This window comes from Caulobacter endophyticus, from assembly GCF_003116815.1.
GTDB lineage: Bacteria > Pseudomonadota > Alphaproteobacteria > Caulobacterales > Caulobacteraceae > Caulobacter > Caulobacter endophyticus.
Map to the genome: position 1 here is coordinate 53,853 of NZ_QDKQ01000031.1, position 53,804 is coordinate 107,656.

Consider the following 53,804-nt stretch of genomic DNA (forward strand, 5'->3'; position numbering starts at 1 on the left):
CGCGACGCCAGCCCTTGCCGGCCGCATCGACGCCGTGCTCACCGACGACGCCCTGACCGTCACCGAGGACGGCAAGACCGTGCTGGTCTATCGCACCAAGCCGCTGGACCCGGCCAAGGAGCCGGGCCGTTCCAACTACGTCCATCCGCTCTACGCGCCGGATGGAACGGTGCTGACCGAGGACCGCCCGGCCGATCACCTCCACCAGCGCGGCGCCTTCTGGAGCTGGCATCAGGTGCTGGTCGACGGCAAGAGCATCGGCGACGGCTGGTTCATGCAGGGCCTGACCTTCAACATCCACGACCGCAGCTTCGAAGGCGACGCGGCCGGGCGCGGCAAGCTGACGATCAAGGCCGACTGGCTGGTCAATTCCGGGCCCGAGGTGGTCTATGCGGCCACCGAGACGACCTCGATCATCGTCCACCCGCTGAAGGGGGGCGCGCGGCGGATCGAGTTCGACACGACCATCACCGCCCGCACGGACAGCCTGGCGCTGGGCGGCAGCAACGACGTCAAGGGCTATGGCGGCTTCTCGATCCGGCTGATCCGGCCCGACGCCCTGGTGTTCGGCTCAAACGGCAAGCAGGTCAAAGCCCAGAACGAACCCATCGAGGCCGGCAAGGCGATGGGCTTCGCCTGGCCCGCCGCTCCCGGCGTTCCGGCCTGGACGGTGGGGCTGAGTTGCAAGGCCAATGGCAAGCCAGTCACCCGCTGGATCCTGCGCAACGAACTGTCGATGCAGAACTGCGTCTTCCCCGGTCGCGCGCCCTATGTGATCAAGAAGGGTGAAAGCCTGCGCCTGCAGGAAACCCTCGTCATCCGCCCGGCCAGCAAGCGCACCCCCGCCCCGGCCGCCAAGCCCAAGTCCTAAAGACCCGACCATGGCCGAGATCCTCAACCTCAACCACGCCCGCAAGGCCAAGGCCAAGACCGACGCCAAGCAGGCGGCCGCCGAGAACCGCGCCCGCTTCGGCCGCACCAAGGCCGAAAAGACCCTCGACGCCGCCCGCGCCGACAAGCTGTCGCGCACCCTGGACGGCGCCAAGCGCGAGGACTGATTGGGCGAGCAAGCCGCCGCCCCCTGGCCGCTGCGCGACGCGGCGGTTCGCGCGGCCCCGATCCTGGCGGCCTTCGTGGGCTGGCATGCGTTCTGGAACTGGATCGTCCCGCTGGATCCTGCCTGGTCGCCGCCGCCGCGCGACGAGACAGTGCTGACGATCGGCGTGTTCTCGACACCCACCGACAAGCCCGCGCCGGGCGGCTACGCCTTCGAGACTGTCGACGGCCGTCAGCTTCGCCTGGCCTGCGCGCCGCCGCCGGCGAAATCGGAAACCGCCAGGGACGCCTGCCTGACCGGTGGCGGCAGGTTCGGCGACCACGCCCGGCGCTATGTCGCCGTGCGCTACTACGAATTGCCCGGAACGGCCGGCGCGCCGCCGGGCAGGATCCTGCTCGGCGCCAAGTCTGGCCCCGACTGGCTGCTGAAGCCCGAGGACCAGAAGGCCCGGCTGTCGGCGCAAGCCGAGGCCGACAGGCGCCGGAAGGTTCACTGGCGGACCGCCGCCTCGGCTATCCTGACGCTGCTTGCGGGCTTCATCGCCCTGCGCGTCGTGCGCCGCCTGAGGCGCTGAACCGCGCTCAGCGCGGAACTAGACAGCCCGCCCCTTGGGCAGGCTGTCGCAGCAGCCGACCGCCGGCGAGGCCGGGACCTCGCCCATCCGCTTCCAGGCCGCGATCAGGCGCCCGATCGCCCACACCCAGCCGAACGTGGTTTCCTTATGGGTCTTGTGGAACTCTTCCATGGGCGCATCTCCTGTTTCCCCGTAGCGCTGGGAAGATCGGCGGGATCGAGGCGCGCGACAAACGTGGTTCGTTGAGCTATGGATAAGCCAGACTTATGACTGACATCCTCGCTTCATACTCGCTCGGCGCCATTCGCGCGTTCGAGACCGCCGCCCGGCTGAAGAGCTTCACGCGCGCCGCCGACGAGCTGGGCGTCACCCAGGCGGCCGTCAGCTGGCAGGTGAAGAGCCTTGAGCAGCGGCTGGGCCAGCCCCTCTTCGTGCGCCGGGTGCGCGAGGTCGACCTGACCCCGGCGGGCGAGCGGCTGGCGCGGGCCGCCACGGAGTCCATGGCCCTGCTGCGCGCGGCTCTCTCCGATCTGGTCGAGAGCGACGAAGGCGTGCTGGCGGTAACCACCCTGCAGAGCCTGGCGACGCACTGGCTGGCGCCGCGCCTGGGCGGCTTCCAACTAGCCCATCCAGGATTGGCCGTGCGCCTGGAGACCTCCCACGCAATGCGCGACCTGTCACGCGGAGAGGCGGATCTGGGCCTGCGCAGCGGCGCCGGACCATGGCCGGGCCTGACTAGTCATTTTCTGATGCCGTTCGTACAGGCGCCGCTCTGCTCGCCCGACTTCCTGGCGAGTGCGGGCGGCTTCGAGCGCCCGGCAGACCTGCTGAAGGCGACGCGGATCGGCAATGCGCGGGAATGGGCGATCTGGTTCGAGGCCGCCGGGGTCAGCCCGCCCGACGCCGTCGCAGCACCGCGCCTGGAAGCCGACGCCCAGTCGCTCGAGGTGGCCTCGGCGATGGCCGGCCAGGGACTGGCTCTGGGTTCGCCGATCTTCTTCGCGCCCGACATCGCGGCCGGCCGACTGGTGCAGCCGTTCGACATCGCGCCCAGCTATGGCGGCGGCTACTGGCTGGTCTATCCGGAAGAGCGCAGACGCGTGCGAAAGATCACCGCTTTCCGCGACTGGATCCTCGACGCCGTGGCCACCGACCCGGCCATCGTCAGGTATCCGGCCAGGCTAGCGCCCTGAAAGGTCAGGCGGCGCGCTGGTAGTGCTCGCGCAGATCCTGCGGAATGGCCTGGTAGGTGGCGGGCGGGACGATCCCAAGCATGCGCCGGGCCTCGTCCAGCGGCATGGCGAACAGAGCCGGGTAGTCGACCTCGGGCAGCCAGGCGGCCTTGCGCCCGGCCCGCCAGGCCTCGCGCACCGCCTTGCCGTAGGGCTGGCCGTCCCTGAGGCGGCGGAACTCCTGGGCGCCGGCGAAGGCGATCAGGGCGAAACCCAGGCTGCGCGTCTGGGCATAGGAGAAGGCCACCACGCAGACCTCGCCCAGCGCATCGGTGCCGTAGCCGGTCAGCACGTGCCACACGTCGTGCACGTCGCGCAGGCGGCGGGCGTACCACAAGAGCGGATGGGCTGCGTCCATGTCGGCGTCGGCGACCTTGCGGCTTTCCTCGGCCAGGCCTTCTGCGGTCAGGCCGCGCGGGGCGATGAAGTCGCGATAGGCAGCGCCCACCGTGCCGGGCTGGAACTGGGCCAGCCACGCCTCGTCAGACAGCCAGTCGGCGAACTCCTCGCGGCGATAGGCGATCGCCCCGCCCTGCGGCGTCTTCAGGAGGCGGGCATAGCCGTTGGGGATCGCCCGGCCGGACAGGGCCCGCATCACCTCGAACACCTGGGCCGTGTCCTCCTTGTCGGCGATCAACCGACGGACGGCGCGAAACGCCCGCAAAGGCTGCAGGCGGAAGCTCGCATCGCGGGCGCCCAGCGGAGGACGCGCGGAAGTAGCGTCAAGGACTTGCGCGGCTGTGCTCATCAGGCATGCTCCCGGCGTGGCGTCACTAAAGATGACACGCCGTCATTTTTAATCAAGAGCCGAACCGACGTTCCGCCGGAGAGTTGCGCCGATGGGCAGTTTGAAGAAGCGATCGGTGAACCTGGCGGGCCACGCCACCTCGCTGGCCCTCGAGCCCGAGTTCTGGGCCGCGCTCGAGCGCGTCGCCAAGCAGGACGCCGTCAGCATCGCCGCCCTGATCCAACGCATCGACGCGGGCCGGGGCGAACGCCCCCTGGCCTCGGCCTGCCGGGTCTTCGCCCTGCAACGCGCGGGCGGCTGACCGCAAGGAACCTCCCCTCTGGGGGAAGCGATCGGTAGGGCGCGGAACAGCCGAACCTGCCAACGCAAAGAAAGCTGGCAGCTTCCCCACCGGCCTTTGGCCGCTTCCCCAAGGGGAGATTCTCTCTCCCTATCCCGGCCGCGGCACGGGCGCCGGCAGCGGTTCGGGGTTGGGCGCCGGCATGGTGGGCGGCGCGAGATTCGGCAGCTTCAGTTCGGCGATATCGGGGCGCACGGCCAGCAGGCCCGAGCGCCAGGTCGCGTAGATCAGCAGGGCCACGAGCAGCAGGACCGCCAGCATGGCGGCGCCGCTCCAGGCCCCTTCATGATGATGTTGGTGATGGCGAGCCATGCCCGCCTCCTCTCGTTTGGACCGGCTTCGGCTCAGCCGGGCGCCTTGGGCGCTTCTGGGACCTTCGGCGCTTCGGGCATCTTGGGGGCGTCCGGCAGCTTGGGCGCGCTCGCCGTGATGTCGACGTCCACCGACTTCTTCTGGGTGAGGCCGCCTGAGAAGACCATGAAGCCGATCACCGCCACGACGACCACCAGGGCGCCGACGATGAAGGCCAGGCCGCTGTTGCCCCCGCCCGATTTGCTCTCTTCCGCCATGTTCCTGCTCCTGTTTCGTCCCAGCCGAACAACGGGAGGGTCGCGGCCAGGGTTCCGCAAAGGCCCCTCCGGGGCTTAAGCCTGAAGAAGTTTGTGCTACATATGTTCCCATGTCTTCCGGCTTCGACTCGACCGACCCATTCGGCGACCTCCCCGCTCCGCGCATCTCCGACCTCGCCCGGCCGCAGGCTCCCGCCGGCGGCGGCCCCGCGCCCGACTATCTGAGCGGCCTCAACACCGAGCAGCACGAAGCCGTGGTCACCACCGAGGGCCCGGTCCTGGTGCTGGCCGGCGCGGGCACCGGCAAGACGCGGGTGCTGACCACGCGCCTGGCGCACATTCTCGCGACGGGCCGCGCGCGGCCGTGGGAGATCCTGGCCGTCACCTTCACCAACAAGGCCGCGCGCGAGATGCGCGAGCGGATCACCCACATCATCGGTCCGGAGGCCGAGGGCCTGCGATGGCTGGGCACCTTTCACTCGGTGGCCGCCCAGATCCTGCGCCGCCACGCCGAGCTGGTGGGGCTGAAGTCGAACTACACGATCATCGACACCGACGATAACGAGCGGCTGCTCAAGCAGCTGATCGAGGCCGAGAACATCGACGCCAAGCGCTGGACCCCGCGCATCCTGTCGGGACTGATCGACGCCTGGAAGAACCGCGGGTGGACGCCCGACCGCGTACCGCCCAGCGAGGCCGGCGAATTCGCCAACGGCAAGGGCATCAGCCTCTATCGCCAGTACCAGGAGCGGCTGCGCATCCTGAACGCCTGCGATTTCGGCGACCTGCTGCTGCACAACATCACGATCTTCACCGGCAATCCCGACGTGCTGGCCGACTTCCAGCGGCGCTTCCAGTACGTGATGGTCGACGAGTACCAGGACACCAACGTCGCCCAGTACCTGTGGCTGCGCCTCCTGGCCCAGGGCCGCCAGAACGTCTGCTGCGTGGGTGACGACGACCAGTCGATCTACGGCTGGCGCGGGGCCGAGGTCGACAACATCCTGCGCTTCGAACGCGACTTCCCCGGCGCCAAGGTGGTGCGGCTGGAGCGCAACTACCGCTCGACCGAGCACATCCTGGCCGCCGCCTCGACCCTGATCACTGCTAACAAGGGCCGCCTGGGCAAGACCCTGTGGACGGAGGAGACCGGCGGCGAGAAGGTCAAGGTCAGCGGCGTCTGGGACGGCGAGGCCGAAAGCCGGATGGTCGCCGACGAGATCGAAAAGGCCAAGCGCGCGGGCCGCCGCTACAACCAGATGGCCATCCTGGTGCGCGCCTCGTTCCAGATGCGCGCCTTCGAAGAGCGCTTCGTGATGCTGCAGATCCCCTACAAGGTGGTCGGCGGCCCGCGCTTCTTCGAGCGGGCGGAAATCCGCGACGCCCACGCCTATCTGCGCCTGATCCAGTCGCCCGACGACGACCTGGCCTTCGAGCGCATCGTCAACACGCCCAAGCGCGGCATCGGCGACACCTCTGTGCAGAAGCTGCTGCAGATCGCCCGCGTCGAGGGAATCTCCACGGTCGAGGCGGCCCGGGTGATCATCGGCAGCGACGACCTGCCGGCCCGCACGCGCACCGCGCTCAGCAACTTCATCCGCGACCTCGACCGCTGGCGCGCCCAGATCGGAAACATGCACCACCAGCGGGTGCTGGAGATGGTGCTGGAGGAGAGCGGCTATACCGACGCCCTGCGCCTGGACAAAGGCCCGCAGAGCCAGACGCGCCTCGAAAACCTCAAGGAACTGGTCCAGTCGATGGGCCAGTTCGACAGCCTGGAGGCCTATCTGGAGCACGTGTCGCTGGTCATGGACCTCGACCGCGAGGCCACCGGCGACGCCGTCTGGATCATGACCCTGCACTCGGCCAAGGGCCTGGAGTTCCCGCTGGTGTTCCTGCCCGGCTGGGAGGAAGGCGTGTTCCCCAGCCAGCGCAGCATGGACGACAAGGGCGAGAAGGGTCTCGAGGAAGAGCGGCGCCTGGCGTACGTGGGCATCACACGCGCCCGCGAGGAGGCCCGCATCAGCTTCGTGGCCAACCGCCAGGTCTATGGCCGCTGGACCTCGCAACTCCCCAGCCGCTTCGTCGACGAACTGCCGCTGGAGCACGTCGATGCGGGCTCAGAGACCGGCTATTACGGCGGCGGTCCGGGCATGCAGCAGACGGTCTCGTCGCGCTGGGACGATCCGGGCACCAGCGCCTTCCAGAGCGGCAGCTACGACAGCCCCGGCTGGAAACGGGCCCAGGACCGGGTGCAGCAGACGTCACGCGGCTTCGGCGAGCGCTCGGGCGGCAACACCGCCTGGCGCGGCGGCGGCTCGGCCGCGCGGGCCAAGCCGATCGAGGGCGAAGGCCGGCTGGTGGCCGTCTCGGCCCCGACCAACAGCGCCTACAGCCGCGGCGACCGCGTGTTCCACGTCAAGTTCGGCTACGGCAAGGTCGCCTCGATCGAGGGCAACAAGCTGACCGTCAACTTCGACAAGGCCGGCGAGAAGAAGGTCATCGACAGCTTCGTCGAGAAGGCCTGATGGCGGTGGGGGCGAAACGCGGGATCAATCCCGACAGCCCCCTCGCCCGGCTGATCGCCGGACCCATGCGGCCGGGCCGCCTGGCCTGGATCGGCCTGCGCCCTGCCCGCCGCGCGGCATTGGTCCACGTCGAGCGGGCGGAGGTTACGGTCGAGGCCGGCCTGATCGGCGACCACCATGCCGGCCGCGCCGACGGCCCCCGCCAGGTGACGCTGATCCAGGCCGAGGACCTTTCGGCCATCGCCGCCTTCCTGGGCCAAGCCGGCCCCGCCTCGCCCTTCGACCTGCGCCGCAACCTGGTGGTCGAGGGCATCAACCTGCTGGGCCTCTCCGACAAGCGCTTCAGGGTCGGCGGCGTGTTGCTGGAAGCCACCGGCGGCTGCCATCCGTGCAGCCGCATGAACGACATTCTCGGCGAGGGCGGCTACAACGCCGTGCGCGGCCGGGGCGGCCTCACCGCCCGGGTTATCGAGGGCGGCGAGATTACCGTGGGCGATGCGGTGACGGTCGAGGGCTGAGCCTGTTTTGCCCCTACCTCAGGCCGCGCATGGCCCGATCGAGGTTGTTGGGGTCGTTGGCCACGACGCCGGTGTTGTACTGCGTCGGCCGACCGGTGGAATCATAGACCGTCGACAACACCCCGGGGCCGAACTCGGTCGTCCTGCGATTGTCGACGTTCTCGCCGGCCGCCTGGATCTTGCCGTTGGCGTCGCGGTCCTGCCAGGTCCCCTGCAGCGTGGTGGCCGGCTCGTTGGGACCGACGTCGACATTGACCTCGAAGCCTGCGCCGGCCGGACCCTTGTCGACGCCGATGGCGATCCCCACGCGGTTGATATCGCCGTCCAGTCCCGGCGTGTGGCTGTAGGTCCCTGAAAACAGGCCGCCCAGCGGCGCGCTGACCGAGACCGTGCCGTCGCGCAGGCTGGTCGACACCGGCCCGGCCCCGACCGTGGCGTCCCAGGTCCCCGACAGGCCGGCCGGCCCGCCGAGCTCGACACCGACCATGCCGCCGGCCGCTCCTAGCTGGCCGGTGAAGCCGGCCTGGAAACCTTCCCAGGCGCGGGGCGACATGTCGGGAGCCTGGGTGAATTTCTCGGTGAAGGTGGCCGCCGCCAGGTCCTGCTCGAACTGAGCCTGCTGGAGCGGTCCCAGCTTGTCGGCCACCGCGTCGATGACGGCGGCACGGACGTCCACCGGCGTAGCGGCGACGGCCTGGGCCAGGGCCTGGGTGTTGACGCTGCAGACGGCGCCCAGCGTGCTGACCGCGTCGGCGACCATGGCTTCTGCGGCTTTCTCGGCCGTGGTGCGGCCCGCGTCCATGGCGTCGCGCGCGGCCTCCGCCCGGTCCGCGGTCGAGGCGCCGCCCGTCCCCGAAACGCCTCCGACGCCGGAGGAGCCGCCGCTGTCGTTGGAGTTGTCGGCCATGATCGGACGCCTTTCGTGAACAGGGGCCGTCATTTTGCGGCGACGCAGTCGCCGGCCGAAACTGGGGAAAACCCTAGTTTGGACGCTCGCCGCAGCGCCCTCCCCCCATAGCGAGGCTCAGGCCTCGACGGGTTCCGGCTTGGGCTGCGGCCTCGGTTCGGTCTTGGCCTTGGGCGGCGCGGCCGCCTTCTTCTTGCGGCGCTTGGGCAGGCCCGAGGGATTGCCCCAGAAGGTGACCACCGCCAGCGAGCCCAGCAGCGTCAGGGCCAGACCCGAGACCGTCATCACCAGGCGATAGGCCAGACCGCCAACCTTGGCTGCATGCAGCGGGAAGTCGGCGTTGGTGATGCGCGAGCCCAACGGCATGGCCTGGGCGTCGCGCGAGGCCACCATCGCGCCGGTGGCCGGGTCGAACCAGGCCATGGTGCGGCCGTTGGTCAGCCACTCGGGCTGCTGACGCAGGCGGATGGCGATCAGGCCGCCGGACTTGGCCGGCAGGCCGATGGTCCGCACCTCGGCGCCCGGGAACCTGGCCTGGGCCTGGCCGATCACCTTGTTCCAGTCGAGGTCGGCGGCCAGCTTGCCGCCCTTGATCTTCGGCGCCGCCGAAGCCTTGTCCATCGTCGCTGGCGAGGAGAACGGCGCGCGCAGGGCCTGCGAGAACCATTTCAGGTTCATGGTCGCGCCCGTGGTCAGCGACAGGATCAGCAACGGCGCCACCAGCACGCCCAGGTCGCGATGGTGATGGACGATGGCCGGCCGCTTCATCGCCCGCGGCCAGGCGCGCAGCTGGAACATCCGCCGGGTCGGCCACCACAGGATCAGGCCGGTGATCACGAAGCCGAGCCCCGCCAGGCCGGCGATCCCACCGACGATGTCGCCTGCGTCGCCGGCCAGCAGGTGGTGATGGACGTCGAACAGCCATACTTCCGGCCGCGTCCACTTGGACGTCCAGGCCTGGACGACGGCGCCGTCCTGGTCGGCATAGGCGCCCTTCTGCGTCTCGCCGGGATAGGACAGCTTGTGCAGGCCCTTGCGCTCGGTCGCCAGCACGATGGAGCGCGGGCGGTCCTGCGCGGCGAAGATCCGCGTCGCGGCCGCCGCCAGGGTGGCGGTATCCTGCCGCTGGACGTCGGCGGCATGGGGCACGGTGGCGCGCAGGAAGGCGTCCTCATGCACCAGCAGGGCGCCCGTGAACCCCAGCACCGCCAGCAGCAGGCCGATGAAACCGCCTGACCAGCGGTGCAGGAGCCGCAGGATCCTCATCAGAAGCGCGCCGTCCAGCCCAGCGTCGCGGTGCGACCGCGACCGGCGTAGAACTTGTCCTTGGCCGGGGCGACGGTGTCGGAATTGTAGGTGATGTACTGCTTGTTCAGCAGGTTCAGCACGCCCAGCGACAGGTCGCCCACGGGCAGTCGGTAGCGGACGAAGGCGTCGGCAAGGGTGTAGCCGTCGAAGTCGTCCTTCACGAGGGCGTTGCCCATGTCGCGCTTCAGGTAGGCGCGGGCCTGGAGGCGCAGGTTCCAGTCGCCGACAGCATAGTCGGCCGCCAGGTTGACGCGGTCGGGCGAGATGTTGGCGCCGTCCAGATTGGTGTCCAGGCGGCCGTCGCCGTTGGCGTCGGTCTGCCCGCGCAGGCGGGCGTAGCCGGCCGACAGGTCCAGGCCCGGGACCGAGGTCCTGGTCTTCACGTTGACCTCGAGACCCTCGATGGCGACCTTCTGGCGCTGCACGTCGAAGATGCCGCCGGAGTTCTTGACCAGGAACTGGCCCAGCTTCGACGACGACCAGAAATAGGCGACGCTGGCGTCGATCGGGCCGCGCTTCCACTCGCCGCCGATCTCGCGGTTGTTCGACACGATCGGCTCGATGCTGAGGTAGGTGTCGACGTCGACGCCGTTGACATTGATCGACCGCAGGATCCGGCCGACGTCCGGCACGGTGTAGCCCTCGGCGTAGCTGGCGTAGAGGCGCAAGCCCGAGGTCGGCTCGAACACCACCCCGCCGTTGGCCAGGGTCGCCTTGAAGTCGGGATTGCCGCCGGCGACCTTGCGCGAACCGTAGGAGGCCAGGGTCTCGAAGTCGTCGACCTTCAGCTCGACGTTCTCGAAGCGCACGCCGCCGGCCAGGCGCAGGCGGCCGTCCAGCAGCGCGTAGTTGCCCTGGATGAAGGGCGCGACGCTCTGGAACTTGGTCGGCGGCACCCAGGCGCGGCCGGTGACGGTCAGCATCTGCTCGGTGCGGTCGTTCATGGCGTCGAGGCCGACCGTGGCGGTCAGATTCTCGATGCCCGGCACTTCGCGCTCATAGTTCATCCGCGCGCCCAGCTTGCGCGAGCGGTTCGACGACTGGTCGAACAGCGTGCCAACCGGCGCGATGCGCACGTCCTGGAAGGTGGCGCTGATGTCGCCGCCGAAGGTGTCGCGCGAGCGGTTGTAGAAGACCTGGGCGGTGAAATCGCCGCCCAGCAGGTCGCTGTCGGTTAGCTGAGCCGACAGGGTCTCGACGCGGTTGGCGGCGGGCGCACCCGGGACCGGACCGCGGATCGAAGTGGTCGGCAGGCGCTTGGCCCGAACGCCGTCGGTTACGGCTGGCGCCGTGCCGGTGATCGTCACGTAGTCGCCGTCGCCCTTAAGCTCGAAACGGTTGGCGACGAGGTCAAGACGGACGGTCTCGTTCAGCTGCCAGCCGAGGCGGCCGAAGAACGACAGGGCCTTGGAATCCTGGACGTCGCCCTGGGTGTTGTCCATGCCGATGCGGCGACCGTTGGCGTCGTAGAAGGCGCCGCGCTTCTCCCAGGCGACGCCGGCCGTGACGTCGAACGCGCCCTCGCGCCAGGCGACCAGCCCCCCGATCTTGGCGCCGACGCTGTCGCCCATGTCATGGCCGATGGTGGTCTGGGTCAGCACCTTGCCCGAGACGCCGTCCCTGCGGGGCGGGCCGACCGTCACCTGGTTGACCACGCCGCCGGTGGCGCCGATGCCCTGAAGGGCGTTGGAGCCGTAGATCAGCTCCACCCGCTCCACGAAGAACGGGTCGATCGTGTAGCCGTCGCGCGAGCCGTCGCGGATCGGGGTCGACTGCGGGATGCCGTTGATGGCGAACAGCGGCGAGCGGCCGCGCAGGCTTTCGCCCGAGCCCGACAGCTTTTCGCGGGTCGGCGAGAACGAGGGCGACAGGTTCGAGATGGCGTCGATCACCGAGCCGCTGACGGCCAGCTGCTGCTCCAGGTTTCGGCTCTCGATCACGTCCACCGTCAGCGGCAGCGCCGTGACCGGCAGCCTGGTGCGGGCGGCGGTGACGACCACCTGCTCGACATCGCTCCCCTGCGCCTGGGCATGCGCGGCGGCGCTGATCGAGAGCGCGGCCAGGCTGAGCGTCGAGAACAGGGCGCGCCGGGCGGCGGCGCGCGAGAAACGGAGTCGCATGGACCATCCCCAGAAATTGAGACGGCGGCTATAGGCGCAACTGCGACTGAGTTTCAATCCTGAAATAGTATCCGACAGGCGAGCAGTCCGCCCTGCCCGCCCATCGGCTTTGGGCCGCTAGCCCGCCTGCGCCATGGCGGCCATGTCCATATGCATCACCTCCCAGACGTGGCCGTCGGGATCCTGGAAGCTGGCTCCGTACATCGGGCCCATGTCCGTGATCGGCTTCCAGGCCTTGCCGCCGTTGGCCAGGGCCTTGGCCAGCAGGTCGTCGACCTCCTGCCGGCTCTCGGCCGACAGGCAGGTCAGCACCTCGGTGGCGGCATGGGCGTCGCCGATCTCGCCGTTGATGAACTGGCGGAACTTGTCGTGCGTCAGCAGCATCACGAAGATCGTCTCGGACACCACCACGCAGGCGGCCGTCTCGTCGCTGAACTGCGGATTGATCGAGAAGCCCAGAGCCTCGAAGAAGGTCTTGGAGCGGTCGAGGTCGGCGACCGGCAGGTTGACGAAGATCATGCGCATGATGGCGGCTCCCTAGTATCTGGTTGTCGGGCCAAGGACGCGGGCTGCGGCCCCGCCCCGACACCTTGCCCGAACTTTTTGTCGGGCTTGGTATCGTCAGGCTTTCACGCGGGCCGGATTGCCCACGGCCGTCGCGCCGGCCGGCACGTCGCGGGTGACAACCGCGCCCGCACCGATCACCGCGCCGTCGCCGATGGTGACGCCCGGGACGATGATCGCCCCGCCGCCGATCCAGACATCCTTGCCGATCACCACCGGCCGGCCAAACTCCAGCCCGGTCTTGCGAGTGTCGGCGTCGCGCGGGTGGTCAGCGGCGAAGATCTTCACGTTCGGGCCGATCATCGTGCGGTCGCCGATGGTCACGGCCACCACGTCGAGGATCACGCAGCCGAAGTTCATGAACACACCGTCGCCCAGGGTGATGTTGTAGCCGTAGTCGCAGTGGAACGGCGCGCGGATGTTCACCCCGGCGCCCACGCCGCCGAACAGCTCGGTCAGCAGCGCATGGCGCTGGGCGATCGTCTGGCCCGGGGCGTTGAAGCGCTCCATCCAGGCCAGGGTCTTCTCCTGGTCGGCGACGATCTCGGCGTCCATCGGATTGTAGAGGTCGCCGGCCAGCATGCGCTCTTTCTGGGTGCGGGTGTCGGTCAAGGCGGCCTCCAAAATACGAAACAGTTTCCGGGGGATGGACCGGCGGCGGACTGCAAACAATGAAAAAGGCCGCGCTCAGCCCTCGCTGAGCCGCTGCGCCAGGGCCGCCACGAACAGCCGCACCTTGGCCGGCGCCTGGCGGGCGGTGGGATAGACGGCCCAGATCGACCAGCTGGGCAGGGCCGCGTCCGCCAGCGGCAGTTCGATCAGGCGGCCGGCGGCGACCTCGTCGCGCACGTCCCAGGCCGACAGCAGGGTGACGCCCAGGCCGCCGAGACAGGCCTGATGCAGCCCCTCGATGCCGCTGGCCGTAAACCGTCCGGCGACCTTCTGCTGCACCGGCTTGCCGCCGGAGGCGACGAAGGCCCAATGGGTCGCACCGCTCATCGCCAGGCAGTCGTGCTCGGCCAGGTCGGCCAGCCTGGTCGGGACACCACGCCGTTCCAGATAGTCCGGCGCGGCGTACAGGGCGCGGGGGTTGTCGGCCAGGCGCCGGGCGACCAGCGAATTGTCGCGCAGCGGCGCGATGCGGATGGCCAGGTCGACGCCGCCAGCGACGATGTCGACGATGCTGTCGGTCAGCAGCAGGTCGACCGACACCTCGGGATTGGCGTGCATGAAGGCCGCCGCCGCCGGAGCCACGACCTTGCGGCCGAAGGCGGCCGAGGCCGTCACGCGCAGCAGGCCCGAGGCCCCGGCGTCGGACGGGCGGATCGCCGCGCGGGCGGCGGCCTCGCCTTCCAGCATGGCCTGGGCGTGGGGCAGGAAGGCCTCGCCCTCGGTGGTCAGCGACAGGGCGCGGGTGGTCCGGTGAACGAGGCGGGCCCCGACCTCCTGCTCCAGCGCCGCCATGCGCCGGGAGGCGGCCATCGGCGTGATGCCCAGGCGACGGGCCGCGCCCGCCAGGCTGCCGGCCCGCGCGGCCTCCACGAAGACGCCGACGTCGGCGAGGTCCATTCTATCGAATTCCGTTATGCCAGCTTACCGCAAGGCCATACTATAAACAGCGACGGGATGCTCTATATAGCTCGGCGACTGACACGGAACGCCGCCCCCTCCCCCATTCCCTGGGCGGCCTGGAGCCGATCATGAGCACCGCCGCCCTATCATCCGACGCCTCGCCCGCCCTGGGCCGGGGCCTGACCTTCGCCATGGCCGCCGCCGCCGGCCTGGCCGTGGCCAACATCTATTACAACCAGCCGATGCTGGGACTGATCGAGCGCGACCTGCCCGGCCCGCTGACGGCCTTCGTGCCCACCGCCACCCAGCTGGGCTACGCCGCCGGCCTCTTCCTGCTGACGCCGCTGGGCGACCGCATGGAGCGCAAGAGCCTGATCGTCGTGCAGTTCCTGGTGCTGGCCGCCTCTCTGGTCGCCGCCGCCGCGGCGCCGAACGCGGCCCTGCTGTTGCTGGCCTCGCTGCTGGTCGGCGCGGGCGCCACCGTCGCCCAGCAGATCGTGCCCTTCGCCGCCCATCTGTCCGCCCCCGAGAAGCGCGGCGCGACGGTAGGCACGGTGATGTCGGGCCTGCTGTGCGGCATCCTGCTTTCGCGCACCCTGGCCGGCTTCGTGGCCACCCACGGCGGCTGGCGGGCGATGTTCTGGCTGGGCGCGCCGATCGCGCTTTCGGCCGCCGCCCTGATGGCGCTCGCCTTGCCGCGCAGCAAGCCCGACACCGACCTCTCCTACGCCGACCTCCTGGGTTCGCTGGGCAAGCTGTGGCGCGAATTCCCGGAGCTGCGCCTGGCGGCCCTGACCCAGGCCAGCCTGTTCGCCGCCTTCACCGCCTTCTGGACCATCCTTGCCCTGCAGCTGCAGCAGCGCTTCTCGCTTGGCGCCGACGTCGCCGGCCTGTTCGGGATCGTCGGCGTGGTGGGCGTGCTGGCCGCGCCGATCGCCGGCCGCGTGGCCGACAGGCGCGGCCCGCACCTGACCATCGCCCTGGGCGCGGTGCTGACCCTGGCCTCGTGGATCCTGTTCGGGACCTGGGTGTCGATCATCGGCATGGTCGTCGGCGTGATCCTGCTGGACTTCGCCGTACAGGGCGCGCTGATCTCCAACCAGCACCTCGTCTACGCCCTGCGGCCCGAGGCCCGGGCGCGGCTGAACACCCTGTTCATGGGCGGGATGTTCCTAGGCGGCGCAGCCGGCTCGGCAGCCGCAGCGGCGGCCTGGAACCTGGGCGGTTGGAGCAGCGTGGCCCTGATGGGCGCAGGCCTGGCGGCCATCGCCACCGTGCTGCAGGTGGCGAGCCTGAAGGGGCGGCGCTGAGGCCGCCGCCCTTTCTTCAGTCCACCGAGTGCTCGACCGCCAGGGCCAGGTCGAGCGCCCGGGCGGCTTCCTCGCCGGTGACCACCGGACGCGGGGCCTCGCCGCGCACGGCCTTCAGGAAGCCCGCCACGCTCTGGCCAAGCGGATCCTTGCCGGCCGGGGTCTCGGTGAAGTCCTCGATCAGGGGGAACGGCGTGGTGTTGCGGAAGGCGCGGGCCAGAAAGTCGATCTCGACCTCGCCCGACGGGAAGACGACCTTCATGGTCCGTTCCCGGGCCTCCGCCACGCGCGAGCTGTCGAACACGGCCGTGAAGCCGTTGGCGAAGGTGGCTTCCACCTTCACCCAGTCCAGGCCGTAGCCGCGATCGGCCTCGCCCTCGCCTTCCACGGCCACCGGATCGGCGACGCACAAGGCCAGCGCCAGGTCGATATCGTGGATCATCAGATCCAGCACCACCGAGACGTCGAGATTGCGGTCCGACGGCGTGCCGCGACGCACTGCTTCCAGGCGCGTGGGCTGCTCGGGAATGTCCAGCAGGCCCATGGCCTGGAACACCACGCGCTCCTGGTGGCCGCAGGCCAGCGGCACGCCGGCCTTGGCGGCGGCGGCGATCAGGGCGTCGGCATCCTCGGGGCTCACCGCCAGCGGCTTTTCGGAATAGACCGGCTTGCCCGCCTTCAGCGCCGCCAGCGCGGCCTTGGCGTGATGGACGGCGGGCGTGGCGACGGTGACCACGTCGACGGCGGCCAGGAAGGCGTCCATGTCGTCATAGGCCTCGGCGCCAAGCGGCCCCGCCAGGGCCTGCGCGCGGGCCAGATCGATATCGAACACCGCCACGAGCTCGACGCCCGGCAGCTCGACATATTTCTTCGCGTGGTAGCCACCGAACACGCCGGCGCCGACAACACCGGCCTTGAGAGCTTGGACTTGCGCTTCTTGGGTCATGGACCCGTCTCTAGCCGCTTCGACCGCTTGCGAAAAGCTTTGGCGGCCGGGCCGCCCCAGGGATAAACATTCGTTTAAACCAGAACAGAGAGACCAGGGAGGTCGCCATGACCATGTCGCGTGAGATCCGCCTCAAGAGCCGCCCCGTCGGCGTGCCGGCCGCCGAGAACTTCGAACTGGCCAGCGTCGAGCTGGCCCCTCCCGGCGACGGCGAGATCCAGGTCCGGAACCTCTACATGTCGGTCGATCCCTACATGCGCGGCCGCATGACCGACCGGAAGAGCTACGTGCCGCCGTTCGAGCTGGACAAGGCCCTGCAAGGCGGCGCGGTCGGCGAGGTGACGGCCTCAAACGATCCGGACTTCAAGGTCGGCGACACCGTCAGCTCGATGTTCGGCTGGCGCGAGGCCTACAACGCCAACCCCAAGGCCCTGGCCGCCGCCGGGCCGATGGGCGGGATCATGAAGCTTTCCACCCACGGCATGCCGCCCCAGACCTTCCTGGGCGTGGCCGGCATGCCCGGCATGACCGCCTATGCCGGCCTGCTGCGCGTCGCCGCCGTGAAGGAAGGCGACGTCGTCTTCGTCTCGGCCGCCGCCGGCGCGGTGGGTTCGGTCGTCTGCCAGATCGCCAAGATCAAGGGCCACACGGTCATCGGCTCGGCCGGCGGCCCCGAGAAAGTCGCCTTCCTCAAGTCGATCGGCGTCGACCACGTGATCGACTACAAGGCCACCCCCGACGTGGTCGCGGAACTGGCCAAGGTCGCCCCCAAGGGCATCGACGTCTATTTCGAGAACGTGGGCGGCGTGCACCTGGAAGCGGCGCTGAACTCGGCCCGCCCGTTCGCCCGCTTCGCCCTGTGCGGGATGATCTCGCAGTACAACGACACCGAGCGCGCAGCCGGCCCCTCCAACATCATCATGGCTGTGGGCAAGAGCCTGCGGCTGGAGGGCTTCATCGTCTCCAACCACTACGACCTGTTCCCGGCCTTCGTCCGCGACATGGCCGACTGGATCAATTCCGGGAAGCTGACCTGGAAGGAGACGGTGGTCGAAGGCGTCGATCGCGCCCCCGAAGCCTTCATCAAGCTGTTCTCGGGCGAGAACCTCGGGAAGATGCTGGTGAAGCTGTAGGACACGGATCCTCCCTTTGAGGAGGTGGCCCGAAGGGCCGGAGGGGGACGTTTTCAGCTTCCGCGGGGGCTGGCGCTCATCAGCCACTCCCCCCTCTCCGTCCGCTTCGCGGACACCTCTCCCACAGGAAGGGGCTCTTTTACCGCCCCCGCATCTCCGTCAGTTCCCAGCCTTCGCCCACGGCGACCTTGCGGAACTTGAACGTCACGCGAGCGCCCGGCTGCAGCGGGGCTTCGGCCAGCACGTCGCCATAGGCCTGGAAGGTGGTGCGGCCGGCGGCCAGCGGCGCGGCGCTCGCGCCGTCGTGATCGAGCGTGAGGATCTGGCCATCGACGGTCGCGATTACGCCCTGAGTCTCATGCTGCGGCGCCGTCGAGATTGGCGGCGCGGGCTGGGCGGAGGGGGATTTCGAGCCTTCGCCCTTGCCGCCTGGACCGCAACCCGTAATGGCCGCAACCGCCAGAAATGCAAAAACCGCCTTGAATTTCATAGCCTTGCCCAACTTTCAGCGCCGTCCACGCGGCCGATTTTTGCGCACTTGCACAGATTTTTCGCCGCACCTGCGAAATCGATCACATTTTCGATAGCGATTTCGTGATCGAAGTTTTACTCTAGTTGCGTCGGCGGTTTCCTCCGCCGGACTTCGTTCAACGCCAGACCCTTGCTGAACGCGACCGATCCCTAGCGGACCGGAGGCGTCCCGTGAAGGCGTTCGGCGCGAAATCGAAGCTCTGCATTTCGTCCGACCACGGTCGGATCACCGAGACGGACCCGATGACCGAACGCGGCGCCTTCTTCGACCTGGCCACCTCCACGCCGGTAGCCTTCGAAACCGTGATCTCCCCGCGCGATCGGGTCGAGATCCCGACCGAGGCGCCCCTGGCCATGCCGGTCCAGCCGCTGGGCTTCTGGCAGGGCGCGGCCCGCGCCGTGCGCGGCCCGGGCTCGGAAACGGTCATGCGCCGCTGGGTGATCTTCATCGCCACCGCCATCATGGGCGCGGCCGGCTGGAAGGCCACGTTCGACACCGTGGCCCTGGGCGGCGTCACCCGCCTGGAAGCCATCTGCCTGACTCTGCTGGTTCCGCTGTTCCTGGCGCTCGCCCTGTGGTTCGTCACCGCCGTCGCCGGCTTCGTGGTGCTGCTGCGCACGCCGAAAGACCCGCTGGGCATCGACAGCTCCAGGCCCATGCCCAAGCCGCGCGCCCGCACGGCCATCCTGATGCCGGTCTACAACGAGGACGCCCAGGCCGTGTTCGCCCGCCTGCGGGCCATGGACGCCTCGATCGCCGAGACCGGAAACAGCCGCGCCTTCGACATCTTCATCATCTCCGACACCCGCGACGCCGCCGTGGCGCTGGCCGAACAGGCCTGCTTCGCCCGCTTCCGTCGCGAGGCCTCCAGCCATGTCTTCTATCGCCGCCGCGCCGACAATGCGGGCCGCAAGGCCGGCAATGTCGCCGACTGGGTCGCCCGCTGGGGCGGCGACTACGAGCACATGCTGGTGCTCGACGCCGACAGCCTGATGACCGGCGACGCGATGGTGCGCCTGGCCGACGCCATGGAGCGCCACCCGGGCGTGGGTCTTATCCAGACCATGCCGACGATCATCAACGGCCAGACGATCTTCGCCCGCACCCTGCAGTTCGCCACCAAGCTCTATGGCCGCGTGGCCTGGACGGGCCTGGCCTGGTGGTCGGGTTCGGAAAGCTCGTTCTGGGGCCACAACGCCATTATCCGCACCAAGGCCTTCGCCCAGACCTGCGGCCTGCCTTCGCTGAACGGCCCCAAGCCCTTCGGCGGCGAGGTGATGAGCCACGACGCCCTGGAAAGCGCCCTGCTGCGCCGCGGCGGCTGGGCCGTGCATCTGGCCCCCTACCTGGAAGGCTCCTACGAGGAGAGCCCGTCCAACCTGCTCGACTTCGCCACCCGCGACCGTCGCTGGTGCCGGGGCAACGTGCAGCACGTGCCGCTGGTCGGCCTGAAGGGTCTGCACTGGATGAGCCGCCTGCACCTGGTCATCGGCGTGCTCAGCTACGCCTTGTCGCCGATCTGGTTCGTGGCCCTGTCGGCCGGCGTCATCTCGCGGGCCCTGATGCCCGAGGTGAAGAAGGCCGCCTTCACGATGGCCGACCTGCAGGCCGCCGCCCACGCCCTGATCGACTGGCGCGAGATCCAGGCCACGGCCTGGGCGATGATCATCACCTTCGTGCTGCTGTTTGGCCCCAAGATCCTGGGCGCCACCCTCATCTTCATGCGCAAGCACGAGCTGAAGGGCTTTGGCGGGCGTCGCCGCGTGATGGCCGGCCTGGGCGTCGAGATGCTGCTCTCGGCCCTGGTCGCCCCGATGCTGATGTTCACCCAGACCCGCGCCCTGGTCGAGATCCTGGCCGGCCGCGTCGGCGGCTGGAGCGCCCAGCGTCGCGACGCCGACAAGGTCGCCTTCAAGGAAGCCTGCGCCGCCATGGGCTGGATCAGCGCCACGGGCCTAGCCCTGGCCGCGATGTTCTGGTTCACCCCGGACCTGCTGACCGCCACCGCGCCGATCCTGGCGGGCCTGATCCTGGCCGTGCCGCTGACCATGCTGGGCGCCAGCAAGGCCGCGGGCCTGGCCATCAAGGCCAACGGCCTGTTCATGACCCCCGACGAGCGCACGCCGCCGGCCATCGTCCGCGCCGCCCTCGGCCCGGTCTGCGAGCCGCCGGTCCGCTGGAACGTCGGCAAGGCCAAGGCTCCCGTTCTGGCGAGCGCCGAGCAGACCGCGGCCTGAACGCCCGATCATCGAAGCTGAAGAAACCTCGCCCCTCACCGGGCGGGGTTTTTTATTGGCCGTCGATACGGCCGGCCCAGAAACACCTGCTCAAGCTTCGCAACGGCTGGCGGCTCACCCTCTGGGGGAGTAGAAGCGCGCTTCGTTTGGATTTGACGGAGCCTCCGCCGTGTCGCGGCTTTTCAGCGCCTATGTGATCGTCGACTGGAGCGCGGCGGCCAAGCCGACCACCGGGGCCGACTCCGTCTGGATCGGGGTGCTCAAGCGCGACGTGCGCTTCCGCCTGACCTTCGAAAGCTACAACCCGGCCACCCGCAACGAGGCCGAGGCCAAGCTGGCCGTGATCCTCGACGACCTGAAGAAGCGCGGCGAGCGCGCCCTGGTGGGCTTCGACTTTCCGCTGGGCTTCCCGCGCGGCTTTTCGGCGGCCCTGAACCTGCCGGGCGAGAAGCCCTGGCGCGCGGTCTGGGACCAGCTGAACAAGATGGTCAAGGACAAGGCCGACAACACCAACAACCGCTTCGGCGTCGGCTCGGAGATCAACCGCCGCCTGACCGGCGGGCCTTTCCCGTTCTGGGGCTGCCCGCCCAAGGACGCGCTGACGACGCTGCAGCCCAAGCGTACGCGCGAGCATGGCCCCGAAGACCTGCCCGAGTTCCGCCATGCCGATGTGGCGGCGAAAGGCGCGCACTCGATCTGGAAACTCTATTACAACGGCTCTGTCGGCGGCCAGGCGATCATGGGCATCCCGGCGGTGCGCCGCCTGAAGGACGCCCGCGGCGAGGCTGTGCGCGTCTGGCCGTTCGAGACCGGCTTCAAGACCCTGACCGAAGCCGATCTGGACGGCGTCGAGGCCGTGGTCGCCGAGGTCTATCCGTCGCTGATCAAGGCCGTCCCCGGCCCCGGCGAGATCAAGGACCTGGCCCAGGTGCGCGGCCTTGCCGAGCATTTCGCCAAGCTCGACGAGGCCGGCAAGCTGGCCGCGCTGTTCGGACCATCCAAGGATGCGCCGGCCGACCTGGTGGTCGACGCGCAGACCGAGGAAGGCTGGATTCTGGGGGCTTCGATCTAAGGGCCCTTTCCCCGAAGTGGGAGGCGGTGGCGAAGCCGACGGAGGGGGAGCGCCCCCTCCCCTCAGCGGCTGGCTCGAATTCAGCAGGGACCGCCCCCTCCGGCCCTCCGGGCAACTCCCCCTCAGGGGGCATTACCCCCGCCGATCCAGCATCCCATACCGCCCCAGCAACATCGCCGCTGCCGCGAAGCTGGTGACGATCACCGACCAGACGATGCCGTTCACGCCCATCTTCATCGGCAGGGCCAGCCACCAGGCCAGCGGACCCATGATCAAGGCGTAGGCGACCATGTGGGTGGCGGCGGGGATCCAGACCTCGCCGCGCGCTCGCAGGGCCTGCGCGCAGACCACCTGCACGGCGTCGGGCACCAGGAACAGGCAGGTCAGGGCCAGGGCCGGCCCGATCAGGGCGATGGCGGCCGGGTCGGCGGTGTAGGCGCCGGCCACCAGATGGCGCAGCGGATAGAGCAGCAAACCCACGACCAGGGCGAAAACCGCCGTGACCCCGAACGATATCCAGCCCGCCCTGCTCATGCCCGCCGGATCGCGCGCCCCGTGGGCGCGGGCCACCTGCACGGCGGTGGCCGTCGCCAGGCCCAGCGGAACCATGAAGATCACCCCTGCCACATTGAGCACCACGGCCCAGGCCGCGACGTTGAGCCCGCCCAGCCAGCCGGCGACCAGGCTCATGCCGGCGAAGGCCGAGACCTCGAACAGGTTGGAGCTGCCCGCGCCGTAGCCGACCCGGCGCTGCTCCTTCTCGGCGGCGCGGTCGCGGACGGGCTTGTCGAACACGCCCATGGCCCGGGCGTCCTTCAGGCGCCAGATCACGACCGCAAGCATGATGGTGAAGGCCGTACGCGCCACGAAGGTGGCCCAGGCCGCGCCGACCGCGCCCAGGGCCGGCAGGCCCAGCACGCCCGGCACCAGCAGCAGGTTGACCGCCAGGTTGATCAGGTTGGCCACCCACATGTTGACGGTCACCAGCCCCGGGCGGCCCAGTCCTTCCAGCCAGAAGCTCAAGGCCACGCTCAGCGCGTAGGGGGTCAGCGACAGCGAGAACACGATCAGCGGCGCCGTCGCCCCATCGGCGAGGGCCTTCTCGATGCCGACGTGATGCAGCAGCGGCGGCGCGCCGACCGCCAGCAGGGCCGAGCCGCCCACGCCCAGCCAGAAGGCGTAGATCACGCCCCGGCGCAGCACCGCGCCCGCCTCGTGCGGCCGTCCCGCCCCCATGGCGCGCGAGCCCATCACCTGGGTTCCGACCAGCAGGCCGACGGTCACGGTGACGAACACCGAGGTCGGCGCCCAGGCCATGGCGTGGAAGCCCAGTTGCCGGGCCGAGAAGTGGCCCACGACGATGGCGTCGGTCAGGCCCATGACCATGATCCCCAGGCGCGAAAGCACCACCGGCCCGGCCAGGCGCAGCAGTTCGATCAGATCGGAGACGATGACGCCGCGCGGCTTCCCGGAAGCCGGCGCGGCCGCGGGACGCGACATGGGATGGGCCTTTCGAAACGGGGCCGGAAGGTGGCCGATGCCCATCGATTGGGCAAGGGGCGGCTCGAGATCCTCTCCCTACTCCGCGTACAGCCGCAGCGCCTGCAGGCACATCTCAAGCCCCGTCAGGTCGTGCAGCGGTTCGGGCGTGACGATGACGAAGAGGCGCCGCGCCTCGGCCCACAGCATCACGCTCTCGGGCAGGCCCAGGTCCTCGACCACGCAATCGTGCTCGTCGCGCCAGATTCCGTCCTCGCCGCGCTCGGCGCCGACCAGCACGTCCACCCGGTCGACATACTCGGCCAGGCTCTCGTCCTCGACATTGAGATAGGCGAAGACCGGCTTGCCAAGACCTGCCAGCACGCCGGCCTCAAAGGCCACGCTGGCGTCGCAGGAGGGCCCGCGCCACGGGGTCAGGTTGACGATCGCCGCATCGACCTGACGCAATTGGGCCATGCGGTCCATGTAAAGTTCGCGGGCCTGGATTTCCGAGCTGAAGTCGTCAGCCGGCGCGGCCTGGCCGCCCGAGAACGGCGTAAAGCCCGCGTCCAGGCATAGGGCCTTGCGGCGCAGGTCTTGAGCTTGGGCGTCAGGGAGCCAGGCTTCGGGGCCGGCCAGCCACAGGGAACGGACAGGTCGCATCCGGCCTTAGAGCGGACGACCGGCCCCGCCTGTCAACTGTTTGATGGCAACCGTCTTGGAGATCGAACCGTCCGCCGATGACCGCCCTCTCCCGCCGCTCGGCCCTCGTCCTGGGCGCCGCCGCCCTGACCGCGCCGGCCCTAGCCCAGGCCGCTTCCGCCCAGACCTATCTCGCCTATGAGCGCCGGCTGCGCGACCAGATGGCCGACCGCCGGGGCGACTACGACCCCGATTTCGAGCGCGACCTGCTCGACCAGGGCGACGCCTTCCGCGAGGCGCGCGGCCTGCCGCCGCTGCGCTTCGATCCGGGCCTGGCCCTGGCCGCCCGCGCCCATGCCGCCGATATCGCTCGCAGCCAGATCTACGATCACATGACCCGCGAGGGCTTCGGCCCCGCCGCCCGCGTCGGCCTTCTGGCCCGCGACCTCGTCGGCGCCCCGGCCGAGAACATCGCCATGCGCCGCAACGCCGCCGGCCAGGTTCGCCCCGACCAGATCATGGGCCAGTGGAAGACCAGCCCCGGCCATCGCGCCAACCTGCTGGCGCCGGGGTTCACCCATGTCGCCTACGCCGCCCTGCGCGAAGGCCCGCAGGTGATCGCCGTGGGCGTCTATGCCGAGGTCTCCGCGCGCCTGGCCGCCCCCGCCCCGCTGCGCGCGCAGAGCGTCGATGCCATCGCCGCGGCCCTGTCGCGCGCCAGCCCGCGCATCGACCAGTTCTCGCTGTCGGAGCCCGGCGGCGACGTGCTGACCCAGACCTATGTCGAGCGACCGCAGCCGGTCAGCATCCCGCCCGGCGCCTGGCAGCTTCGCCCGCACCTGACCAGCGGGACGCACAAATACCAGGTGGCCTGGGGTCCGGTGTTCGTGCTGGTCTAGACGGCGTCTCCGCCCCGTACTGGAAAGATGCCGCTGACGCGCGCCACGATGTCGAACACCTCGGGATCGTTCATGAAGGCCATCAGCGTGGCCCTGCCATCCGGCGCGTCTTCCCAGAAGTCAGTCGGACCACGCCCCTCGGTCGCGAGTTCGCCGAAACGCCAGTAGAGCTCGGCCACCACCGCGCCCTGCGTCCTGAGGCGTTCGAGATAGGGCGCAATGTCGAGCCTGGCCATCGCCGCGCCGCAGAGCAGGTCCGCGATTCACCCGCCCGGGTCGAAGCCGCCCTCGTCGGATGCGGCCAAGGCAAGCGCCTGATCGAACCAAGCGTCGAGGAACCTTACGATCGCCCCGCGACGAACGTCGCTCCAGTACTCCCATTCGGCATGCCGCAAGCGTCCGACTACGATCTGCGGATCAAGGATCCAGCGCGGCCCGGCCGCCGACAACTCCAGCAGCCGGGGCAGAAGATAGAAATAATCGCCCAGAGCGCCGACGGTCAGGAAGACGCCGCTGGCGTAGCCGTGGAGGTCGTCGGCCGTCAGCTTCCGCAACGGCTTGCTCAGCAGCACATCGACATTGCGCTTGTCGACGCAGCAGGGACAGCCATCGATATCGCGCGGCCTCGCCACGGCGAAAGCCGCGTAGAGGTCTTCCAGAGCCTTATGGAAATCCGTCGAAGCCATGCCCCAGCTTGGCCGCAACCCCCATGCCCGCACAAACGAAAAACGGCGGGCCCTCGCGAGCCCGCCGTCGTCCGTTCAGCCATAAGGCCGACGCTTAGTTCTTGGTGACGTCCACCAGCTTGTTCTTGGCGATCCACGGCATCATGCCGCGCAGGCGGGCGCCGACTTCCTCGATCTGGTGCTCGGAAGCGCGACGGCGGGTCGCCTTGAAGGACGGCTGGCCGACGGCGTTTTCCAGCATGAAGTCGCGGACGAACTTGCCCGACTGGATGTCTTCCAGCACGCGCTTCATCTCGGCCTTGGTCTCGGCGGTCACGACGCGCGGGCCGGTGACGTATTCGCCGTACTCGGCGGTGTTCGAGATCGAGTAGTTCATGTTGGCAATGCCGCCTTCGTAGATCAGGTCCACGATCAGCTTCAGTTCGTGCAGGCACTCGAAATAGGCCATTTCCGGCGCGTAGCCGGCCTCGACCAGCACTTCGAAGCCGGCGCGGATCAGCTCGACCGTGCCGCCGCAGAGGACGGCCTGCTCGCCGAACAGGTCGGTTTCGCATTCCTCGCGGAAGTTGGTCTCGATGATGCCCGAGCGGCCGCCGCCGATGGCCGAGGCGTAGGCCAGGCCGAGGTCCAGCGCGTTGCCGGTGGCGTTGTGGTGCACCGCGATCAGGCAGGGCACGCCGCCGCCCTTCTGGTACTCGCCACGGACGGTGTGGCCAGGGCCCTTCGGGGCGACCATCAGCACGTCGATGGTGTCCTTCGGCTCGATCAGGCCGAAGTGGACGTTCAGGCCGTGGGCGAACAGCAGGGCCGCGCCGTCACGGATGTTGGGGGCGATGTCGTTCTTGTAGATCGCGGCCTGATGCTCGTCCGGGGCCAGGATCATGATCAGGTCGGCCCAGGCGGCGGCGTCGGCCACCGACATGACCTTCAGGCCTTCGGCCTCGGCCTTCTTCGCCGAGGGCGAACCCGGGCGCAGGGCGACGGCCACGTTCGGCACGCCGCTGTCACGAAGGTTGAGGGCGTGGGCGTGGCCCTGGCTGCCATAGCCTACGATGGCGATCTTCCGGTCCAGGATGCGGGCGAGGTCGGCGTCGCGGTCGTAGTAGACGCGCATGATTTCTTCTCCAGGACTGGTCAATCCGCCCGCCTCACGCAATCTGAAAGCGGGAAAGGCGGGCGTTTGAGCGTTTTTTTGCCGCCTCGTCAAGGCAGGGCGCGCCCCGAGCGACGTTCGGCGACGCTTAAATACCGCGACTGAGGCGAAAAAGCCCCGACAAAGGCCAGGCCGGCCAGGGAAAGCGCCGAAAAACAAAAAGCCGCGCTTCCGATGGGAAGCGCGGCTTTCGCTGGAGGGCGAAGCTCGCCCTTACCAGAAGAGGTCGTAGTAGACGCTCAGCACCTGGCCCGACCAGACGTCCACCAGGACGGCGTCGCTGCCGACCCGCACCCATTCGCAGCCGATCGGCGGCATGGGCAGGCCATAGCGGAACCAGTCGAGATAGTAGGAGCTGCCATACCAGCCGCCGGGCAGGTAGTCGCCGAAGCTCCAGCGGTTCACGTACCAGCCGCGCGGATAGCGGTAGGCCGGAGCGCGATAGCGCTGGGGCGCGCGGTAGCTGGGCCGCCAGCGACGCTGGTCGTACTGCGGACGGCCGTTGTCGCGGTCGCGCCAGCGCTGGTCGCCGGGACGCGGGCCGGGACGATCCCGGTCGTTGCCCTGCCAGCCGCCGCCGGGACGGCCGCGGTCGGGACCACGATCGCCACGGTCGCCTTGCCAGCCGCCATTGGGGCGGTCGGGGCGGTCGGGGCGGTGGCCGCCTGGACGGTTCGGACGATCGTTGCGGTCGGGACCGCGATCGCCGCGATCCTGCCCGCCCTGCCAGCCGCCGCCCGGGCGGTCGGGACGGTCGCCTCTGTCGGGGCGATCGCCACGATCAGGACGGGTCGAAGGTGCGCCGCCGCCGGCGCCGGGAGTACGGTCCTGGCCGCCTTGCCAGCCGCCGGACGGGCGGTCAGGACGATCGGGGCGATCGCCCCTGCCCTGCCAGCCGCCCCGGTCGCCGCGATCTCCACGGTCGGGCTGTTGCGCCTGGGGCGCCTGCGGCGCCGGACGGGCCTCGGGCGGGCGCGGAGCCTGCGGCGCGGGCTGGCCGCCGCGATCCTGGCCGCCGCGCCAGCCGCCTTCAGGCCGTTCCGCGCGCGGCCCACGGTCGCTGCGACCACCACGATCGCCGCGGTCGCCACGCTCGTTCTGCTGCATCGCCAGGACCGTCGCGGCGGAGCCCGCCTGGGCCGCAGCGCCGCCCGTCAGCGACAGGATCATCGCGACGGTGATCAGACGTTTCATCTCTTGCTCCAAGGGGCCTTGCGCCGGCCCGTAGCTCATCCCTTGATCACAGTGTCGCGCTTGGCGCATGAACCGCAATTGAACGAAACCCGCAGGAGAAGGCCATGGCCGCCCGACCGCAGGACATTCTAGGCTTCTGGACCGGGGCCGGCCCCAAGCAGTGGTTCGAAAAGAATCGGGCGTTCGACGAGGCCATCCGCCTGAAGTACGAGCCCACTCACCACGCCGCCGCGCGCGGCGACTATGACGACTGGGTCGAGACCCCCGAAGGCTCGCTGGCCCTGATCATCGTGCTCGACCAGTTCCCCCGCAACCTCTACCGCCGCAGCGGCCACGCCTTCGCCACCGACGGCAAGGCCCGCGCCGTGGCCCGCGCCGCCATCGCCAAGGGCCACGACACCGCCGTCGCTCCTGAGCTGCGCTATTTCTTCTACCTGCCGTTCGAACACTCCGAATCCCTGGCCGACCAGGAGCTGTGCATCGAGCTGTGCGCCGGCATGCAGGCCGACACCGGCGACGAGGACGCCATCAAGTGGGCGATCATCCACCGCGACATCATCGCCCGTTTCGGCCGTTTCCCGCATCGCAACGTCGCCCTGGGCCGCGAAACCACCCCGGCCGAGCAGACTTTCCTCGATGAAGGCGGGTTCGCCGGTTAGGCGAGCTTGGCTTGCGTGCAATCGATACTGTAGTGTCCGCCGCGAATTGAAAGGGGCCTGGAGGGCGCTGTCTATGTCGATGAAGAAACTCATGCTCGCGGCGGGCGCGATGGTTTGCGTCGCGGCTCCGGCGGGGGCGTTCGCCCAGGCCAAGCCGACCAAGGCCCAGCAGATGCAGACCCAGGCCCAGGCCGAAGTGCCGCGCTGCACGCGCAAGCTGGGCACCCTGTCGATCATCGACGGCGACGATCCCCGCGGCTGGACCCAGTACAACCTGGCCTCGCCGCAGAAGCTGCTGCGCGCCATCGTCCAGAAGTCGGGCTGCTTCAACCTCGTCGACCGTGGCGCGGGCCTGAACGCCGCCCAGATCGAGCGCAACATCGGCGGCAACCTCGGCCTGCAGCGCGGCTCCAACGTCGGCCAGGGCCAGATCAAGGCCGCCGACTACGTGCTGGTGGCCGAAGTGCAGGCCAGCGACAGCAACGCCGGCGGCGGCGCGGTGGCCGGCGCCATCGGCGGCCTGATCGGCGGTCGGGCCGGCGCCCTGGTCGGCGGCATCAAGACCAAGAAGCTGGAAGCCAACACCGTCCTGTCGCTGACCAACGTCCGTACGACCGAGACCGTGGCCGTCCAGGAAGGCTACGCGGTGAAGAACGACATCGGCTGGGGCGCGGGCGGCGGCATCGGCTTCGCCGGCGCGGTCGGCGGCGGCTACGAAGACACCGAGATCGGCCGCATCATCACCCTGGCCTTCATCAACAGCTACTCGAAGATGGTCGGCGAGCTGGGCCTGGTGGGCGACAGCGCCCAGGCCGCCCAGGCGGCTCCGAGCAAGACCTTCGTGGCCACCCGCGTCGTCAACATGCGCGCCACTCCGGTGGCCGCCGGCAAGCTGATCCGCGCCCTGCCGGCCGGTTCGATCGTCTACCCGACCGGCAAGAAGCAGGAACTGTGGTGGGAAGTGGCCGACGAGAACGACAACGTCGGCTGGGTGCTGAACACGGGCCTGGAGCCCTCGAAGTAAGGCACTCCGCCATCTAGACGAGAACGCCCCGCCGGTTCGCTGCGCGGGGCGTTTTTGTGATTGGCCACCAGCTCGATTCGTCGCGATTGTGCGGCCCATGACCACCGCCGTCCTCGACGCCCCGAAAGCCGCCGCCGCCGACCATCCCGAGCGGCAGTACCTCGCCCTGCTGGCCGACATCCTCGACAACGGCGTCCAGCGCGGCGACCGCACCGGCACGGGCACTCTGGGCGTGTTCGGCCGCCAGATCCGCTTCGACCTGGCCAAGGGCTTCCCCGTCCTGACCACCAAGAAGCTGCACCTGCGTTCGATCATCATCGAACTGCTGTGGTTCCTGAAAGGCGAGACCAACATCGCCTACCTCAAGGACAATGGCGTGCGCATCTGGGACGAGTGGGCCGACGAGAACGGCGAGCTCGGTCCGGTCTACGGCAAGCAGTGGCGCTCGTGGGCGGCTCCGAACGGCCAGTCGATCGACCAGATCGTCAATCTGGTCGAGGGGCTGAAGACCAACCCCAACAGCCGCCGGCATATCGTCAGCGCCTGGAACCCGGCCGACGTCGAGGACATGGCCCTGCCGCCCTGCCACTGCCTGTTCCAGTTCTTCGTGGCGGATGGAAAGCTCAGTTGCCAACTCTACCAACGCAGCGCCGACGTGTTCTTAGGCGTGCCGTTCAATATCGCCAGCTACGCCCTACTCACCCTGATGGTCGCCAAGGTCGTCGGCCTGCAGCCGGGCGAGTTCGTGCACACCTTCGGCGACGCCCACCTCTATCTGAACCACCTCGATCAGGCTCGCGAGCAGTTGACCCGTGAGCCCTTCGCCTTCCCGACGATGAAGATCGCCGACAAGACCGACCTCTTCGCCTTCGAGTACGAGGACTTCGCGCTGGAAGGCTACGAGGCCCACCCGCATATCAAGGCGGCGGTCTCGGTCTGACCTTCCGCTAGCGGCGGCGGGCCGCTAAGACTCGCCGCCATGACCGCCCCCATCCTCACCGTCGGCCCCGTGGCCCGCTCGCTCAACGGCGTTATCGGCCGCGACAACGACCTGCCCTGGCGGCTGAAGTCGGATCTTCAGATGTTCAAGGCCGCCACCCTGGGCAAGCCGGTGATCATGGGCCGCAAGACCTGGGACAGCCTGCCCCGCAAGCCCCTGCCCGGCCGCCTCAACATCGTCCTGACCCGTGACCACAAGTTCGAGGCCGAGGGCGCCGTGGTCTGCGACACCTGGTCGGAAGCCGTGCAGATCGGCAAGGAACAGGCCGCCGAGGACGGCGTCGAGGAGGTCTGCGTCATCGGTGGCGCGGCCCTGTTCGAACTGGCCTTGCCGCGCGCCAAGCGCATCTACGTCACCGAGGTGCAGGCGGAAGTTCAGGGCGACGTCGCCTTCCCCGCCTTCGACGAGAGCGCCTGGACCGAGGTGCGCCGCGAGGAGCGCCCCGCCGGCGAGGGCGACGACTTCCCGTTCGTCTTCCGCGTGCTGGAACGCAAGTGAGCGCCCTGCTGGCCGCCTTCGTCCTGGTCCAGGCGGCGTCCGCGACGCCGCCGTCCGCCGACGCGCGCCAGCACGCCCGCGACAAGGCCGCCGAGATCGTCGTTCTGCAGGTCAAGCATGTGGGCGTGCCGCGCGGCGTGCGCGGCCGCTGCTTGGTGGCCGCCAAGGTCGTTCGCGCCGAACCGGGCGTGAAGCTGAAGGTCGGCCGGACCCTGCGCCTGTCGGTGCCGTGCTCCGCCCCCGGCGCCAGCGGCTCGGACGTCGAGCACGGCGTCGACCAGGCCGCCCTGCAGCGCTCCAGCTACGGCCGCGCCTTCTTCGACGAGCGCCTGAAGCTGATCGCCTACGACCTCTTCGACCTGAACTGAGCGCCCCCATGAGCACCTGGACCGACCGGCGGCTGATCGACCTTCTCGGCGTCGCGGCGCCGGTGCTTCAGGCTCCGATGGCCGGCGCAACCACGCCCGCCATGGCCATCGGCGCGGCGCGCGGCGGCGGCCTGGGCGCGCTGGCCTGCGCCCAGTACACGCCCGACCAGGCCCGCGCGGCGATCACCGAATTCCGCGCCGCCGTCGACGCGCCCCTGAACCTCAACTTCTTCGCCCACGCCGCTCCCGCCGTGGATCCGGCGCGGATGCTGGCCTGGCGGGCGCGGCTGGCGCCCTACTATGTCGAGGCGGGCGTCGATCCCGCGCCGCCGCCGCCGGCCGGAGGCCGCGCGCCGTTCGACGAAGCCTTCTGCGCCCTGGTCGAGGACCTGCGTCCCGAGGTCGTCAGCTTCCACTTCGGCCTGCCCCAGGCCGACCTGCTTGATCGCGTGCGGCTCACCGGCGCGAAGATCCTGTCCTCGGCCACCACGGTCGCCGAGGCCGTCTGGCTGGAGGCGCACGGCGTGGACGCCGTCATCGCCATGGGCGCCGAGGCCGGCGGCCACCGCGCCACCTTCCTGCCAGGCTACGGCGAGGCGATCGACAACCTGTTGGACACCGCCAGCCAGCCCGGGCTCTTCTCCCTGCTGCCGCAGGTGGTCGCCGCCGTCTCGGTCCCGGTGATCGCCGCCGGCGGCATAGCCGAGGCGCGCGGCGTCGCAGCCGCCCGGGTCCTGGGCGCGGCCGGGGTGCAGGTCGGCACGGCCTATCTGTTCACGCCCGAGGCGAAGATCCCCTCGGCCCATCGCGCCGCCCTGGACGAGGCCCGCGACGACAACACCATGCTCACCGACGTCTTCACCGGCCGTCCGGCCCGAGGGGTGGCCAACCGGCTGATGCGCGAGGTCGGGCCCATTGGCGGCCAGGTCGTGCCACCCTTCCCCCTGGCCGGCGGCGCCCTGACGCCGCTGCGCCAGGACGGAAACAATGGCGACTTCACCAACCTCTGGGCCGGCCAGTCGGCGCGACTGGCTCCGCGCGGCCTCGACGCAGAGGCGCTGACCAGGATGCTCGCCGGCGCCTGAGTGGTTGCGGGCAGGTTCAAACGAACGTTTACTCCCTGACAGACACCCGCAGAGGTGCAGCAAGGGAGCGAGACGACATGGACCTGAACCTCGTCGCCGAAGGCCTGCAGTTTCCCGAAGGCCCGATCGCCATGGCGGACGGCTCGGTGCTGCTGGTGGAGATCCAGCGCCAAGCCCTGAGCCGGATTACGCCCGACGGCGCGCGCGAGACGCTCGCTCGCCTGCCCGGCGGCCCCAACGGCGCGGCCATCGGTCCGGACGGCGCGGTCTATGTCACCAATAACGGCGGCAGTTTCGAGTTCTTCGACATGGGCGGGCTTAATGTCCCCGGCCCCACGCCCGCCAGCCACGAGGGCGGCTCGATCCAACGGGTGGACCTTGCCACCGGCGCGGTCGCCACCCTCTACGAGGCCTGCGACGGCAGGCGGCTGGTCGGGCCCAACGACCTCGTCTTCGACAAGCAGGGCGGCTTCTGGTTCACCGACCACGGCTGCTCGACGCCCGACGGCCGCAGGTACGGAGCGCTCTACTACGCCAAGACCGACGGCAGTCACATCGTGCGCCTTCGCGACCACCTGATCTCGCCCAACGGCGTGGGCCTCTCGCCCGCCGAGGACGTGGTCTATGTTGCCGACACCATGCTGGGGCGCCTGTGGGCCTTCGACGTGACAGCCCCAGGCGAACTGGCCCCGCCGGCCCCGCTGCAGCCCGGTCGCGTGGTCTGCAACCTGCCCGGCTACCAGCTGCTCGACAGCCTGGCGGTCGAGGCCGACGGCCGCGCTTGCGTGGCGACGATCATCAACGGCGGGATCACCGCCTTCTCGCCCGACGGCGCGACGCAGCACGTCGCCGTGCCCGACGTGATCACCACCAACCTCTGCTTCGGCGGCCCCGACATGCGGGACGTCTGGATCACCGCCTCGGGGACGGGGAAGCTCTATCGCGGGCGCTGGGAACGGCCCGGGTTGAGGTTGAACTTCAATCAATGACCCTTCTCCCCCCTGCGGGAGAAGGCGGCGGCCGAAGGCCGACGGATGAGGGGTCTCTCAAAAGCAAAACGCCGCGACGGACGATCGGCTGTCGCGGCGTTTCTGTTTGTGCAACCCCTCGCCTGACCCGCTACGCGGGCCCGCTCTCCTGCAAAGGGAGAGGGACAGCGAGTGCTAGTAAAGAACCCCTAACGCCTCGCGGTTGAAGTTCTGCAGTTCGTCGTTCCGGCCGTCGCGGATCTTTACCACCCACTCGGGATCCTGCAGCAGCGCGCGGCCCACGCCGACGAGGTCGAACTCGCCGCGGTCGAGGCGTTCGAGCAGGCCGTCGATCGAGGCCGGCTGGCTGCCTTCGCCGCCGAAAGCCGCGATGAACTCACCCGACAGGCCCACCGAACCGACGGTGATGGTCGGGGCGCCGGTCAGCTTCTTGGTCCAGCCGGCGAAATTGAGGTCGCTGCCTTCGAACTCCGGCTCCCAGAACCTGCGCTGCGAGCAGTGGAAGATGTCGGCGCCGGCGTCGGCCAGCGGCTGCAGCCAGGCTTCCAGCGCCTGCGGGGTCTCGGCGTTCTTCACCGCGTAGTCCTGCTGCTTCCACTGCGACAGGCGGATGATCACCGGATAGTCGGGACCGACGGCGGCGCGGACGGCTTTAAGGATCTCGGCGGCGAACTGGCTGCGCTCGGCGATGGTCGGCCCGCCGAAGGCGTCGTCGCGAAGGTTGGTGCCGTTCCAGAAGAACTGATCGATCAGGTAGCCATGGGCGCCGTGCAGCTCGATGGCGTCGAAGCCCAGGCGCTTGGCGTCGGCAGCGGCCGTGGCGAAGGCGGCGATGGTGTCGGCGACGTCGGAGTCGGTCATCGGCTCGGTGAACTGGCCGCCGCCCGCCTTGGACACGCCCGAGGGACTGTCGACCTTGCCCAGTTGCGCCGGCCCCTTGGCCGAGCCCACGTGCCATAACTGCGGCGCGATCAGCCCGCCTGCCGCATGGACCTCGTCGACGACCTTCTTCCAGGCCGCAAGCTCCTTCTCGCCGTGGAAGCGCGGCACGTTGGCGTCGTTCAGCGAGGCCGGCCGGGCGACGCCCGTGCCCTCGGTGACGATCAGGCCGACCTGGGCGGCCGCACGGCGGGCGTAGTAGGCGGCCACATCGTCCGTCGCCACGCCGCCGGGCGAGAACGAGCGGGTCATCGGCGCCATCACCACCCGGTTGGGCAGCTTCAGCGACTTGAATTCGAACGGCTTGAAGAGGGCGTCGAGGGCCATGGGGGGCGCTCCAGGAAGCGAGGAGGTTCGCAAGCAAGTTAAACGGTCGTTTGCATGCCCGCGCCATGCAGAAAAACTGCAACGGTTGCGGTTATCTGGGGAGCGCCGCCCGGCTTGGGAAGGTCCCTACTCCACCGCGTCGAGATATTCGATCTCGGGCCGCCCGGCCAGGAATGGCGCCATGGCCGCGCCGGACGCCTTGAAGTAGTCGGTTCCGCCGTGGTGCTTCAGCGCCTCGTCCGAGGCGTAGAGCTCCAGCACCTTATAGACGCCAGCGTCGGCCTTGGACCTGGTCAGCTGGTACACGATCGCGCCGGGTTCGTTGGCCTTTACCTTGGCCGCGAGGTCGAGAAACACCGCCTCGAATTCGGAAGCCTTGTCCGGCTGGACCTTCAGGGTCGCCACCACACCGATCATGCCCACCTCCCAACAGTTGTTTGAACAGCACGTTGGACGAGGTTGCGCGGCAGGGCAAGCGCCAACGAAAAACGCCGCGACAACCTTCCGGTGATCGCGGCGTCCGAAACTCTTTGAGCGGAAGGCTGGCGCTCTAGCGCCGCTCGTTCCAGCCGTAGGCGACCCAGGAGTGGCCGCCGACATTGCGGGCCTCGATCAGGTTGGGGTCGGCCGAAGCCTTGGCGCGGGCGGCCTGGCGGCGGCCGCGCAGGGCGAAGGCGGCGAGGCCGAGCAGCGCGGTGGCCATGAAGCCCACCACCACCAAGGTCGCGGCGAACACCACCGCCACTACGGCGGCGACCGATACCGCGATCGCCGTAGCCACGCCGCCGACCACCGCGGCCAGACCGCGCCAGGCCGAAAACTGCGTCGCGCCGATGTTCGCGCCAAGGGTCATGGTCATCGTCGTCCTCGATCGGCGCCGGGGCGCCCAGAATCTCCGTCCTCGCCCCTTAGGTTGGCTCTGGAGGTCTGAACGTCAACTGAACACCCATTGGGTTCAATCACAAAGACTTTTCCGTTCAACCCGCAGCGGCCAGTCCGAGTTCCCGGCGCTCGCGCATGACGGTGCTGAAAGCGGCGTTGATCGCGGCCGCCTTGGCCTCGGCCACCTCGATGAACTCCGCCGGCAGGCCGCGCGCCCGGGCGCGATCGGGGTGGGCGTCCGACAGCGCCGACTTCCAGGCCCGGCGCACCACCTCGTCCTCGGCGTCGGCGGCGACATCGAGGATCACATAGGGGTCGTCGGCCTCGGCGCCCAGATGCGTGGCGCTGAGGCGGCGGAAAGCCAGGGGCGACAGGCCAAACAGTTCGGCCACCCGCTCCAGGTAGTCGAGCTCGTCCTGGGTCACCGCACCGTCGGCCTTGGCGATGTGGAACAGGCCGTCGAGCACGTCTTCCAGGAGCTGCGGGCACGAACGATAGCGCTTGGCCAGCCGCTTGGCGTAGCTCTCGAAGCCGTGCGTGGTCTGGCGGGCCAGGTCGTACAGGCGGTGGATGTTCTGCTCGGACGCGGGATCCGGATGGAAGACCTGCGAGAAGGCCGCGAACTCGTGGCCGTCGGCGCTGCCGTCGGCCTTTGCGAGCTTGGCGCCCAGCGCCGTCACGGCCGTCGAGAACGCCGGGTCCTGCCCTGGCGGGCCGGGCGGGCATTCGGCGCATTCCGCCAGATCCAGACGGCGGGCCGCGATGCTTGCGATGTTGCGCCAGAAGGTCATGCGGGAAGTCTAACGCCGGCAGGTCCTGGAAGATACGGATCCGGGCGCCGCCAGGATGACGCACCGGAAGGGCCTTCTAGCATAGGCCTCGCAGGCGACCCACCCGGCGATTGCTGCATCGCACATGTAAACTTGTTCAGAATTGCCGCCATCTTCGGAGCCATCCGGCGTCTGCGTCGTTATGGCTGAGCTTGGCTGCGGACTTTGTCCATTCGGCGCCATGCTGAGGTCCCAATGCGGCCCGAAATGCTCTAGTCAGCTAGCTGACGTCACTAAAAAGGATCTCCGGCCGTATGGCGACCGCTCTTCTCTTCGCTCTCGCCCTGATGGCGCAGGACGCGCCCGTGACCACCGCCGCTCCGCCCCCGCGCACCCAGCCCGCCGCCACCCCGCCCAGCGACGAGTACGGCTATATCGCCTGGTGCTACGGCGCGCTGGGCGGCTATGTCGAGCTGTACGACAAGGTCATGCCCGAGGTGACGCGCATCGAGAAGGCCTTCCCCGGCCCGGACGGCGCGGCCGCCGCGCTGAAGGAATATCCGGCGATGCGGATCCAGGCGCGCGGCGACCTGAAGACCTACGCCTCGGCCATCACCGCCGCCGAGAAGGCCAGCCCGCGTCCGATCTCGGAGTACGGCGCGGCCGCGATGAAGAAAGGCCGCTCGATCTGGGGCGGCTCGGAAGCCGTCGACAAGGCGCGCCTGGCCCAGGTGTGGATGAGCTGGTCGCCACCCGGCGACTGCGAGACCCGCGCCAAGGCCCTGGAGACCAAGTCCAACCTGTTCGGCCAGGCCCTGAACTACAACGTCAAGAGCGCCGTGCCGGTCGACCCCGAGCCTGAAGCCGCTCCGGAACCGCAAGCCGAAGCGCCGCCGCCTCCGCCGCCCGCCGAAAAGCCGGCCAAGATCGAAACCTCGGCCCCTGCGCCCGCCCCTAAGCCAGCGGCTGCCAAGCCCGTCGCCAGGCCAGCCGCCGCTCCCGCCGCCAAGCCCACGGCGACCCAGGCGGCCAGCAAGCCGCTGGCCCCGATCGGCTCGACCCCGGCCAAGCTGCCGGCCAGCCGCGAGATCATCATCGACCCGGCCAATCCCCAGGCCTGCGCCGGCAGCCTCGTCCCTGCCAAGCGCGGCGGCAAGGACGTGCTGATCTGCAAGCCGGACTAAAAGCCGCGGGAGGGCCGCCGCCGGGCGGTCCTCCCGGATAATCCTCAAGGCGCCGTCGGCAAGACCCCGCTGCGCGCCAGGTTCGCGTACCAGGCGTAGGACGCCTTGGGCCTGCGCTCCCCGCTCGACAGGTCGTGGCTGACCAGGCCGAACTTCGAGCGGTAGCCCAGCGCCCATTCCCAGTTGTCGACCAGGCACCAGGCGAAGAAGCCCTTCACCGGCGAGCCCGCCTCCATGGCCGCCTTCACCGCCTGCAGGTGGCGGCGCAGGAAGGCGATGCGGAAGGTGTCGGCCTGGATCGCCCTGCCGTCGCCGAACGGGTCGGAACAGCCGTTCTCGGTGATGAAAACCGGCGGATTGCCGTACTCGGTGCGTAAGCGAGCCAGCACCTCCAGCAGGCCGGACGGATCGACATGCCGCCCGAAGGCGTCGAGTTCGACGCCGCTTGGCGGATCGGCCGGCTTGATCCGGCCCGGCGACAGCGGCGCCAGGCGCATATAGGCCGGGGCGTAGTAGTTCACGCCCATGAAGTCGACCTTCTGGCGGATGATCGTCAGGTCCTCGGGGCGCACGCGGTCGCCCAGGAACTCGTCCATCGCATCGGGGTACTCGCCCCTCAGCAGGGGATCGAGCCAGGCGCGGTTCCACAGGGCGTCCAGCCCGTCCGAGGCCAGCCGGTTCCAGAACGCCAGGCCGCCGCCCGCTGGCCGGCAGGGCTGCAGGGCCAGGGTGGTGCCGATCGACAGGTCGCCGTGGGCGGCGCGCAGGGCCTGGATGGCCATCCCCTGCCCCAGGTTCATGTGGTGGGTCACCGGGCCCAGCAAGGCCACGTCCTTGAGGCCCGGCGCGTGCTCGCCGGTGACGTGGCCGAACACGGTGTGCACCGCCGGCTCGTTCAGCACGATGATCCTCTTGAGACGGTCGCCCAGCCGCTCGCCGATCAGGGCGGCGTAGTCGGCGAAGGCCTTGGCGCTGTCGCGCGCGGCCCAGCCGCCGCGGTCCTGGATCGCCTGCGGCAGGTCCCAGTGGAACAGCGTGGCGTAGGGCGCGACGCCCTTCTCCAGCAGCCGGTCGACCAGGCGGCTGTAGTGGTCGACCCCGGCCTGGGCGACGGCGCCCGCCCCAGTGGGCAGCACTCGCGACCAGGAGATCGAGAAGCGATAGGCGCCCATCCCGGCCCCGGCCACCAGATCGACGTCCTCGGCCCAGCGGCGATAGCTGTCGGTGGCGATCTTGGCGTTCGAGCCGTCGATGATCTTGCCAGGCTGGTCCTGGAACACGTCCCAGACACTGGCTCCGCGTCCGTCGGCCTGCGGCGAGCCCTCTGTCTGGAAGGCCGCACTGGCCGTGCCCCAGACGAAATCCTTGGGAAAGTCCCGCGACTTCGGCCTAACGTCGCCGTCCTTGGGTCCCGCGCATCCCGCCAGGCTCGCCGCCGTTCCCCCGACCGCCAACGCGCCCAGCGCGCGGCGGCTCATGCCCCCGTCCTTCACGCCCCACTCCCAGCCTGAACCGAAGGTCCGCGCCTCCGTTGAGCTCAGCATGCACGCGAAGAACGCCGGTTGACCAGAGGCCTGCCCTCCCGGGCCGATCATGCTAGGCTTCACGCATGAACGCCCCGGTCCGCCCCCCGCTCGACCTGCCTCACCGGCTGTTCACCACGGAAGACGTCTTCCGCATGGTCCAGGCCGGCGTGCTTGCCGAGAACGAGAACATCGAGCTGATCGACGGGGAAATCGTGGTCATGGCCACTAAGAAGAACGCCCACGAGATCACCAAGAGCGCCCTGATCGAACGGCTGGCCAGGACGATGCCCGGCGACCTGCGCCTGGGTGTCGAAACCACCCTCTATCTGACCGAGCGCTTGTTCGTCGAACCCGACCTGATGCTCTATCCGCGCCGCATCAAGCCCGAGGAACTGACGGGCGAGCATATTGCGCTGCTGATAGAGGTCGCCGACGAATCCCGGGCTTACGATCTAGGCGTGAAGGCCGGCATCTATGCCCAGCACGGCGTGGCCGACTACTGGGTGGTGGACGTTCTAGCCAAGCGCGCCGTCGTCCATCGACGCCCGTCCGACGACGGCTACCGGTCTATCGAGGTCGTCGAGGGCGACCTGGAAGCCTTGCTGCTGCCCGGCCTGAAGATCGCCCTCGCCTCGCTTTTCGAAGCCTAAGCCGCCTCGCCCCGCGCCCGCGCGTGGGGGTCGTAGTTGAGGATCGGCGACAGCCAGCGCTCGGTCGTGGCCAGGTCCCAGCCCTTGCGGCGGGCGTAATCCTCGACCTGGTCGAAGTCGATCTTGCCGACCCCGAAATAGTGGCTCTGCGGGTGGCTGAAATAGAGGCCCGAGACGGCCGCGCCCGGGCTCATGGCGAAGCTTTCGGTCAGGGCCATGCCGGTGGCCGCCTCGGCGCCCAGCAGACGGAACAGCGTGCCCTTCTCGGTATGGTCGGGCTGAGCCGGATAGCCCGGCGCCGGACGGATGCCGACGTACTTCTCGCCGATAAGGGCGTCGGCGTCGAAGCCCTCCTCGGCCGCGTAGCCCCACAGCTCGACGCGGGCCTTGTAGTGCAGCCACTCGGCGAAGGCTTCAGCCAGGCGGTCGGCCAGGGCCGAGGCCATGATCGCGCTGTAGTCGTCACCGGCATCCTTGAACGTCTTGACGATCTCGTCCTCGCCGTGACCGGCGGTGACCGCGAAGCCGCCGACATAGTCGGCCGGGCCGCCCACCGGGGCGACGAAGTCCGCCAGGGCGAGATTGGCCTTGCCCGCGCCCTTGTCCATCTGCTGGCGCAGGGTGTGCAGACGGGCGATCTCGACGGTGCGGGTCTCGTCGGAGAACAGCACCACGTCGTCCTCGACGGCCTGGGCAGGCCAGAAGCCGATCACGCCCTTGGCCCCGAACCACTTCTCGGCGATGACCTTGTCGAGCATGGCCCGGGCGTCGCGATAGAGGTCGCGGGCGGCCTCGCCGACCACGTCGTCTTCCAGGATCTGCGGATAGCGGCCGATCAGCTCCCAACTGGCGAAAAACGGCGACCAGTCGATGAACGGCTCCAGCTCGGCCAGGCTCGGCTCGAACACCCGCGTGCCGGTGAACAGCGGCCTGGGCGGGGTGTAGTCCTTCCAGTCGATGGCGAACCTGCGCTTGCGGGCCTCGCCGATGGCGGTGCGCGCCTTGACCGTCTGGCCTCGGGCGTACTGCTCGCGCACCTTGACGTACTCGGCGCGAGTGTCGGCCACGACCCGATCCTTGTCGGTCTCCGACAGCAGCGACGAGACCACGCCGACGGCGCGGCTGGCGTCGACCACATAGGTCGTGGGGCCCCGGCGATAGGCCGGCTCGATCTTCACCGCCGTGTGGGTGCGGCTGGTGGTGGCGCCGCCGATCAGCAGCGGAATGTCGAAGCCCTGGCGCTCCATCTCGGCGGCGACGAAAACCATCTCGTCCAGCGAAGGCGTGATCAGGCCCGACAGGCCGATCATGTCGACCTCGTGCTTCCTGGCCTCTTCGAGGATGCGGTCGGCGGGCACCATCACGCCCAGGTCGACGACCTCGTAGTTGTTACACTGCAGCACGACGCCGACGATGTTCTTGCCGATATCGTGGACGTCGCCCTTGACGGTCGCCATCAGCACCTTGCCGGCGGCCTTGCGCTCCTGGCCTTCCTTCTCGGCTTCCATGAACGGCATCAGCCAGGCCACGGCCTGTTTCATCACCCGCGCCGACTTTACCACCTGCGGCAGGAACATCTTGCCCGCGCCGAACAGGTCGCCGACGACGTTCATGCCGTCCATCAGCGGACCTTCGATGACGTGCAGCGGGCGTTCGGCCGCCAGCCGCGCTTCCTCGGTGTCGGCCTCGATGAACTCGGTGACGCCGTTGACCAGGGCGTGGGTGATGCGCTCGCCCACCGTGCCCTCGCGCCAGGCCAGATTGACCTGCTGGGCCGCGCCCTTCTCGCCCTTGTAGCCGGGCGCCATGTCCACGAGGCGCTCGGTGTTGGAGACGTTGGTCCGCTGCGGGCGGTTGAGGATCACGTCCTCGACGGCCTCGCGCAGCACCGGGTCGATATCGTCATAGACCGGCAGGTCGCCAGCGTTGACGATGCCCATGTCCATGCCGGCGTTGATGGCGTGGTACAGGAACACCGAGTGGATCGCCCGGCGCACCGGCTCGTTGCCGCGGAAGCTGAACGACACGTTCGACACCCCGCCCGAGATCCGGGCGTGGGGGCAGCGCGCCTTGATCTCGCGCGTGCCCTCGATGAAGTCGACGGCGTAGTTGTCGTGCTCCTCGATCCCCGTCGCCACGGCGAAGATGTTGGGATCGAAGATGATGTCCTCGGGCGGGAAGCCAACCTTGTTGACCAGGATATCGTAGGCCTTGGTGCAGATTTCGATCTTGCGGGCGGCGGTGTCGGCCTGGCCGACCTCGTCGAAGGCCATGACCACGACGGCCGCGCCGTAGCGCAGGCACAGCTTGGCCTGCTCGATGAACTTGGCCTCGCCTTCCTTCATCGAGATCGAGTTTACGATCGCCTTGCCCTGCACGCACTTCAGGCCGGCCTCGATCACCTCCCACTTGGAGCTGTCGATCATCACCGGAACCCGTGCGATATCGGGCTCGGCCGCCATCAGGTTCAGGAAGGTGATCATCGCCTGTTCGGAGTCGAGCAGGCCCTCGTCCATGTTGACGTCGATGACCTGGGCGCCGGCCTCCACCTGCTGGCGGGCGACCGACAGGGCTTCGCTGAAGTTGCCCTCGACGATCAGTTTCTTGAACTTGGCCGAACCGGTGACGTTGGTCCGCTCGCCGATGTTGACGAAGACAGGTCTCATTGGGATGCGCTCAAAATATTTTGCAGGCTGGCGATGTGGGTCAGCCACACGTCATGCGCGTCGCCTTCCTGCCAGAGTTCGTCGATTTCGGAGGCCGGGGCGACCACGCGGGCCAGGGCCGCGCGCGCCAGGCGCACGGCGCCTTCCGGCGGCGGGCCCAGGGCGTCCTTGAGGCCTTGCTGGTCCTCGGGCAGCACCGAGACGTCGCCGACGCAGGCAGCCAGCACAGCCGCCGCGGCCACCGCCATCTCGCCCTCGGGGGCTTCCAGATAGCCGGTCGCCTTGGTCACGTGATCGAGGATCCGCACCACGGTGCGCCAGTCCGGCGCCTGCGCCAGGTCCTCGATGAAGTCGGCCGCCTCGTCGTTGTCGAACGGGCCGTTGTCCCATGCGCTCATGATCAGGCCGCCGTCTCGGCTTGCCTGGCGCGAACCTCGGCCAGGGCCAGTTGGCCGCGCAGGAAGTCGCCAAAGTCGATCCCCTGCGCCTTCAGCGCCTTGGGGTACAGCGACGAGGCGGTCAGGCCCGGCAGGGTGTTGGTCTCCAGATAGACGAGGCCGTGCTCGGAGACGATGAAGTCCGAGCGCGAATAGCCGCGGCACCCCAGCGCCTTGTGGGCCTTCAGCGCCTGGTTCTGCAGGGCGGCGTTGATCTCCGGCGCGAAAGTGGCCGGGCAGATCTCGACCGTGTCCTTGGCCAGGTACTTGGACTTGTAGTCGAACTTGCCGGCCGACGGCCGGATCTCGACCGGCGGCAGGGCGATCAGCTCGCCGCTGGCCAGTTCCAGCACGCCGCAGGTTGCTTCCAGGCCCTGCACGAAGGGCTCGATGACATAGGCCTGCTCGGTCGCCGCCTTGCGCGCCGCCTCCAGGTCGGCCGGAGTGTCGACGAAGATCAAGCCGTAGCTGGAGCCGTCCTCGGAGGGCTTGGCGATCAGGCGGCCGTACTTGGCGAAGGCCGCCTCGGCCTCGTCCAGGCCGATGTTCTGCGGAACCGAGACGCCGGCCTTCTCGACCTCGTCCTTCGCGCGCGTCTTGCTGAAGGCCAGCCAGCTGGCGTGCGAGCCCGAACCGGTGAAGGCCACGCCGCGCGCTTCGCACAGCGTCTGCAGGCTCCCGTCTTCGGCGAAGCCGCCGTGCAGGCCCAGCAGCAGCACGCGATCCTCGCGGGCGGCGACGTCCAGGGCCGTCTCGATGTCACCGATCGGCGCGCCTTCGGTCGGCAGGTCAAGCTCGAACGGACGGTCATGGCCCAGCAGCACCGCCTGACTGGCCGCATAGACCTGGCCGTCCGGCGCCCAGAACCACAGCTCAGCCTCGGGCAGCACGCGGATCAGGCTCTGGGCGCTGGCCACGGCCACGAGGCGCTCGCGGCTGGGACCGCCGAAAAGGATGGTGGTGCGCATCGTCTCGTACTCGGTCAGGCCAGCTCGAAGGGTTCCAGGCCGGCCAGGCGCATGGCCTTTGGACGTTCCGGAATAGCGCGAGGCGCGACGCCGCGCACCTCGTCAGCGACGTGGCGAATGTGATCAGGGGTGGTGCCGCAGCAGCCGCCCAGGATGTTCACCAGGCCGTCCTTGGCCCATTCGTGCAGGGCGTGGCCGGTCTCGTGCGGCTCCTCGTCGTACTCGCCCATGGCGTTGGGCAGGCCGGCGTTGGGATAGGCCGCCACCAGCGTGTCGGCGATGCGGGCCATCTCGGCGATGTGCGGGCGCATCAGGTCCGCGCCCAGGGCGCAGTTGAAGCCCACGGCGAACGGCTTGGCGTGCTTGATCGAATTCCAGAACGCCTCGGCCGTCTGGCCCGACAGGGTGCGGCCCGAACGGTCGGTGATGGTGCCGCTGATCCAGATCGGCAGCTCCTCGTGGCCCTCGTCGCGCCAGTCGAGGATCGCCTTGATTGCGGCCTTGCAGTTGAGGGTGTCGGTGATGGTCTCGATCAGGAACAGGTCGACCCCGCCCTGATAGAGGGCGTCCACCTGCTGGCGATAGGCCTGGTAGACCTGGTCGAAGGTCACCTTGCGCGCGCCCGGATCGTTCACGTCCGACGACATAGACAGCATGACGTTCAGCGGCCCGATCGAGCCGGCGATGAACTTCGGGCGATCGGGGTTCTCGGCGTTCCAGCGGTCGGCGACCTGGCGGCCGATCCTGGCGCCTTCCAGGTTGATGTCCCAGACGTCCTGTTCGCCCAGGCGATAGTCGGCCTGGGCGATGGTGGTGCCCGAGAAGGTGTTGGTCTCGGAGATGTCGGCGCCGGCCGAGAAATAGGCGTCGTGCAGCTCGGCCACGAGATCTGGCCGGGTCAGGCACAGGATGTCGTTGTTGCCCTTCATCTGGCCGTCGAAGTTGGCGAAGCGTTCGGCGCGATAGTCGGCCTCGGTCAGCTTCTTCTTCTGGAACATCACGCCCCAGGAGCCGTCGAGGATGAGGATGCGTTCCTTGGCGGCGGCCTTGAGGGCGGCGACGCGCCCAAGCCTGGAGGAAAGGTCGCGGAGGGTAAGGTCGGTCATTTGGCGGATCCTTGCTGGCGCGCCAGTTCCTGGTTGAACCGGGTCTCGTAGCCGTCGACGAAACCGGCCAGTTCGGTGGGGTCGATGAAAGCGTCGGCGTCGCCGCGCAGCTGTTTCTGGCGCTTGGTCAGGAGGTCGCCCTGCTCTTCGTGGCTGGGCAGCATGACGTCGGTCGGGAGGGTCCGCATCGCCGCGAAGCTGGCCCGATAGTCGGCGACGATCGACTTGTGGGCCTTGTTGCCAACCAGCACGTTGCCGGCCACCGACAGCGAGCACGGGAAGGTCACGTTCAGCGCGCGCCCCCGCTCGACCACCTGGGTGGTCCAGGTGGTGCAGCCGATCGTGTGGCCCGGCGTCAGATGGGCGACCAGGGTCGCGCCGCCCATCTTCAGCTTGGTCTCGTCGCCGAAGGCCTTGTCGACCTTCACCGCAGGAAACGGCGTCAGGCCGTTGGCGTTGTCGCCGAAGTGCTGGCCCTTCTCCAGAGCCGGCTTGTCGGCGCGCGAGGCCCAGACCTTGGCGCCGGTGTCGGCCTTCAGCTGGGCCAGGCCGCCTGCGTGGTCGTAGTGGGCGTGGGTGTTGATCAGCACCTTCACGTCGGTAGGCTTGAAGCCCAGGGCCTGGATGTTGCGCTCGATCAGCTTGCCGCCCTCGGCCGACGGGCCGCCATCCAGCAGCACATGGCCTTCCGACGTGGTGATCAGCCAGGCCGACAGGCCCTCGGAGCCAACGTAGTAGATGTTGCCCACCACCCGGTACGGCTTGATCGGCCGCGTCCAGTTGGCGTTGTCGTCGGCCTGGGCGACGACGCTCGTCGAGGCCAGGCCCAGCGCCAGGGCGAAGGCCAGAACCTTCATGCGGCGGCCTCGCGGGCCGGCGCGGTCTCGCGCACGCCCAGCACCCGGCAGATCGCATAGACGAGGTCGGCGCGGTTCAGGGTGTAGAAATGGAAGTCGTTGAAGCCCTGCTCCTGCAGCTTGGCGCACATCTCGGCGGCCACCGAGCAGGCGATCAGGCGGCGGGTCTCCGGATCCTCGTCCAGGCCGTCGAACAGGTTGGCCAGCCAAGACGGCACCGACGTCTGGCAGGCGGCCGACATCTTCTTCAGGCCGTTGAAATTGGTCACCGGCATGACGCCCGGCACGATCGGGATGGTGACGCCAGCGGCGCGCGCCTTGTCGACGAAGCGCAGGAAGGCGTCGATGTCGAAAAAGAACTGGCTGATGCCCAGGGTCGCGCCAGCGTCGACCTTGGCCTTCAGCACGTCGATATCGTGGTCCAGAGACGGGCTCTCGGGATGCTTCTCGGGATAGACCCCGACCAGCACCTCGAACGGCGCGACACCGCGCAGGGCCGCCGTCAGCTCGGTGGCGTTCTTGTAGCCGTCCTCGCGCGGCACATAGACGCCGCCGATGCCGCCCTCGCCGGGAGGCGGGTCGCCGCGCAGCGACACGATGTGGCGCACGCCGATGTTCCAGTAGTCGTGGATCACCTCGTCGACCTCGGCGCGGCTGGCGCCGACGCAGGTCAGGTGCGCCGCCGGCTTCAGCGAGGTCTCGTCGAGGATGCGCTTGACGGTGCGGTGGGTGCGTTCACGCGTCGAGCCGCCGGCGCCATAGGTCACCGAGACGAAGGCCGGGTCCAGCGGAGCCAGGCGGGTGATCGCCTCCCATAGGCTCTCTTCCATCTTCTCGGTCTTGGGCGGGAAGAACTCGAACGACACGCGCGGACGGGCGGCGCCGGCGGGACGCTCGCCGGCGCGGGCCACCGGACCGATCACGCGACGGGTGGGCGGCAGGGTCATGCGGCGGTCCTTTCGGCGAGGGCCGCGCCGGGTCGGCGGGCGGTCCAGATCTTGACGGTCAGGCCCTCCGCCGTGGTCGGCGGCAGGGCGATGTTGGTTTCGGGAACAAGGCCGGCGGCCTCGATCCACGGCAGGATCTCGTCATCGGCGAAGCCGAGACGGCGATGCTGGTGAGCTTCGCGCAGGAACTCGTGGTCGTGCGGGGCGAAGTCGGCGATCAGCAGCAGGCCGCCCGGCGACACCAGGCGCGCGGCCTCGGCCACGGCGGCGGCGGGATCGCCCAGATAGTGCAGCACCTGGTGGACCGTCACGAGGTCGGCGCAGCCCCCCGGCAGGCCGGTGTCGAAGATATCGCCGTGACGCAGTTCGCAGGCCGTCAGCCCGGCCTTGGCCACCTCGTCGCGGGCGATGTTCAGCATCTGCTGCGACAGGTCCAGACCCAGGGCGTTCACCGCCCGGGCGCCAAGGAGCGTCAGCATGCGGCCCGCGCCCGCGCCCAGGTCGACCATCTCGTCGAAGGGACCTTCGCCGGCCGCGCGCAGGATCGCGACCTCAACTTCCTTCTCGTCGACATAGAGCGAGCGGATTTCGTTCCAGCGGGCGGCGTTGCGCGCGAAATAGGCCTGGGCGCCGGCCGAGCGCTCGGCCCGCACCGCGGCCAGTTGGCTGGCGTCGCCCTGCACGACCGCGTCGTCACCCTGGATCAGCGCCAGGGCCGCGGCGACCACCGCCCCGCCGCCGGACGTGCCGGCAAGGCGGTAGAACACCCAGGCTCCGTCGGGAAAGCGCTCGACCAGCCCGGCCTCGGCCAGAAGCTTCAGATGGCGGGAAACGCGCGGCTGGCTCTGATCGAGGATCCGGCACAGCTCGAGCACCGAAAGCTCCTCGACGGCCAGCAGCGCGAGAATGCGCAGACGCGTGCTTTCACCCGCCGCGCGCAGTACGTCGACAACCTGTTCGCTCGTTAGCGCCATAGGGATATAAAGATATCTTTATGTCCGATTTGGCAAGTGAATTCTGCGTGGCGGGACGCGTGCTTATCCCGTTGCGCGGGGATCAAAAAGCCCCAAAGACGAGGACGATGACGAGCGCTTTGGATAAATCTTCCAAGGCGCCAGGCCAGCTGATCAATCGCCGCTCGACGGCTGCCACAGCTCGACCTTGAAACCCGCCGGATCCACCAGCCAGGCGAAGCGGCCGTACTCCTCGTCCTGCCGCCCGGTCGGCTCGACGCCCTCGGCGGCGGCCTTGGCCAGCACGCCGTCCAGGTCGTCGACGATCAGGTTGATCATGAACGGCGCGTTGGACGGCTCGAAATAGCGGGTGTCGGCCGGAAACGGCGACCAGTTGGTCATGCCGACCTTGGGGTGGGCGAACATCGCCCCGCCCCAGTCCTCGACCTTGATCCCCAGGACCCGCGCGTACCAGGCGGCCAGACCCTTGGGGTCGTCCGTCTTGAAGAACACGCCGCCCAGACCCAGCACCTTGGCCATGCGATCCCCTTGTCCTGTCCGAACCCGTCAGGCCGCCACCGGGCTGGCCAGCGGCTCGCCCAGGAAGTAGCGGCGCAGGTTCTCCATGGTCAGATTGACCATGGCCGGGATGCTGTCCAGCGTCGCGCCGGCCGTGTGCGGCGTCAGCACGGTGTGGGGCACGTCGGCCCAGCGGGCCGGCGAAGTCGGCTCGTGCTCGAAGACGTCCAGCGCGGCCATGCCCAGGCGCCCGTCCTTCAGCGCGGCCACCAGGGCGTCCTCGTCGACCAGCGACCCGCGCGAGACATTGACCAGCAGACCCTGCGGCCCCAGCGCGTCGATGACCTCGGCGCTGACCAGATGGCGGTTGGAGGCGTCGGGCCGGGCGCAGACCATCAGGATGTCGCTGTCGCGGGCCAGGGCCAGCAGGCTGTCGGCGCGCGGCCAGGCGGCTTCCTTCGGGCGCGGCCCCCACCAGGCGACCTTCAGTTCGAAGACTTCCAGCCGGCGGGCGACAGCCTCGCCGATATGGCCAAGGCCGATGATCCCGGCCCTGCGGCCGCGCAGACCGTGGCGCGCGCCCATCCGGTCCATCGAGGTCCAGCGGCCCGCCCGCACGCGGCGGTCGCCCTCGGCGATGCCGCGCCAGGCGCTCAGCATCAGGCCCAGCGCATGGTCTGCCACGTCACCGGCGTTGAGGCCGACCGAATGGGTGACGGCCAGGCCATGAGCCCGGCACCACGGCACGTCGACGCCGTCGTAGCCGACGCTGACGCAGGCGATTAGGCCCAGACGCGGCATCTCCGACAGCAGGTCGCGCGGCAGCACCATCTCACCGGCATGGACGATGGCCTGCACCTGCTTGCCCGGCCCTTCGAGGAAGGCCAGGCGGTCGGGATAATCCCACAGGCGGCAAACCTCATACGCGCCTTCGAGCAGCGGCTGCAACGGCAGCAGCATCTCGTGGGAAAGGACGATGTGGGGCTTCACGACGGGGGTCTGCGGCATGCTGCTTCTCCGGTCCCGGCGCGCGGCGGAATGCCTCCGCCGCCGATCCGCGGGACGATCGTTCTTGCTGGGGGTCAAGCTACTCCTCTGGCGTCCGCGCGCCAGCACTAGAGCGCGCGACGCACGAACATCTGAAGCGCCGCTCTCAACCCGTCATGGCCGCCACGGGTTCCGCACCCGGCCAAGCTGTGAACGCCTTGACCGCGAAGGGGTTTTATCGACTGGCGCCGAGAACGGCGCATTAGGGAGACCTCCCATGTTCACGAAAACCCTGCTGGCGGGCGCCGCGCTCGCCCTGGCCGCTTCCGGCGCCGTCTCGGGCGCGGCGCTCGCCAATCCCAAGGTCAAGGCCTCGGCGGCCATGGCCAGCCCCAAGCAGCCGATCCCCTACGACCAGCTGGAAGCCTATTCCAAGGCCACGCCCAAGCAGCGGGCGGCCAAGGACTGGTGGGCCGGCGAGGCCGCGACGGGCGCCTCGACCGACACCTCGACCACCCTGCCGCCGGCCAGCGGCTCCATGGGCGACGCGGCCGCCAGCACCCAGGTGAACCCGCCGACCACCGACGCCCCGCCGTCGATGCCGACCACGCCGCCGACCAACACGCCGCCCGACGACATGATGACCCCGAACCCCGGCTCCAACCTGCCGGGCTCGGATCCCAACCTGCCGCCGAAGGAACCCAAGTAGGCTCAAAAGCAAAAGGGGCGGCCCCGATGGAGCCGCCCCTTTCTTTTCGCCTTGGCTCGCGCGCTTAGCGGGCGAACTTCTGGAACTTGATCCGCTTGGGGATCAGGCTGTCGGCGCCCAGGCGACGCTTCTTGTCTTCCTCGTACATCTCGAAGTTGCCTTCGAACCATTCGACGTGGCTGTCGCCCTCGAAGGCCAGGATGTGCGTGGCTAGGCGGTCCAGGAACCAGCGATCGTGGCTGATGACCACGGCGCAGCCGGCGAACTCTTCAAGCGCCTCTTCCAGAGCCTGCAGGGTTTCGATGTCCAGGTCGTTGGTCGGTTCGTCGAGCAGCAGCAGGTTGCCGCCGGTGGCCAGGGTCTTGGCCAGGTGGACGCGGTTGCGCTCACCGCCCGACAGCAGGCCGACCTTCTTCTGCTGGTCGCCGCCCTTGAAGTTGAACGAGCCGACATAGGCGCGGCTGTTGATCTCGCGCTTGCCGACGATCATCACGTCGGTGCCGCCGCTGATTTCCTGCCAGATGGTCTTGTCCGGATCGAGCGCATCGCGCGACTGGTCGACGTAGGACAGCTTGACCGTCTCGCCGACCTTGACGGTGCCGGCGTCGGGCGTTTCGCGGCCGGTGATCAGCTTGAACAGGGTCGACTTGCCGGCGCCGTTCGGGCCGATGACGCCGACGATGCCGTTCGGCGGCAGGCGGAACGACAGGTCCTTGAACAGCACCTTGTCGCCGTATTCCTTTTCCAGGCCGGTGACTTCCAGGACCACGTTGCCCAGGCGCGGGCCGGGCGGGATCTGGATGTGGGCCTGGGTCTGGGCGGCGCGGGCGTTCTCCTGCGCGGCGACCATTTCCTCGTACGAGGCCAGGCGGGCCTTGCTCTTGGACTGACGGGCCTTGGGCGAGCTGCGGACCCATTCCAGTTCGCGGGTGAGCGCGCGCTGGCGGGCTTCGGATTCCGACTGCTCCTGGACGACGCGCTTCTGCTTCTGCTCGAGCCAGCCCGAGTAGTTGCCCTCGTAGGGGATGCCCTTGCCGCGGTCGAGTTCCAGGGTCCACTTGGTGACCTGATCCAGGAAGTAGCGGTCGTGGGTCACCAGGATGACGCAGCCCGGGAACTCTTCCAGGTGGTGCTGCAGCCAGGCCACCGACTCGGCGTCCAGGTGGTTGGTCGGTTCGTCGAGCAGCAGCATGTCGGGCTTGCTGAGCAGCAGGCGGGCCAGGGCGATGCGGCGCTTTTCACCGCCCGACAGGCTTTCGATGTTGGCGTCGTTGGGCGGGCAGCGCAGGGCGTCGATGGCCATCTCGACCTTGGAATCGATGTCCCACAGGTCCTTGGCGTCGATGATCTCCTGGAGCTTGGTCATCTCCTCCATCAGCTCGTCGGTGTATTCCTCACCAAGCTGAGCCGCCAGAGCGTTGTACTTGTCGAAGATCTTCTTGTCTTCGCAGTCGGCGATGACGTTGCCCCAGACGTCCAGGGTCGGATCCAGCACCGGCTCCTGCGGGAGGTAGCCGCGCTTGATGCCGTCGGCGGCCTTGGCCTCGCCGGAGAATTCCTTGTCCAGGCCGGCCATCACCTTCAGCAGGGTCGACTTACCCGAGCCGTTGACGCCGACGACGCCGATCTTGGCGTCGGAATAGAACGACAGCCAGATGTTCTCGAAGACCTTCTTGCCGCCGGGATAGGCCTTCGTCAGGCCCTGCATCTGGAAAATGTATTGCTGCGCCATGAGGGGCTTTTCGTCTCTCGGGTCGGGTTCGGGGATCGGCCGCTCAAATAGCGTCTGGGGCCGGTTTGCGCAATCGCGGCCCCTTCACACGTTCGTCGCCGCATCGTCGGCCAGCCGACAAATATCCGTCGCCAGGCTGTAATCGAACCTCGTTAGGCGAACGATCCCAGACGCGCCCCGGCGGCCTCCCCGCCCCTGGCGCACCTGGGGATAGTTCCGATGAAATCCGCCCTTCTGCTGAGCGCCGCCTTCGGCGCCCTCCTGTTCGCCGCCCCGGCCTTCGCGGCCGACAATCCCGAGCCCGCCCCCGACGCCGCCGCCGAAGTCGAGGCCGTCGTGGTGATCGGCCAGGGCCAGAGCCGCCAGGTCCAGGTGCTCAACGAAGAGAGCATCGCCAGCCAGGTCGCCGGGACGAGCGCCCTGAAGGCCATCGACAAGCTGCCGGGCGTCTCGTTCCAGTCGGCCGACCCGTTCGGCGCCTACGAGTGGTCGACCAGCCTGTCGATCCGCGGCTTCAACCAGAACCAGCTGGGCTTCACTCGTGACGGCGTGCCGCTGGGCGACATGAGCTACGGCAACCACAACGGCCTGCACATCAGCCGCGCCATCGCCAGCGAGAACATCGGCAAGGTCGAGCTGGCCCAGGGCGCCGGCGGCCTCGGCACCGCCTCGACCTCGAACCTCGGCGGCACGCTGCAGTTCTACTCGCGCGATCCGTCCGAGGTGATGGGCGGCCAGCTGAACCTGACGGGCGGCTCGTCGGCCATGCACCGCGTGTTCGGCCGCTTCGAGACCGGCGCGATCGACCAGTTGGGCGGCCTGCGCGCCTTCGTCTCGGTCGCCGACCAGAAGACCGACAAGTGGAAGGGCGGCAGCGAGCAGAAGCAGCGCCAGTACGACGCCAAGGCCGTGCTGCCGCTGGGCGAGGGCTCGGTGACCGGCTTCTACACCCGCTCGGAACGCCGCGAGCAGGACTACCAGGACATGTCGTTCGACATGATCAAGCGCCTGGGCCGCGACTGGGACAACTTCGTCCCCGCCTGGAACAAGGCCGTCGGCGTCGCCGCGGTGATGAACAACCCGAACAACTACACCTCGGGCCTGCTCGATCTGGCCAGCGGCTACTGGACCGGCGTGGGGACCAACCCCTACGCCGCCTTCGGCGTCGCCAACCCCGACGACGCCTACTACGCCGGCGCCGGCATTCGTGACGACGACCTCTACGGCGCGACCCTGGCCCTGCCCTTCGGCGACCGCGTCGACTTCAAGGCCACCGCCTACCAGCACAAGAACAAGGGCCAGGGCCTGTGGGGCACGCCCTATCAGGTCAGCCCAGGCTACGGCGCAGCCGGCTCCACCGCCGCCCCGCTGTCGATCCGCACCACCGAATACAGCATCGACCGCGGCGGCGTGATCGCCGACCTGACCGTCGACCTGGGCACCCACAAGATCGGCGTCGGCTTCTGGACCGAGAACAACCACTTCGACCAGGCCCGCCGCTTCTACGCCGAGACCCTGACCGGTCCGTCGCGCGACTGGCTGGACTTCCAGTCGAACCCGTTCCGCACCCAGTGGCAGTACGCCTTCACCACCGAGACCCGCACCGCCCACATCGAAGACACCTGGACGGTCACCGACGCCCTGAAGATCAACTTCGGCTTCAAGGCCATCAAGGTCGACAACGACGTCGAGACCATCGCGGGCAACGCCCTGACCGGTTCGATCCGGAGCAAGGACAACTTCCTGCCGCAGGTGGGCGTGGTCTACGCCTTCGACGGCGGGCTGGAGCTGTTCGGCGGCTATACCGAGAACATGGCCGCCTTCGTCTCGGCCGCCACCGCCGGTCCGTTCGGCTCGCAGAGCCAGACGATCGTCGACTACGTGGCCGATACGGTCCAGCCCGAGACCTCCAAGACCTGGGAGGGCGGCGCGCGCTACCGTACCGACCGCTTCCAGGGCGTCGCGGCGCTGTACCACGTGACCTTCGACAACCGCCTGCTGGCCTACGCCAACGGCTCGCCGATCCAGGGCAACCCGGCCGTGCTCAGCAACGTCGGCTCGGTCGAGACCAAGGGCGTCGAAGTCGCCGGCGAGTTCCGCCTCACCGAGGCCTGGAGCCTCTACGGCGCCTATACCTACAACGACTCCAAGTACCAGGACGACGTCGTCACCCTCGACGGGACGGTCAGCGCCCGCACCGCCGGCAAGACCGTGGTCAACTCGCCCAAGAACATCCTCAAGGCCGAGATCCGCTTCGAGCAGGCGGGCTTCTTCGCCAAGCTCGGCGTCAACCACACCGGCGAGCGCTGGTACACCTACGAGAACATCGGCGGGAAGGTCGACGGCTATACCGTGGCCGACCTGACGGTGGGCTACCGCTTCCAGAACGAGGGCTGGGGCAAGGGCCTGGAGATCCAGGCCAACGTCACCAACCTGTTCGACGAGGACTACATCTCGACCATCGGCTCGGGCGGTTTCGTCAACCGCGACGCCGCCGGCACGACCATGACCCTGCTGCCGGCCCCGCCGCGCCAGGGCTTCGTGACCATCAAGAAGGCGTTCTGATCAAGCCTCCTCCCTTCCCCCTTGATGGGCGTGTTGCTTAAAACGGCGGATCGTCGAGGTTGAGGTGGCGGACGGGCGGCCGAGAGGCTGATGAGCCACTCTGGAGGCTCTTTTGCCGGGCGGAGGGGGCTTTTTTC

Annotated in this window: 56 protein-coding genes (1 of these 56 only partly in view); 23 read left to right on the forward strand and 33 right to left on the reverse strand. The window is 69.0% G+C overall.

Translation table 11 applies throughout. From position 1 onward, the window contains the following. The 3 genes in view from DDF67_RS07505 to DDF67_RS07515 are tightly spaced (at most 10 nt apart) and all read left to right on the forward strand, a layout consistent with a single transcriptional unit that may run on beyond the window. Positions 1–871: the 3' portion of a DUF6807 family protein gene (locus DDF67_RS07505; RefSeq protein ID WP_109100274.1), read on the forward strand. Its footprint begins 41 nt before the window's first position; only the last 871 of its 912 coding nucleotides appear in the window; its start codon lies off the left edge, out of view; it ends in the stop codon at positions 869–871. A 10-nt stretch (positions 872–881) separates the two neighbouring features. After that, positions 882–1,058, forward strand: a complete 177-nt coding sequence (locus DDF67_RS07510; RefSeq protein ID WP_109100275.1) for a DUF4169 family protein — start codon at positions 882–884, stop codon at positions 1,056–1,058. Then, complete coding sequence (locus tag DDF67_RS07515; RefSeq protein WP_109100276.1) at positions 1,059–1,631, forward strand: hypothetical protein; 573 nt, start codon at positions 1,059–1,061, stop codon at positions 1,629–1,631. 18 nt (positions 1,632–1,649) lie between these two features. Here the strand turns inward: DDF67_RS07515 and DDF67_RS25500 are convergent, their stop codons facing one another. Then, a complete protein-coding gene (locus DDF67_RS25500) occupies positions 1,650–1,802 on the reverse strand; it encodes a hypothetical protein (RefSeq protein ID WP_158278012.1) in 153 nt (50 codons plus the stop codon). Positions 1,803–1,897: 95 nt separating this feature from the next. Between DDF67_RS25500 and DDF67_RS07520 the strand changes: the two genes are divergently transcribed. Then, positions 1,898–2,824, forward strand: coding sequence for a LysR substrate-binding domain-containing protein (locus tag DDF67_RS07520; protein WP_109100277.1), 927 nt, complete (start codon positions 1,898–1,900; stop codon positions 2,822–2,824). A gap of 4 nt (positions 2,825–2,828) precedes the next feature. On the opposite strand, the gene DDF67_RS07525 is transcribed toward DDF67_RS07520, so the two are convergent. Beyond that, complete coding sequence (locus DDF67_RS07525; protein WP_109100278.1) at positions 2,829–3,611, reverse strand: Coq4 family protein; 783 nt, start codon at positions 3,609–3,611, stop codon at positions 2,829–2,831. A gap of 91 nt (positions 3,612–3,702) precedes the next feature. Between DDF67_RS07525 and DDF67_RS07530 the strand changes: the two genes are divergently transcribed. Then, on the forward strand, positions 3,703–3,912 hold the full coding sequence (locus DDF67_RS07530; protein ID WP_109100279.1) for a ribbon-helix-helix domain-containing protein: 210 nt from the start codon (positions 3,703–3,705) through the stop codon (positions 3,910–3,912). Positions 3,913–4,041: 129 nt separating this feature from the next. Here the strand turns inward: DDF67_RS07530 and DDF67_RS07535 are convergent, their stop codons facing one another. Next, on the reverse strand, positions 4,042–4,263 hold the full coding sequence (locus tag DDF67_RS07535; protein ID WP_109100280.1) for a hypothetical protein: 222 nt from the start codon (positions 4,261–4,263) through the stop codon (positions 4,042–4,044). Positions 4,264–4,295: 32 nt separating this feature from the next. Further along, on the reverse strand, positions 4,296–4,520 hold the full coding sequence (locus tag DDF67_RS07540; RefSeq protein WP_109100281.1) for a hypothetical protein: 225 nt from the start codon (positions 4,518–4,520) through the stop codon (positions 4,296–4,298). A 110-nt stretch (positions 4,521–4,630) separates the two neighbouring features. Here DDF67_RS07540 and DDF67_RS07545 point away from each other — a divergent pair, with 110 nt between their 5' ends. Together DDF67_RS07545 and DDF67_RS07550 are read left to right on the forward strand one after the other, a co-directional pair. Beyond that, positions 4,631–7,048, forward strand: a complete 2,418-nt coding sequence (locus DDF67_RS07545; RefSeq protein WP_109100282.1) for a UvrD-helicase domain-containing protein — start codon at positions 4,631–4,633, stop codon at positions 7,046–7,048. After that, a complete protein-coding gene (locus tag DDF67_RS07550) occupies positions 7,048–7,566 on the forward strand; it encodes an MOSC domain-containing protein (protein WP_109100283.1) in 519 nt (172 codons plus the stop codon). Before DDF67_RS07545 ends, DDF67_RS07550 begins: the two co-directional genes overlap by 1 nt. 13 nt (positions 7,567–7,579) lie before the next feature. On the opposite strand, the gene DDF67_RS07555 is transcribed toward DDF67_RS07550, so the two are convergent. The 6 genes from DDF67_RS07555 to DDF67_RS07580 all read right to left on the reverse strand — a co-directional run bounded on the left by DDF67_RS07555 (position 7,580) and on the right by DDF67_RS07580 (position 14,034). Beyond that, on the reverse strand, positions 7,580–8,473 hold the full coding sequence (locus DDF67_RS07555; RefSeq protein WP_109100284.1) for a hypothetical protein: 894 nt from the start codon (positions 8,471–8,473) through the stop codon (positions 7,580–7,582). Positions 8,474–8,590: 117 nt separating this feature from the next. Next, the gene (locus DDF67_RS07560) at positions 8,591–9,739 is read right to left on the reverse strand and encodes a PepSY-associated TM helix domain-containing protein (protein WP_109100285.1); all 1,149 of its coding nucleotides are present in this window, start codon (positions 9,737–9,739) and stop codon (positions 8,591–8,593) included. Further along, entirely contained in the window at positions 9,739–11,901 is a 2,163-nt protein-coding gene (locus DDF67_RS07565; RefSeq protein WP_109100286.1) for a TonB-dependent receptor, read from the reverse strand. The genes DDF67_RS07560 and DDF67_RS07565 overlap by 1 nt, the downstream gene beginning before the upstream one ends. A gap of 117 nt (positions 11,902–12,018) precedes the next feature. Beyond that, the gene (locus DDF67_RS07570; RefSeq protein WP_109100287.1) at positions 12,019–12,426 is read right to left on the reverse strand and encodes a VOC family protein; all 408 of its coding nucleotides are present in this window, start codon (positions 12,424–12,426) and stop codon (positions 12,019–12,021) included. Positions 12,427–12,522: 96 nt separating this feature from the next. Further along, positions 12,523–13,077: a sugar O-acetyltransferase gene (locus DDF67_RS07575; RefSeq protein ID WP_269845441.1), complete on the reverse strand. Its 555-nt coding sequence runs from the start codon at positions 13,075–13,077 to the stop codon at positions 12,523–12,525. 75 nt (positions 13,078–13,152) lie between these two features. After that, positions 13,153–14,034 carry a LysR family transcriptional regulator gene (locus tag DDF67_RS07580; RefSeq protein WP_109100288.1) on the reverse strand — a complete coding sequence of 294 codons (882 nt, stop codon included), beginning with the start codon at positions 14,032–14,034 and terminating at the stop codon, positions 13,153–13,155. 131 nt (positions 14,035–14,165) lie between these two features. On the opposite strand from DDF67_RS07580, the gene DDF67_RS07585 reads away from it, so the two are divergent. Next, positions 14,166–15,347, forward strand: a complete 1,182-nt coding sequence (locus DDF67_RS07585) for an MFS transporter (protein ID WP_109100289.1) — start codon at positions 14,166–14,168, stop codon at positions 15,345–15,347. A 16-nt stretch (positions 15,348–15,363) separates the two neighbouring features. On the opposite strand, the gene DDF67_RS07590 is transcribed toward DDF67_RS07585, so the two are convergent. Beyond that, entirely contained in the window at positions 15,364–16,293 is a 930-nt protein-coding gene (locus tag DDF67_RS07590) for a Gfo/Idh/MocA family protein (RefSeq protein WP_109100290.1), read from the reverse strand. Between the two features lie 107 nt (positions 16,294–16,400). Between DDF67_RS07590 and DDF67_RS07595 the strand changes: the two genes are divergently transcribed. Next, a complete protein-coding gene (locus DDF67_RS07595; protein WP_109100291.1) occupies positions 16,401–17,426 on the forward strand; it encodes an NADP-dependent oxidoreductase in 1,026 nt (341 codons plus the stop codon). 139 nt (positions 17,427–17,565) lie between these two features. On the opposite strand, the gene DDF67_RS07600 is transcribed toward DDF67_RS07595, so the two are convergent. After that, on the reverse strand, positions 17,566–17,916 hold the full coding sequence (locus DDF67_RS07600) for a copper-binding protein (RefSeq protein WP_109100292.1): 351 nt from the start codon (positions 17,914–17,916) through the stop codon (positions 17,566–17,568). A 284-nt stretch (positions 17,917–18,200) separates the two neighbouring features. Here DDF67_RS07600 and mdoH point away from each other — a divergent pair, with 284 nt between their 5' ends. Together mdoH and DDF67_RS07610 are read left to right on the forward strand one after the other, a co-directional pair. Beyond that, on the forward strand, positions 18,201–20,195 hold the full coding sequence (mdoH, locus tag DDF67_RS07605) for a glucans biosynthesis glucosyltransferase MdoH (RefSeq protein ID WP_109100325.1): 1,995 nt from the start codon (positions 18,201–18,203) through the stop codon (positions 20,193–20,195). Between the two features lie 169 nt (positions 20,196–20,364). Continuing rightward, positions 20,365–21,267 (forward strand): cobalamin biosynthesis protein CbiG, encoded by a 903-nt coding sequence (locus DDF67_RS07610; protein ID WP_109100293.1) that lies wholly within the window; start codon positions 20,365–20,367, stop codon positions 21,265–21,267. A gap of 132 nt (positions 21,268–21,399) precedes the next feature. Here the strand turns inward: DDF67_RS07610 and DDF67_RS07615 are convergent, their stop codons facing one another. Together DDF67_RS07615 and DDF67_RS07620 are read right to left on the reverse strand one after the other, a co-directional pair. Further along, the gene (locus tag DDF67_RS07615; RefSeq protein WP_109100326.1) at positions 21,400–22,767 is read right to left on the reverse strand and encodes an MATE family efflux transporter; all 1,368 of its coding nucleotides are present in this window, start codon (positions 22,765–22,767) and stop codon (positions 21,400–21,402) included. 78 nt (positions 22,768–22,845) lie between these two features. Further along, on the reverse strand, positions 22,846–23,409 hold the full coding sequence (locus DDF67_RS07620; RefSeq protein ID WP_109100294.1) for a nucleoside 2-deoxyribosyltransferase: 564 nt from the start codon (positions 23,407–23,409) through the stop codon (positions 22,846–22,848). A 77-nt stretch (positions 23,410–23,486) separates the two neighbouring features. Here DDF67_RS07620 and DDF67_RS07625 point away from each other — a divergent pair, with 77 nt between their 5' ends. Then, complete coding sequence (locus DDF67_RS07625; RefSeq protein WP_109100295.1) at positions 23,487–24,287, forward strand: CAP domain-containing protein; 801 nt, start codon at positions 23,487–23,489, stop codon at positions 24,285–24,287. Here DDF67_RS07625 and DDF67_RS07630 read toward each other — a convergent pair. The 4 genes from DDF67_RS07630 to DDF67_RS07645 form a co-directional block, all read right to left on the reverse strand. Continuing rightward, positions 24,284–24,523, reverse strand: coding sequence for a hypothetical protein (locus tag DDF67_RS07630; protein ID WP_109100296.1), 240 nt, complete (start codon positions 24,521–24,523; stop codon positions 24,284–24,286). The two genes, DDF67_RS07625 and DDF67_RS07630, sit on opposite strands and share 4 nt — an antisense overlap. A 27-nt stretch (positions 24,524–24,550) precedes the next feature. Next, positions 24,551–24,973, reverse strand: coding sequence for a hypothetical protein (locus DDF67_RS07635; protein ID WP_109100297.1), 423 nt, complete (start codon positions 24,971–24,973; stop codon positions 24,551–24,553). 94 nt (positions 24,974–25,067) lie between these two features. Further along, positions 25,068–26,087 carry a ketol-acid reductoisomerase gene (ilvC, locus tag DDF67_RS07640; protein ID WP_101713690.1) on the reverse strand — a complete coding sequence of 340 codons (1,020 nt, stop codon included), beginning with the start codon at positions 26,085–26,087 and terminating at the stop codon, positions 25,068–25,070. Between the two features lie 252 nt (positions 26,088–26,339). Continuing rightward, positions 26,340–27,320 carry an RcnB family protein gene (locus DDF67_RS07645; RefSeq protein WP_109100298.1) on the reverse strand — a complete coding sequence of 327 codons (981 nt, stop codon included), beginning with the start codon at positions 27,318–27,320 and terminating at the stop codon, positions 26,340–26,342. Between the two features lie 104 nt (positions 27,321–27,424). Here DDF67_RS07645 and DDF67_RS07650 point away from each other — a divergent pair, with 104 nt between their 5' ends. The 7 genes from DDF67_RS07650 to DDF67_RS07680 all read left to right on the forward strand — a co-directional run bounded on the left by DDF67_RS07650 (position 27,425) and on the right by DDF67_RS07680 (position 32,943). After that, positions 27,425–27,979, forward strand: a complete 555-nt coding sequence (locus tag DDF67_RS07650; RefSeq protein WP_109100299.1) for a DUF924 family protein — start codon at positions 27,425–27,427, stop codon at positions 27,977–27,979. A 73-nt stretch (positions 27,980–28,052) separates the two neighbouring features. Next, on the forward strand, positions 28,053–29,003 hold the full coding sequence (locus tag DDF67_RS07655; protein ID WP_408608596.1) for an SH3 domain-containing protein: 951 nt from the start codon (positions 28,053–28,055) through the stop codon (positions 29,001–29,003). Positions 29,004–29,100: 97 nt separating this feature from the next. Next, on the forward strand, positions 29,101–29,943 hold the full coding sequence (locus tag DDF67_RS07660) for a thymidylate synthase (RefSeq protein ID WP_109100300.1): 843 nt from the start codon (positions 29,101–29,103) through the stop codon (positions 29,941–29,943). 39 nt (positions 29,944–29,982) lie between these two features. Then, complete coding sequence (locus tag DDF67_RS07665) at positions 29,983–30,501, forward strand: dihydrofolate reductase (RefSeq protein ID WP_101716562.1); 519 nt, start codon at positions 29,983–29,985, stop codon at positions 30,499–30,501. Continuing rightward, positions 30,498–30,869, forward strand: a complete 372-nt coding sequence (locus DDF67_RS07670) for a hypothetical protein (protein WP_109100301.1) — start codon at positions 30,498–30,500, stop codon at positions 30,867–30,869. The genes DDF67_RS07665 and DDF67_RS07670 overlap by 4 nt, the downstream gene beginning before the upstream one ends. An 8-nt stretch (positions 30,870–30,877) precedes the next feature. After that, complete coding sequence (locus DDF67_RS07675) at positions 30,878–31,954, forward strand: NAD(P)H-dependent flavin oxidoreductase (RefSeq protein WP_109100302.1); 1,077 nt, start codon at positions 30,878–30,880, stop codon at positions 31,952–31,954. A gap of 77 nt (positions 31,955–32,031) precedes the next feature. Further along, positions 32,032–32,943, forward strand: coding sequence for an SMP-30/gluconolactonase/LRE family protein (locus tag DDF67_RS07680; protein WP_109100303.1), 912 nt, complete (start codon positions 32,032–32,034; stop codon positions 32,941–32,943). A gap of 174 nt (positions 32,944–33,117) precedes the next feature. On the opposite strand, the gene DDF67_RS07685 is transcribed toward DDF67_RS07680, so the two are convergent. The 4 genes from DDF67_RS07685 to DDF67_RS07700 form a co-directional block, all read right to left on the reverse strand. Further along, positions 33,118–34,209: an NADH:flavin oxidoreductase gene (locus tag DDF67_RS07685; RefSeq protein WP_109100304.1), complete on the reverse strand. Its 1,092-nt coding sequence runs from the start codon at positions 34,207–34,209 to the stop codon at positions 33,118–33,120. A gap of 126 nt (positions 34,210–34,335) precedes the next feature. Next, positions 34,336–34,626: a putative quinol monooxygenase gene (locus DDF67_RS07690; RefSeq protein ID WP_109100305.1), complete on the reverse strand. Its 291-nt coding sequence runs from the start codon at positions 34,624–34,626 to the stop codon at positions 34,336–34,338. 133 nt (positions 34,627–34,759) lie between these two features. Continuing rightward, positions 34,760–35,062 carry a hypothetical protein gene (locus DDF67_RS07695; protein WP_109100328.1) on the reverse strand — a complete coding sequence of 101 codons (303 nt, stop codon included), beginning with the start codon at positions 35,060–35,062 and terminating at the stop codon, positions 34,760–34,762. A 124-nt stretch (positions 35,063–35,186) separates the two neighbouring features. Next, positions 35,187–35,882, reverse strand: coding sequence for a J domain-containing protein (locus tag DDF67_RS07700; protein ID WP_109100306.1), 696 nt, complete (start codon positions 35,880–35,882; stop codon positions 35,187–35,189). A 293-nt stretch (positions 35,883–36,175) separates the two neighbouring features. Between DDF67_RS07700 and DDF67_RS07705 the strand changes: the two genes are divergently transcribed. Continuing rightward, complete coding sequence (locus DDF67_RS07705; protein WP_109100307.1) at positions 36,176–37,045, forward strand: hypothetical protein; 870 nt, start codon at positions 36,176–36,178, stop codon at positions 37,043–37,045. A gap of 44 nt (positions 37,046–37,089) precedes the next feature. Here the strand turns inward: DDF67_RS07705 and DDF67_RS07710 are convergent, their stop codons facing one another. Next, positions 37,090–38,523, reverse strand: coding sequence for a GH1 family beta-glucosidase (locus DDF67_RS07710; RefSeq protein ID WP_408608597.1), 1,434 nt, complete (start codon positions 38,521–38,523; stop codon positions 37,090–37,092). Between the two features lie 131 nt (positions 38,524–38,654). Here DDF67_RS07710 and DDF67_RS07715 point away from each other — a divergent pair, with 131 nt between their 5' ends. Beyond that, positions 38,655–39,221 (forward strand): Uma2 family endonuclease, encoded by a 567-nt coding sequence (locus DDF67_RS07715; protein ID WP_109100308.1) that lies wholly within the window; start codon positions 38,655–38,657, stop codon positions 39,219–39,221. On the opposite strand, the gene metH is transcribed toward DDF67_RS07715, so the two are convergent. The 9 genes from metH to DDF67_RS07760 form a co-directional block, all read right to left on the reverse strand. After that, positions 39,218–41,887 carry a methionine synthase gene (gene metH, locus DDF67_RS07720; protein ID WP_109100309.1) on the reverse strand — a complete coding sequence of 890 codons (2,670 nt, stop codon included), beginning with the start codon at positions 41,885–41,887 and terminating at the stop codon, positions 39,218–39,220. The genes DDF67_RS07715 and metH overlap by 4 nt on opposite strands. After that, the gene (locus DDF67_RS07725; RefSeq protein ID WP_109100310.1) at positions 41,884–42,285 is read right to left on the reverse strand and encodes a DUF4259 domain-containing protein; all 402 of its coding nucleotides are present in this window, start codon (positions 42,283–42,285) and stop codon (positions 41,884–41,886) included. Before DDF67_RS07725 ends, metH begins: the two co-directional genes overlap by 4 nt. 2 nt (positions 42,286–42,287) lie before the next feature. Then, on the reverse strand, positions 42,288–43,292 hold the full coding sequence (locus tag DDF67_RS07730; protein WP_109100311.1) for a D-alanine--D-alanine ligase family protein: 1,005 nt from the start codon (positions 43,290–43,292) through the stop codon (positions 42,288–42,290). Positions 43,293–43,306: 14 nt separating this feature from the next. Further along, positions 43,307–44,398: a homocysteine S-methyltransferase family protein gene (locus DDF67_RS07735; RefSeq protein WP_109100312.1), complete on the reverse strand. Its 1,092-nt coding sequence runs from the start codon at positions 44,396–44,398 to the stop codon at positions 43,307–43,309. Further along, positions 44,395–45,255 carry a CAU/MBL1b family subclass B3 metallo-beta-lactamase gene (gene blaCAU, locus DDF67_RS07740; protein WP_109100313.1) on the reverse strand — a complete coding sequence of 287 codons (861 nt, stop codon included), beginning with the start codon at positions 45,253–45,255 and terminating at the stop codon, positions 44,395–44,397. Before blaCAU ends, DDF67_RS07735 begins: the two co-directional genes overlap by 4 nt. After that, entirely contained in the window at positions 45,252–46,202 is a 951-nt protein-coding gene (metF, locus tag DDF67_RS07745) for a methylenetetrahydrofolate reductase [NAD(P)H] (RefSeq protein ID WP_109100314.1), read from the reverse strand. Before metF ends, blaCAU begins: the two co-directional genes overlap by 4 nt. After that, positions 46,199–47,176: an ArsR/SmtB family transcription factor gene (locus DDF67_RS07750; RefSeq protein WP_109100315.1), complete on the reverse strand. Its 978-nt coding sequence runs from the start codon at positions 47,174–47,176 to the stop codon at positions 46,199–46,201. The genes metF and DDF67_RS07750 overlap by 4 nt, the downstream gene beginning before the upstream one ends. Before the next feature lie 153 nt (positions 47,177–47,329). After that, positions 47,330–47,695 (reverse strand): VOC family protein, encoded by a 366-nt coding sequence (locus tag DDF67_RS07755; protein ID WP_109100316.1) that lies wholly within the window; start codon positions 47,693–47,695, stop codon positions 47,330–47,332. Between the two features lie 27 nt (positions 47,696–47,722). Next, on the reverse strand, positions 47,723–48,682 hold the full coding sequence (locus DDF67_RS07760) for a 2-hydroxyacid dehydrogenase (RefSeq protein ID WP_109100317.1): 960 nt from the start codon (positions 48,680–48,682) through the stop codon (positions 47,723–47,725). A gap of 256 nt (positions 48,683–48,938) precedes the next feature. On the opposite strand from DDF67_RS07760, the gene DDF67_RS07765 reads away from it, so the two are divergent. Continuing rightward, positions 48,939–49,370: a hypothetical protein gene (locus DDF67_RS07765; protein WP_109100318.1), complete on the forward strand. Its 432-nt coding sequence runs from the start codon at positions 48,939–48,941 to the stop codon at positions 49,368–49,370. A 64-nt stretch (positions 49,371–49,434) separates the two neighbouring features. Here DDF67_RS07765 and ettA read toward each other — a convergent pair whose 3' ends face one another. Beyond that, positions 49,435–51,102, reverse strand: a complete 1,668-nt coding sequence (gene ettA, locus DDF67_RS07770; protein WP_109100319.1) for an energy-dependent translational throttle protein EttA — start codon at positions 51,100–51,102, stop codon at positions 49,435–49,437. A gap of 219 nt (positions 51,103–51,321) precedes the next feature. Between ettA and DDF67_RS07775 the strand changes: the two genes are divergently transcribed. Beyond that, a complete protein-coding gene (locus DDF67_RS07775; RefSeq protein WP_109100320.1) occupies positions 51,322–53,667 on the forward strand; it encodes a TonB-dependent receptor in 2,346 nt (781 codons plus the stop codon). Positions 53,668–53,804 lie beyond the last annotated feature (137 nt).

Excerpts from the sequence above, each read along its gene's own strand:
- DDF67_RS07510 (WP_109100275.1), top strand. The coding sequence starts at position 882 with ATGGCCGAGATCCTCAACCTCAACCACGCCCGCAAGGCCAAGGCCAAG.
- DDF67_RS25500 (WP_158278012.1), bottom strand. The coding sequence starts at position 1,802 with ATGGAAGAGTTCCACAAGACCCATAAGGAAACCACGTTCGGCTGGGTG.
- DDF67_RS07520 (WP_109100277.1), top strand. The coding sequence starts at position 1,898 with ATGACTGACATCCTCGCTTCATACTCGCTCGGCGCCATTCGCGCGTTC.
- DDF67_RS07525 (WP_109100278.1), bottom strand. The coding sequence starts at position 3,611 with ATGAGCACAGCCGCGCAAGTCCTTGACGCTACTTCCGCGCGTCCTCCG.
- DDF67_RS07530 (WP_109100279.1), top strand. The coding sequence starts at position 3,703 with ATGGGCAGTTTGAAGAAGCGATCGGTGAACCTGGCGGGCCACGCCACC.
- DDF67_RS07535 (WP_109100280.1), bottom strand. The coding sequence starts at position 4,263 with ATGGCTCGCCATCACCAACATCATCATGAAGGGGCCTGGAGCGGCGCC.
- DDF67_RS07540 (WP_109100281.1), bottom strand. The coding sequence starts at position 4,520 with ATGGCGGAAGAGAGCAAATCGGGCGGGGGCAACAGCGGCCTGGCCTTC.
- DDF67_RS07545 (WP_109100282.1), top strand. The coding sequence starts at position 4,631 with ATGTCTTCCGGCTTCGACTCGACCGACCCATTCGGCGACCTCCCCGCT.
- DDF67_RS07550 (WP_109100283.1), top strand. The coding sequence starts at position 7,048 with ATGGCGGTGGGGGCGAAACGCGGGATCAATCCCGACAGCCCCCTCGCC.
- DDF67_RS07555 (WP_109100284.1), bottom strand. The coding sequence starts at position 8,473 with ATGGCCGACAACTCCAACGACAGCGGCGGCTCCTCCGGCGTCGGAGGC.
- DDF67_RS07560 (WP_109100285.1), bottom strand. The coding sequence starts at position 9,739 with ATGAGGATCCTGCGGCTCCTGCACCGCTGGTCAGGCGGTTTCATCGGC.
- DDF67_RS07565 (WP_109100286.1), bottom strand. The coding sequence starts at position 11,901 with ATGCGACTCCGTTTCTCGCGCGCCGCCGCCCGGCGCGCCCTGTTCTCG.
- DDF67_RS07570 (WP_109100287.1), bottom strand. The coding sequence starts at position 12,426 with ATGCGCATGATCTTCGTCAACCTGCCGGTCGCCGACCTCGACCGCTCC.
- DDF67_RS07580 (WP_109100288.1), bottom strand. The coding sequence starts at position 14,034 with ATGGACCTCGCCGACGTCGGCGTCTTCGTGGAGGCCGCGCGGGCCGGC.
- DDF67_RS07585 (WP_109100289.1), top strand. The coding sequence starts at position 14,166 with ATGAGCACCGCCGCCCTATCATCCGACGCCTCGCCCGCCCTGGGCCGG.
- DDF67_RS07590 (WP_109100290.1), bottom strand. The coding sequence starts at position 16,293 with ATGACCCAAGAAGCGCAAGTCCAAGCTCTCAAGGCCGGTGTTGTCGGC.
- DDF67_RS07595 (WP_109100291.1), top strand. The coding sequence starts at position 16,401 with ATGACCATGTCGCGTGAGATCCGCCTCAAGAGCCGCCCCGTCGGCGTG.
- DDF67_RS07600 (WP_109100292.1), bottom strand. The coding sequence starts at position 17,916 with ATGAAATTCAAGGCGGTTTTTGCATTTCTGGCGGTTGCGGCCATTACG.
- mdoH (WP_109100325.1), top strand. The coding sequence starts at position 18,201 with ATGACCGAACGCGGCGCCTTCTTCGACCTGGCCACCTCCACGCCGGTA.
- DDF67_RS07615 (WP_109100326.1), bottom strand. The coding sequence starts at position 22,767 with ATGTCGCGTCCCGCGGCCGCGCCGGCTTCCGGGAAGCCGCGCGGCGTC.
- DDF67_RS07620 (WP_109100294.1), bottom strand. The coding sequence starts at position 23,409 with ATGCGACCTGTCCGTTCCCTGTGGCTGGCCGGCCCCGAAGCCTGGCTC.
- DDF67_RS07625 (WP_109100295.1), top strand. The coding sequence starts at position 23,487 with ATGACCGCCCTCTCCCGCCGCTCGGCCCTCGTCCTGGGCGCCGCCGCC.
- DDF67_RS07630 (WP_109100296.1), bottom strand. The coding sequence starts at position 24,523 with ATGGCCAGGCTCGACATTGCGCCCTATCTCGAACGCCTCAGGACGCAG.
- DDF67_RS07635 (WP_109100297.1), bottom strand. The coding sequence starts at position 24,973 with ATGGCTTCGACGGATTTCCATAAGGCTCTGGAAGACCTCTACGCGGCT.
- ilvC (WP_101713690.1), bottom strand. The coding sequence starts at position 26,087 with ATGCGCGTCTACTACGACCGCGACGCCGACCTCGCCCGCATCCTGGAC.
- DDF67_RS07645 (WP_109100298.1), bottom strand. The coding sequence starts at position 27,320 with ATGAAACGTCTGATCACCGTCGCGATGATCCTGTCGCTGACGGGCGGC.
- DDF67_RS07650 (WP_109100299.1), top strand. The coding sequence starts at position 27,425 with ATGGCCGCCCGACCGCAGGACATTCTAGGCTTCTGGACCGGGGCCGGC.
- DDF67_RS07655 (WP_408608596.1), top strand. The coding sequence starts at position 28,053 with ATGTCGATGAAGAAACTCATGCTCGCGGCGGGCGCGATGGTTTGCGTC.
- DDF67_RS07660 (WP_109100300.1), top strand. The coding sequence starts at position 29,101 with ATGACCACCGCCGTCCTCGACGCCCCGAAAGCCGCCGCCGCCGACCAT.
- DDF67_RS07665 (WP_101716562.1), top strand. The coding sequence starts at position 29,983 with ATGACCGCCCCCATCCTCACCGTCGGCCCCGTGGCCCGCTCGCTCAAC.
- DDF67_RS07675 (WP_109100302.1), top strand. The coding sequence starts at position 30,878 with ATGAGCACCTGGACCGACCGGCGGCTGATCGACCTTCTCGGCGTCGCG.
- DDF67_RS07680 (WP_109100303.1), top strand. The coding sequence starts at position 32,032 with ATGGACCTGAACCTCGTCGCCGAAGGCCTGCAGTTTCCCGAAGGCCCG.
- DDF67_RS07685 (WP_109100304.1), bottom strand. The coding sequence starts at position 34,209 with ATGGCCCTCGACGCCCTCTTCAAGCCGTTCGAATTCAAGTCGCTGAAG.
- DDF67_RS07690 (WP_109100305.1), bottom strand. The coding sequence starts at position 34,626 with ATGATCGGTGTGGTGGCGACCCTGAAGGTCCAGCCGGACAAGGCTTCC.
- DDF67_RS07695 (WP_109100328.1), bottom strand. The coding sequence starts at position 35,062 with ATGACCCTTGGCGCGAACATCGGCGCGACGCAGTTTTCGGCCTGGCGC.
- DDF67_RS07700 (WP_109100306.1), bottom strand. The coding sequence starts at position 35,882 with ATGACCTTCTGGCGCAACATCGCAAGCATCGCGGCCCGCCGTCTGGAT.
- DDF67_RS07705 (WP_109100307.1), top strand. The coding sequence starts at position 36,176 with ATGGCGACCGCTCTTCTCTTCGCTCTCGCCCTGATGGCGCAGGACGCG.
- DDF67_RS07710 (WP_408608597.1), bottom strand. The coding sequence starts at position 38,523 with ATGAGCCGCCGCGCGCTGGGCGCGTTGGCGGTCGGGGGAACGGCGGCG.
- DDF67_RS07715 (WP_109100308.1), top strand. The coding sequence starts at position 38,655 with ATGAACGCCCCGGTCCGCCCCCCGCTCGACCTGCCTCACCGGCTGTTC.
- metH (WP_109100309.1), bottom strand. The coding sequence starts at position 41,887 with ATGAGACCTGTCTTCGTCAACATCGGCGAGCGGACCAACGTCACCGGT.
- DDF67_RS07725 (WP_109100310.1), bottom strand. The coding sequence starts at position 42,285 with ATGAGCGCATGGGACAACGGCCCGTTCGACAACGACGAGGCGGCCGAC.
- DDF67_RS07730 (WP_109100311.1), bottom strand. The coding sequence starts at position 43,292 with ATGCGCACCACCATCCTTTTCGGCGGTCCCAGCCGCGAGCGCCTCGTG.
- DDF67_RS07735 (WP_109100312.1), bottom strand. The coding sequence starts at position 44,398 with ATGACCGACCTTACCCTCCGCGACCTTTCCTCCAGGCTTGGGCGCGTC.
- blaCAU (WP_109100313.1), bottom strand. The coding sequence starts at position 45,255 with ATGAAGGTTCTGGCCTTCGCCCTGGCGCTGGGCCTGGCCTCGACGAGC.
- metF (WP_109100314.1), bottom strand. The coding sequence starts at position 46,202 with ATGACCCTGCCGCCCACCCGTCGCGTGATCGGTCCGGTGGCCCGCGCC.
- DDF67_RS07750 (WP_109100315.1), bottom strand. The coding sequence starts at position 47,176 with ATGGCGCTAACGAGCGAACAGGTTGTCGACGTACTGCGCGCGGCGGGT.
- DDF67_RS07755 (WP_109100316.1), bottom strand. The coding sequence starts at position 47,695 with ATGGCCAAGGTGCTGGGTCTGGGCGGCGTGTTCTTCAAGACGGACGAC.
- DDF67_RS07760 (WP_109100317.1), bottom strand. The coding sequence starts at position 48,682 with ATGCCGCAGACCCCCGTCGTGAAGCCCCACATCGTCCTTTCCCACGAG.
- DDF67_RS07765 (WP_109100318.1), top strand. The coding sequence starts at position 48,939 with ATGTTCACGAAAACCCTGCTGGCGGGCGCCGCGCTCGCCCTGGCCGCT.
- ettA (WP_109100319.1), bottom strand. The coding sequence starts at position 51,102 with ATGGCGCAGCAATACATTTTCCAGATGCAGGGCCTGACGAAGGCCTAT.
- DDF67_RS07775 (WP_109100320.1), top strand. The coding sequence starts at position 51,322 with ATGAAATCCGCCCTTCTGCTGAGCGCCGCCTTCGGCGCCCTCCTGTTC.